56 protein-coding genes (2 of these 56 cut by a window edge) are annotated in these 56,349 nt (G+C 60.9%); 28 read left to right on the top strand and 28 right to left on the bottom strand.

The window, feature by feature from the left end:
* Positions 1-875 carry the 3' portion of an alpha/beta hydrolase gene (locus ACLD1Y_RS10590; RefSeq protein ID WP_429477869.1) on the top strand. It extends 100 nt beyond the left edge of the window, so only the last 875 of its 975 coding nucleotides appear in the window; its start codon lies off the left edge, out of view; its stop codon occupies positions 873-875.
* 118 nt (positions 876-993) lie between these two features.
* Here ACLD1Y_RS10590 and ACLD1Y_RS10585 read toward each other — a convergent pair whose 3' ends face one another.
* The 3 genes from ACLD1Y_RS10585 to ACLD1Y_RS10575 all read right to left on the bottom strand — a co-directional run bounded on the left by ACLD1Y_RS10585 (position 994) and on the right by ACLD1Y_RS10575 (position 3,156).
* Entirely contained in the window at positions 994-1,593 is a 600-nt protein-coding gene (locus tag ACLD1Y_RS10585) for an HAD family hydrolase (RefSeq protein WP_429477867.1), read from the bottom strand.
* A complete protein-coding gene (gene tesB / locus ACLD1Y_RS10580; protein ID WP_032884635.1) occupies positions 1,590-2,459 on the bottom strand; it encodes an acyl-CoA thioesterase II in 870 nt (289 codons plus the stop codon). Before tesB ends, ACLD1Y_RS10585 begins: the two co-directional genes overlap by 4 nt.
* A 127-nt stretch (positions 2,460-2,586) precedes the next feature.
* Positions 2,587-3,156, bottom strand: a complete 570-nt coding sequence (locus ACLD1Y_RS10575; RefSeq protein WP_429477865.1) for a GNAT family N-acetyltransferase — start codon at positions 3,154-3,156, stop codon at positions 2,587-2,589.
* 75 nt (positions 3,157-3,231) lie between these two features.
* Here ACLD1Y_RS10575 and ACLD1Y_RS10570 point away from each other — a divergent pair, with 75 nt between their 5' ends.
* Together ACLD1Y_RS10570 and ACLD1Y_RS10565 are read left to right on the top strand one after the other, a co-directional pair.
* Positions 3,232-4,152, top strand: coding sequence for a histone deacetylase family protein (locus ACLD1Y_RS10570; protein ID WP_429477863.1), 921 nt, complete (start codon positions 3,232-3,234; stop codon positions 4,150-4,152).
* A gap of 171 nt (positions 4,153-4,323) precedes the next feature.
* Positions 4,324-5,550, top strand: a complete 1,227-nt coding sequence (locus tag ACLD1Y_RS10565) for a TIGR03862 family flavoprotein (RefSeq protein WP_429477861.1) — start codon at positions 4,324-4,326, stop codon at positions 5,548-5,550.
* Between the two features lie 132 nt (positions 5,551-5,682).
* Here the strand turns inward: ACLD1Y_RS10565 and ACLD1Y_RS10560 are convergent, their stop codons facing one another.
* A complete protein-coding gene (locus tag ACLD1Y_RS10560; RefSeq protein WP_429477859.1) occupies positions 5,683-7,017 on the bottom strand; it encodes a DEAD/DEAH box helicase in 1,335 nt (444 codons plus the stop codon).
* Between the two features lie 48 nt (positions 7,018-7,065).
* Complete coding sequence (gene yedA / locus ACLD1Y_RS10555) at positions 7,066-7,962, bottom strand: drug/metabolite exporter YedA (protein WP_429477857.1); 897 nt, start codon at positions 7,960-7,962, stop codon at positions 7,066-7,068.
* 160 nt (positions 7,963-8,122) lie between these two features.
* On the opposite strand from yedA, the gene ACLD1Y_RS10550 reads away from it, so the two are divergent.
* From ACLD1Y_RS10550 to ACLD1Y_RS10540, 3 genes are all read left to right on the top strand, one after another.
* Positions 8,123-8,578, top strand: coding sequence for an Lrp/AsnC family transcriptional regulator (locus ACLD1Y_RS10550; protein ID WP_429477855.1), 456 nt, complete (start codon positions 8,123-8,125; stop codon positions 8,576-8,578).
* Positions 8,568-9,257 carry a cyclase family protein gene (locus ACLD1Y_RS10545; RefSeq protein WP_429477853.1) on the top strand — a complete coding sequence of 230 codons (690 nt, stop codon included), beginning with the start codon at positions 8,568-8,570 and terminating at the stop codon, positions 9,255-9,257. Before ACLD1Y_RS10550 ends, ACLD1Y_RS10545 begins: the two co-directional genes overlap by 11 nt.
* A 267-nt stretch (positions 9,258-9,524) precedes the next feature.
* Positions 9,525-10,652 (top strand): TIGR02391 family protein, encoded by a 1,128-nt coding sequence (locus ACLD1Y_RS10540; protein ID WP_429477851.1) that lies wholly within the window; start codon positions 9,525-9,527, stop codon positions 10,650-10,652.
* A gap of 240 nt (positions 10,653-10,892) precedes the next feature.
* Here ACLD1Y_RS10540 and ACLD1Y_RS10535 read toward each other — a convergent pair whose 3' ends face one another.
* On the bottom strand, positions 10,893-11,141 hold the full coding sequence (locus ACLD1Y_RS10535; RefSeq protein ID WP_429477850.1) for an acyl carrier protein: 249 nt from the start codon (positions 11,139-11,141) through the stop codon (positions 10,893-10,895).
* Positions 11,131-11,697, bottom strand: coding sequence for a hypothetical protein (locus ACLD1Y_RS10530; protein ID WP_429477848.1), 567 nt, complete (start codon positions 11,695-11,697; stop codon positions 11,131-11,133). The genes ACLD1Y_RS10535 and ACLD1Y_RS10530 overlap by 11 nt, the downstream gene beginning before the upstream one ends.
* Before the next feature lie 492 nt (positions 11,698-12,189).
* Here ACLD1Y_RS10530 and ACLD1Y_RS10525 point away from each other — a divergent pair, with 492 nt between their 5' ends.
* Complete coding sequence (locus tag ACLD1Y_RS10525; protein ID WP_429477846.1) at positions 12,190-12,498, top strand: DUF3077 domain-containing protein; 309 nt, start codon at positions 12,190-12,192, stop codon at positions 12,496-12,498.
* 139 nt (positions 12,499-12,637) lie between these two features.
* On the opposite strand, the gene ACLD1Y_RS10520 is transcribed toward ACLD1Y_RS10525, so the two are convergent.
* The 3 genes from ACLD1Y_RS10520 to ACLD1Y_RS10510 form a co-directional block, all read right to left on the bottom strand.
* Positions 12,638-13,249, bottom strand: coding sequence for a 3'-5' exonuclease (locus ACLD1Y_RS10520; protein ID WP_159955996.1), 612 nt, complete (start codon positions 13,247-13,249; stop codon positions 12,638-12,640).
* Between the two features lie 26 nt (positions 13,250-13,275).
* Complete coding sequence (locus tag ACLD1Y_RS10515) at positions 13,276-13,752, bottom strand: NYN domain-containing protein (RefSeq protein ID WP_033896500.1); 477 nt, start codon at positions 13,750-13,752, stop codon at positions 13,276-13,278.
* 128 nt (positions 13,753-13,880) lie between these two features.
* Positions 13,881-14,612 (bottom strand): DUF2076 domain-containing protein, encoded by a 732-nt coding sequence (locus tag ACLD1Y_RS10510; protein WP_429477843.1) that lies wholly within the window; start codon positions 14,610-14,612, stop codon positions 13,881-13,883.
* A 181-nt stretch (positions 14,613-14,793) separates the two neighbouring features.
* On the opposite strand from ACLD1Y_RS10510, the gene ACLD1Y_RS10505 reads away from it, so the two are divergent.
* From ACLD1Y_RS10505 to ACLD1Y_RS10495, 3 genes are all read left to right on the top strand, one after another.
* Positions 14,794-15,453: a YciC family protein gene (locus ACLD1Y_RS10505; RefSeq protein WP_429477842.1), complete on the top strand. Its 660-nt coding sequence runs from the start codon at positions 14,794-14,796 to the stop codon at positions 15,451-15,453.
* Between the two features lie 40 nt (positions 15,454-15,493).
* On the top strand, positions 15,494-16,579 hold the full coding sequence (locus ACLD1Y_RS10500) for an endonuclease/exonuclease/phosphatase family protein (protein WP_429477840.1): 1,086 nt from the start codon (positions 15,494-15,496) through the stop codon (positions 16,577-16,579).
* Between the two features lie 161 nt (positions 16,580-16,740).
* Entirely contained in the window at positions 16,741-17,760 is a 1,020-nt protein-coding gene (locus ACLD1Y_RS10495; RefSeq protein WP_429477838.1) for an alpha/beta hydrolase fold domain-containing protein, read from the top strand.
* Positions 17,761-17,872: 112 nt separating this feature from the next.
* Here ACLD1Y_RS10495 and hrpB read toward each other — a convergent pair whose 3' ends face one another.
* A complete protein-coding gene (gene hrpB, locus ACLD1Y_RS10490; protein WP_429477836.1) occupies positions 17,873-20,380 on the bottom strand; it encodes an ATP-dependent helicase HrpB in 2,508 nt (835 codons plus the stop codon).
* Positions 20,381-20,634: 254 nt separating this feature from the next.
* Between hrpB and ACLD1Y_RS10485 the strand changes: the two genes are divergently transcribed.
* Positions 20,635-21,054 (top strand): polyribonucleotide nucleotidyltransferase, encoded by a 420-nt coding sequence (locus ACLD1Y_RS10485; RefSeq protein WP_429477834.1) that lies wholly within the window; start codon positions 20,635-20,637, stop codon positions 21,052-21,054.
* A 3-nt stretch (positions 21,055-21,057) separates the two neighbouring features.
* Entirely contained in the window at positions 21,058-21,951 is an 894-nt protein-coding gene (locus ACLD1Y_RS10480; protein ID WP_429477832.1) for a cation diffusion facilitator family transporter, read from the top strand.
* On the opposite strand, the gene ACLD1Y_RS10475 is transcribed toward ACLD1Y_RS10480, so the two are convergent.
* A complete protein-coding gene (locus tag ACLD1Y_RS10475; protein ID WP_429477830.1) occupies positions 21,948-23,012 on the bottom strand; it encodes a DUF6515 family protein in 1,065 nt (354 codons plus the stop codon). The two genes, ACLD1Y_RS10480 and ACLD1Y_RS10475, sit on opposite strands and share 4 nt — an antisense overlap.
* A gap of 415 nt (positions 23,013-23,427) precedes the next feature.
* Here ACLD1Y_RS10475 and ACLD1Y_RS10470 point away from each other — a divergent pair, with 415 nt between their 5' ends.
* Together ACLD1Y_RS10470 and ACLD1Y_RS10465 are read left to right on the top strand one after the other, a co-directional pair.
* Positions 23,428-23,907, top strand: a complete 480-nt coding sequence (locus ACLD1Y_RS10470; RefSeq protein WP_003176264.1) for an Lrp/AsnC family transcriptional regulator — start codon at positions 23,428-23,430, stop codon at positions 23,905-23,907.
* A gap of 193 nt (positions 23,908-24,100) precedes the next feature.
* The gene (locus ACLD1Y_RS10465; protein ID WP_025999909.1) at positions 24,101-24,310 is read left to right on the top strand and encodes a DUF2788 domain-containing protein; all 210 of its coding nucleotides are present in this window, start codon (positions 24,101-24,103) and stop codon (positions 24,308-24,310) included.
* Here the strand turns inward: ACLD1Y_RS10465 and ACLD1Y_RS10460 are convergent.
* The 4 genes from ACLD1Y_RS10460 to ACLD1Y_RS10445 all read right to left on the bottom strand — a co-directional run bounded on the left by ACLD1Y_RS10460 (position 24,305) and on the right by ACLD1Y_RS10445 (position 30,781).
* A complete protein-coding gene (locus ACLD1Y_RS10460; protein WP_429477827.1) occupies positions 24,305-24,940 on the bottom strand; it encodes a pseudouridine synthase in 636 nt (211 codons plus the stop codon). The genes ACLD1Y_RS10465 and ACLD1Y_RS10460 overlap by 6 nt on opposite strands.
* Positions 24,941-25,011: 71 nt before the next feature.
* Positions 25,012-26,484: an AMP nucleosidase gene (gene amn, locus ACLD1Y_RS10455; protein ID WP_429477825.1), complete on the bottom strand. Its 1,473-nt coding sequence runs from the start codon at positions 26,482-26,484 to the stop codon at positions 25,012-25,014.
* A 185-nt stretch (positions 26,485-26,669) separates the two neighbouring features.
* On the bottom strand, positions 26,670-28,322 hold the full coding sequence (locus ACLD1Y_RS10450) for an acyl-CoA dehydrogenase family protein (protein WP_429477823.1): 1,653 nt from the start codon (positions 28,320-28,322) through the stop codon (positions 26,670-26,672).
* Positions 28,323-28,411: 89 nt separating this feature from the next.
* A complete protein-coding gene (locus ACLD1Y_RS10445) occupies positions 28,412-30,781 on the bottom strand; it encodes a hybrid sensor histidine kinase/response regulator (RefSeq protein ID WP_429477821.1) in 2,370 nt (789 codons plus the stop codon).
* A 280-nt stretch (positions 30,782-31,061) separates the two neighbouring features.
* Between ACLD1Y_RS10445 and ACLD1Y_RS10440 the strand changes: the two genes are divergently transcribed.
* The 4 genes from ACLD1Y_RS10440 (at position 31,062) to ACLD1Y_RS10425 (ending at position 34,587) form a co-directional block, all read left to right on the top strand.
* Positions 31,062-31,859, top strand: a complete 798-nt coding sequence (locus ACLD1Y_RS10440; RefSeq protein ID WP_429477819.1) for a hydroxymethylpyrimidine/phosphomethylpyrimidine kinase — start codon at positions 31,062-31,064, stop codon at positions 31,857-31,859.
* A 22-nt stretch (positions 31,860-31,881) separates the two neighbouring features.
* Positions 31,882-32,505, top strand: coding sequence for a thiamine phosphate synthase (thiE, locus tag ACLD1Y_RS10435; protein WP_429477817.1), 624 nt, complete (start codon positions 31,882-31,884; stop codon positions 32,503-32,505).
* Positions 32,506-32,522: 17 nt separating this feature from the next.
* Entirely contained in the window at positions 32,523-33,806 is a 1,284-nt protein-coding gene (hemL, locus tag ACLD1Y_RS10430; RefSeq protein WP_429477815.1) for a glutamate-1-semialdehyde 2,1-aminomutase, read from the top strand.
* A gap of 226 nt (positions 33,807-34,032) precedes the next feature.
* Positions 34,033-34,587: a tetratricopeptide repeat protein gene (locus tag ACLD1Y_RS10425; RefSeq protein WP_176998516.1), complete on the top strand. Its 555-nt coding sequence runs from the start codon at positions 34,033-34,035 to the stop codon at positions 34,585-34,587.
* 128 nt (positions 34,588-34,715) lie between these two features.
* Here ACLD1Y_RS10425 and ACLD1Y_RS10420 read toward each other — a convergent pair whose 3' ends face one another.
* Complete coding sequence (locus ACLD1Y_RS10420; RefSeq protein WP_040071161.1) at positions 34,716-35,042, bottom strand: DUF1820 family protein; 327 nt, start codon at positions 35,040-35,042, stop codon at positions 34,716-34,718.
* 131 nt (positions 35,043-35,173) lie between these two features.
* On the opposite strand from ACLD1Y_RS10420, the gene miaB reads away from it, so the two are divergent.
* From miaB to lnt, 5 genes are all read left to right on the top strand, one after another.
* Positions 35,174-36,502, top strand: a complete 1,329-nt coding sequence (gene miaB / locus ACLD1Y_RS10415) for a tRNA (N6-isopentenyl adenosine(37)-C2)-methylthiotransferase MiaB (RefSeq protein WP_429477813.1) — start codon at positions 35,174-35,176, stop codon at positions 36,500-36,502.
* A 219-nt stretch (positions 36,503-36,721) separates the two neighbouring features.
* Positions 36,722-37,726, top strand: a complete 1,005-nt coding sequence (locus ACLD1Y_RS10410; protein WP_429477811.1) for a PhoH family protein — start codon at positions 36,722-36,724, stop codon at positions 37,724-37,726.
* Positions 37,719-38,177: an rRNA maturation RNase YbeY gene (ybeY, locus tag ACLD1Y_RS10405; protein ID WP_429477809.1), complete on the top strand. Its 459-nt coding sequence runs from the start codon at positions 37,719-37,721 to the stop codon at positions 38,175-38,177. The genes ACLD1Y_RS10410 and ybeY overlap by 8 nt, the downstream gene beginning before the upstream one ends.
* Positions 38,178-38,217: 40 nt before the next feature.
* Positions 38,218-39,057: an HlyC/CorC family transporter gene (locus ACLD1Y_RS10400; protein WP_005791724.1), complete on the top strand. Its 840-nt coding sequence runs from the start codon at positions 38,218-38,220 to the stop codon at positions 39,055-39,057.
* An 8-nt stretch (positions 39,058-39,065) separates the two neighbouring features.
* Entirely contained in the window at positions 39,066-40,589 is a 1,524-nt protein-coding gene (lnt, locus tag ACLD1Y_RS10395) for an apolipoprotein N-acyltransferase (RefSeq protein ID WP_429477807.1), read from the top strand.
* Between the two features lie 38 nt (positions 40,590-40,627).
* On the opposite strand, the gene ACLD1Y_RS10390 is transcribed toward lnt, so the two are convergent.
* Both ACLD1Y_RS10390 and ACLD1Y_RS10385 read right to left on the bottom strand, forming a co-directional pair.
* A complete protein-coding gene (locus ACLD1Y_RS10390) occupies positions 40,628-41,389 on the bottom strand; it encodes a YdcF family protein (protein ID WP_429477805.1) in 762 nt (253 codons plus the stop codon).
* Positions 41,390-41,488: 99 nt separating this feature from the next.
* Positions 41,489-41,806, bottom strand: a complete 318-nt coding sequence (locus ACLD1Y_RS10385; protein WP_429477803.1) for a hypothetical protein — start codon at positions 41,804-41,806, stop codon at positions 41,489-41,491.
* A gap of 262 nt (positions 41,807-42,068) precedes the next feature.
* Between ACLD1Y_RS10385 and leuS the strand changes: the two genes are divergently transcribed.
* The 5 genes from leuS to ACLD1Y_RS10360 all read left to right on the top strand — a co-directional run bounded on the left by leuS (position 42,069) and on the right by ACLD1Y_RS10360 (position 48,158).
* Positions 42,069-44,675 (top strand): leucine--tRNA ligase, encoded by a 2,607-nt coding sequence (leuS, locus tag ACLD1Y_RS10380; RefSeq protein WP_429477801.1) that lies wholly within the window; start codon positions 42,069-42,071, stop codon positions 44,673-44,675.
* 88 nt (positions 44,676-44,763) lie between these two features.
* Positions 44,764-45,369 carry an LPS assembly lipoprotein LptE gene (lptE, locus tag ACLD1Y_RS10375; protein WP_429477799.1) on the top strand — a complete coding sequence of 202 codons (606 nt, stop codon included), beginning with the start codon at positions 44,764-44,766 and terminating at the stop codon, positions 45,367-45,369.
* 39 nt (positions 45,370-45,408) lie between these two features.
* The gene (holA, locus tag ACLD1Y_RS10370) at positions 45,409-46,446 is read left to right on the top strand and encodes a DNA polymerase III subunit delta (RefSeq protein WP_429477797.1); all 1,038 of its coding nucleotides are present in this window, start codon (positions 45,409-45,411) and stop codon (positions 46,444-46,446) included.
* 159 nt (positions 46,447-46,605) lie between these two features.
* Entirely contained in the window at positions 46,606-46,770 is a 165-nt protein-coding gene (gene arfA / locus ACLD1Y_RS10365) for an alternative ribosome rescue factor ArfA (RefSeq protein WP_003176285.1), read from the top strand.
* Between the two features lie 62 nt (positions 46,771-46,832).
* Positions 46,833-48,158, top strand: coding sequence for a lytic murein transglycosylase (locus ACLD1Y_RS10360; RefSeq protein ID WP_429477794.1), 1,326 nt, complete (start codon positions 46,833-46,835; stop codon positions 48,156-48,158).
* Between the two features lie 125 nt (positions 48,159-48,283).
* On the opposite strand, the gene ACLD1Y_RS10355 is transcribed toward ACLD1Y_RS10360, so the two are convergent.
* The 9 genes from ACLD1Y_RS10355 to mrdA all read right to left on the bottom strand — a co-directional run.
* Positions 48,284-49,201, bottom strand: coding sequence for a S66 peptidase family protein (locus ACLD1Y_RS10355; RefSeq protein WP_429477793.1), 918 nt, complete (start codon positions 49,199-49,201; stop codon positions 48,284-48,286).
* 156 nt (positions 49,202-49,357) lie between these two features.
* On the bottom strand, positions 49,358-50,359 hold the full coding sequence (gene lipA / locus ACLD1Y_RS10350; protein WP_017735632.1) for a lipoyl synthase: 1,002 nt from the start codon (positions 50,357-50,359) through the stop codon (positions 49,358-49,360).
* 26 nt (positions 50,360-50,385) lie between these two features.
* Positions 50,386-51,033, bottom strand: a complete 648-nt coding sequence (gene lipB / locus ACLD1Y_RS10345) for a lipoyl(octanoyl) transferase LipB (protein ID WP_429477791.1) — start codon at positions 51,031-51,033, stop codon at positions 50,386-50,388.
* Positions 51,033-51,308 (bottom strand): DUF493 domain-containing protein, encoded by a 276-nt coding sequence (locus tag ACLD1Y_RS10340; RefSeq protein ID WP_192299032.1) that lies wholly within the window; start codon positions 51,306-51,308, stop codon positions 51,033-51,035. Before ACLD1Y_RS10340 ends, lipB begins: the two co-directional genes overlap by 1 nt.
* A gap of 83 nt (positions 51,309-51,391) precedes the next feature.
* The gene (locus ACLD1Y_RS10335) at positions 51,392-52,549 is read right to left on the bottom strand and encodes a D-alanyl-D-alanine carboxypeptidase family protein (protein ID WP_429477789.1); all 1,158 of its coding nucleotides are present in this window, start codon (positions 52,547-52,549) and stop codon (positions 51,392-51,394) included.
* 178 nt (positions 52,550-52,727) lie between these two features.
* A complete protein-coding gene (locus tag ACLD1Y_RS10330; RefSeq protein ID WP_429477787.1) occupies positions 52,728-53,723 on the bottom strand; it encodes a septal ring lytic transglycosylase RlpA family protein in 996 nt (331 codons plus the stop codon).
* Positions 53,723-54,733, bottom strand: coding sequence for a lytic murein transglycosylase B (gene mltB, locus ACLD1Y_RS10325; protein ID WP_429477785.1), 1,011 nt, complete (start codon positions 54,731-54,733; stop codon positions 53,723-53,725). Before mltB ends, ACLD1Y_RS10330 begins: the two co-directional genes overlap by 1 nt.
* 17 nt (positions 54,734-54,750) lie before the next feature.
* The gene (rodA, locus tag ACLD1Y_RS10320) at positions 54,751-55,854 is read right to left on the bottom strand and encodes a rod shape-determining protein RodA (protein ID WP_050572452.1); all 1,104 of its coding nucleotides are present in this window, start codon (positions 55,852-55,854) and stop codon (positions 54,751-54,753) included.
* A gap of 31 nt (positions 55,855-55,885) precedes the next feature.
* Positions 55,886-56,349: the 3' end of a penicillin-binding protein 2 gene (gene mrdA / locus ACLD1Y_RS10315; protein ID WP_429477783.1), read on the bottom strand. Its footprint extends 1,435 nt past the window's final position; only the last 464 of its 1,899 coding nucleotides appear in the window; its start codon lies beyond the right edge, outside the window — the gene reads right to left on this strand; the stop codon is at positions 55,886-55,888.

The following is a 56,349-nucleotide window of genomic DNA, read 5'->3' as shown; positions in this document are numbered from 1 at the left end:
TGGCGGCCGGCGACCTCAGCGTCGGCCTGAGCCAGGATTGGCGCCAGCCGCTGCCCAACGTGACCCGTGCGTTGATCATCGTGCATGGCCGCCTGCGCGATGCGCAGACCTACCTGGAAAGCGGCGAGAAGGCCGCCGCAAATGCCGGCCAAGGCGCCAACACCTTGGTCATCGCCCCACGTTTTCTGATTGAAGCGGATGCACAGCACGAGCGCCTGGACAATCAGCTACTGCGCTGGACCGACAATGGCTGGATGGCCGGCGAGCCCTCCACCGGCCCGGGCCACATCAGTTCCTACGGAGCCCTCGACCAGATCATCAAACACCTGGGCAACCGCAAGCTGTTCCCGGCGCTGAAAGAAATCGTCGTAGCCGGGCATTCCGGCGGTGGCCAGGTGGTGCAGCGTTTTGCCCTTACCAGCCACGAGCATCCGAAGCTGCAAAGCGAAGGCATCGGCCTGCGCTATGTGGTGGCCAACCCATCGTCCTACGCCTACTTCACCGCGCAGCGTCCGGTGAAATTCGACGCGGCCAGTTGCCCAGGTTTCAACGACTGGAAATACGGCATGCAGAACTTGCCGGCCTACGCCAAGGGCCAGAGCCCTGCGCAGCTTGAGCAGGCGTATGTGTCACGCGATATCACTTATCTTTTGGGCCAGCAGGACACCGACCCGAATCATCACGCTCTGGATAAGGGCTGTGAGGCCGAAACCCAGGGCGCGTACCGGTTGATTCGTGGGCACAACTATTTTGACTACCTCAAGCAGCGGCATCCGCAGTTGGGGCAGAGCTTGGTGGAAGTGCCGGGGGTGGGGCATAACGGGGATGGGATGTTTACGTCGCCTGAGGGGCAGAAGGTGCTATTCACCCAATAACTGACGGAACCGGATAAAACTGTGGGAGCGGGCTTGCTCGCGAATGCGGTGTGTCAGTCACTGAAAATGTTGACTGGCACACCGCATTCGCGAGCAAGCCCGCTCCCACATTGGATCTTCAGGGGCCGATCTGGATCATCCGGCACAACACCGCACAATCCTCGGCATGCCAATCAACCAGCTCCGGCCACGGGTTCTCGGGCAAATTGACCAACACCGTGCGCGCCCCCGCCGCCCGGCCGCAATCGAGATCAAAACGATAATCCCCCACCATCACCATCTCGCTCGGCGACACATCCCAGGCCGCTGCCAGTTTCAGTAGCCCATCCGGGTCCGGCTTGGGCTGCGCATCATCACGCCCCAACACATCCTCGATGGCAAAGCAGTCCGCCAGGCCAATCGCCTCCAGGGTGATGTGGGCCAGCTCCCGTGCATTACGGGTCAGGATGCCCAGGCGATAACCCCGCTCGGCCAGCTCACGCACCAGTTCCACCGCCCCTTCGGCGGCAATCGAACCCAATGCCAACTCGCGTTCATGCTCCAGCAACCAGGCGTGCTTGGCCGCTGCTACATCCGCTGGCAGCGCCGCCAGATGGGTGAGGATGTCATCCTGCGGCGGAATTTCCAGGGCGACGCGAATCGCCGCAAAGTCATGCACCGCCACCGTCAGGGTGCCGTCCATGTCGAACACCCAGTGCTTAACGTCGGACAGGCTCATGCCCAGTCCTTGCGATGACGAATCAAACCTTCCTGGGTCACCGAAGCCACCAGTTGCCCGGCGCGGTTGTACACGCTGCCCCGGGAGAAACCACGGGAATTGCCGGCCCATGGGCTGTCCATGGCATACAGCAGCCAATCGTCGGCCCGCAGGTCAGCGTGGAACCATAGCGCGTGGTCAAGGCTGGCGACCTGCATGTCTTTCTGCCACACGGTCTTGCCATGGGGCAGCAACGAGGTGGTCAACAGGCCGAAATCCGAGGCGTAGGCCAGCAGGTATTTGTGCAGCGCCGGCGTGTCGGCCAACGCACCGTCGGCACGAAACCACACGTACTTGACCGGGTCGGACGGCTGCGGGTTGAACGGGTCTTTCTCGGTCACCGGGCGCACTTCGATGGGCTTGGGGCATAGCAGCTTGTCGCGCATGTGCTCGGGGATCAGGTGCGCGCGCTGCTGCGTCAGTTCCAGCTCCGAGGGCAGGTTTTCCGGGCCGACCACCACGGGCATGGTGGTCTGGTGCTCAAAGCCTTCTTCGTCGTACTGGAACGAGGTGGTGCAGGTAAAGATCGGGTGGCCCTTCTGGATCGCCGTGACGCGACGGGTGCTGAAACTGCCGCCATCACGCACGCGGTCCACCGAATACACCACCGGCAACGCGGCATCGCCCGGGCGCAGGAAGTAACCATGCAGGGAATGCACGTGCCGCGCTTCTTCTACGGTCTGGCTGGCCGCCGACAGCGACTGGCCGAGTACCTGGCCGCCGAACAGTTGACGAAAACCCAGGTCCTGGCTGCGGCCGCGAAAGAGGTTTTCCTCGATCGGCTCCAGGGTCAGCAGGTCCACCAGATCTTCCAATACTTGGCTCATTCAAACTCTCCTCAGAGCAAAACAGTTTTTACTGTAGGAGCGAGCTTGCTCGCGAAGGTCGTCAACGATAACGCGGGGCGCCAGGTTTAACGCGGGGCCCTTGAGCTCTTCGCGAGCAAGCTCGCTCCTACCCGTGCAGCGTGTCCAACCATTGGGCGCGGGTGATGCGGTACAACACATGATGGCGCAGCGGGTCATCGGCTGCGACCTTGGGGTGTTCAAAATCTGCCTGGGGATCGTAATGCATACCGATGGCCTGCATGACTTTTTGTGATGGCAGATTGGCTTCGGTGGTAAAGGCGACAATTTCATCCAACTGCAATCGATCGAATCCGGCGCGCAATGCGGTCCAGGCCGCCTCGCTCGCGTAACCCAGGCCCCAATGCTCGCGAGCCAGGCGCCAGCCGATTTCGACCGCCGGGGTGAACGCCGCGTCAAAGCTGACATTCAGCAGCCCAGTGAGTCCGATGAACTCGCCTGTATCCTTGCGCTGCAAGGCCCACAGGCCAAAACCATATTCGGCGAAGTGCCCGCGAATGCGGCCGATCAACGCGGCGCTTTCCAGATGGCTTAATTTGGCCGGGAAATAGCGCATCACCTGCGGGTCGGCGCACATGCGCGCAAATTCCGGCAGGTCGCTGTCACGCCATTGGCGTAGCACCAAACGTGCGCTTTCAAGTTCCAGTATCGGCTCCATGGGTCCCCTCCCTTGCCATGTGCGTGAGTGTACAACGCGGGTAAGATGCGTCGCAGGTTCCCGTCAGAAAATCCTATGCCCTTGCCACTGATCTACCACGATGACTACAGCCCTGAGTTCCCGGCGGACCATCGCTTCCCCATGGACAAGTTCCGCCTGTTGCGTGACCACTTGGTGTCCAGCGGGCTGACCGACGACAGCCAACTGCTGCGCCCGCAGCTATGCCCACCCGAGATCCTCGCCCTGGCCCACGCCCCCGACTACATCGAGCGCTACATGGGCGGCGAATTATCCCGCGAAGATCAGCGCCGCCTGGGCCTGCCCTGGAACGAAGCCCTGGCCCGGCGTACCGTGCGCGCAGTCGGCGGCTCGATCCTGGCGGCCGAGCAGGCCCTTGAACATGGCCTGGCCTGCCACCTGGCCGGCGGCACTCACCATGCCCACTACGACTATCCAGCGGGCTTTTGCATCTTCAATGACCTGGCGGTGATCAGCCGTTACCTGCTGGCCAGCGGCCGGGTCAACCGTGTGCTGATCTTCGATTGCGACGTACATCAGGGCGATGGCACCGCACGCATCCTGCACGACACGCCGGACGCCATCACCGTGTCGCTGCACTGTGAAAAGAACTTCCCGGCGCGCAAGGCCCAGAGCGACTGGGACATCCCACTGCCCATGGGCATGGGCGACGCGGACTACCTCAAGGTGGTGGATGACGCCCTCAACTACCTGCTGCCGCTCTACCAGCCCGACCTGGTGCTGTATGACGCCGGTGTCGATGTGCACAAGGACGACGCCCTTGGTTACCTCAAGCTCACAGACGAGGGCGTGGCCGCCCGCGATGAAAGCGTGATGCGCCACTGCCTGGGCCGCGACATCCCGGTGATGGGCGTGATCGGCGGCGGCTACAGCAAAGACCGCCCTGCCCTCGCTCGCCGCCATGGCATCCTGCACCACAGCGCACAACGGGTGTGGACGTCATCAGGTTGTCATTGAGTTGTGGGCGTTACCCACAATGCCTGTGGAACGGCCTGTGGATAACTTGAGCGTAAGCGCCTAAGAGCCAATATCTACATGGGCCGTAGGAAACTGTACGTTTTTTGATCAGGCGTTTGCGCCGTCGTCGGGTAGAATGCTCGGCCTGTTTAACCGACCGTAGCCCTCGCCATGCCCCAGACCGCTCCCCAACACGTCTCCATTATCGGCGGCGGCCCTGCCGGGCTGATGGCTGCTGAAGTCTTGAGCCAGGCGGGCGTGCGGGTGGACCTCTACGACGGCATGCCTTCGGTAGGACGCAAATTCCTGCTGGCAGGCGTGGGCGGCATGAACATCACCCACTCCGAAGCCTACCCAGCGTTTCTGTCGCGCTACGCCGAACGCGCGCCGCACATGGCGCCGTTGCTGCGCGGGTTTGGCGCCGACGCCTTGTGCGAATGGATACACGGGCTGGGCATCGAAACCTTTGTCGGCACGTCCGGCCGTGTGTTTCCTACGGACATGAAAGCCGCTCCCCTGCTACGCGCCTGGCTCAAGCGCCTGCGGGACCAGGGCGTGGTTATCCACACCCGGCATCGTTGGACCGGCTGGAATGCCGACGGCAACTTACTTATCCACAGTCCCGACGGCGAAAAAACCGTACGCAGCGATGCGGTGCTACTGGCCCTGGGCGGCGGCAGTTGGTCGCGATTGGGCTCGGACGGTGCCTGGCTCAAGTTGCTCGAAGACAAGGGCGTGCCCTATGTTGCGCTGCAACCGAGCAACTGTGGTTTCGAGGTGTCAGCCTGGAGTGAGTTGATGGTCAGCAAATTCGCTGGTGCACCGTTGAAAAACGTCGCCATTGGCTTGGGCGATGACAAACCTCGGCTGGGCGAATGCGTGGTCACGGCCACCGGTATCGAAGGCAGTTTGATCTACGCACTGTCGGCACCCATTCGTGAAGCCATCAACCAAACCGGTTCCGCCACGGTGCATATCGACCTGCTGCCGAGCAAGCCTGTGGACAAAATCCAGGCTGCCTTGGCCAAGCCGCGGGGCTCACGCTCGATGAGCAAGCACTTGCACAGTCAGTTGGGGTTGGATGGGGTCAAGGCCGCACTGTTGCGCGAGTTGGCGCCTACGGAACACTTCAACGATCCGGCGCAACTGGCTGTGGCTATCAAGGCGCTGCCCTTGACCCTGGTTAAGACTCGGCCGATGGATGAAGCGATCAGCACCGCGGGCGGCGTGCCCTTCGAGGCGTTGGATGAGCGCTTGATGCTCAAGCAATTGCCGGGGGTGTTTTGTGCGGGGGAGATGTTGGATTGGGAAGCGCCGACCGGGGGCTATTTGCTGACGGGGTGTTTTGCCAGTGGGCGGGCGGCTGGTAGGGGGATATTGGAGTGGCTTGAGGGCTGAGATTTGGGGTGGATTCGAAGCCGCTTTCGCGAGCAAGCCCGCTCCCACACTTGACCGAGTTCCAACAGGAGAATGTGATCAAAATGTGGGAGCGGGCTTGCTCGCGAAGGGGCCATCAGCCCCACCGCAAAATCACTTTTTCTTACGCGGCCCAGTATTAAACACCGGCACCTTACGCACCGGCTTGATCGAAGGCTCCGCAGGCGCAACCTCCCCGCTGTCCACCCACTTGCCCAGGTTGCGCTTGCCGCCACCACCGGAGCTTTTCGGCTTCTTCGGTTTTTTCGGCTTCTTCACCACTTGCCCGCTGGCATCGGTGTCCGGCACGCGGTGTTCCGGCTCGAAGTCCTGCTCCATGTGGCGCGCCAAGGTCTGGCGGGTCAGCATCTCGATGGCCGACAGCATGTTCACTTCGTCGGCACACACCAGGGAAATCGCCTCACCGGTGTTGCCCGCACGCCCGGTACGGCCGATGCGGTGGATGTAATCTTCGGCGACGATCGGCAGGTCAAAGTTGACCACCAGCGGCAAATCTTCGATATCCAGGCCGCGGGCCGCCACGTCGGTGGCCACCAGGATCTGCACATCGCTGCTCTTGAAGCGGTCCAGCGCACGTTGACGCGTGGCCTGGGGCTTGTCGCCGTGGATGCCATCGGCGTTGATGCCCAGGCCCTGCAACTTATCCACCAGCGCATCCACGCCGTTACGGGTCTTGGCGAACACCAGCACCTGCTTCCAGCGGCCTTTGCGCATCAAGTGCACAAACAGCTCCGGCTTGCGCTTTTTGTCCACCGGCACAACCCACTGTTTCACGGTGTTGGCGGCGACGTTGCGCGGGCTGACTTCGATGCTCAGCGGGTCGTTGAGCATCTGCCCAGCCAACTGACGGATGTCATCGGAGAAGGTCGCAGAAAACAGCAAGGTCTGGCGCTTTTTCGGCAGCATGCGGTAGATGTTCGCCAGTTCTTCGGAGAAGCCCAGGTCGAGCATGCGGTCGGCTTCATCCAGCACCAGGGTTTGCAGCTGGTTGAGTTTCAGCGCGTTCTGGCGGAACAGGTCGATCAGGCGGCCCGGCGTGGCGACCAGAATGTCGACGCCCTTGCGCAGCTTCATCATCTGCGGGTTGATGCTCACGCCGCCGTACACCGCGTAGGTGGTCAGCGGCAGGTTTTGCGCGTACTCGGCGACGCTGGCGTGCACCTGCTCGGCCAGCTCACGGGTGGGGCACAGGATCAGCGCACGTGCCGAGTTGGCGGCGACTTTCGGCCCTTCCATGGTCAGCAGTTGCAGCAGCGGCACGGCGAAACCGGCGGTCTTGCCGGTGCCGGTCTGGGCCGCAGCCATCAGGTCGCGACCGGCCAGCACCGCCGGAATGGCTTGCGCCTGCACCGGCGTCGGGGTCTGGTAGCCAAGCGTCTCAAGGGCGCGCAGCAAGGGTTCGATCAGGCCAAGGGTGGCGAAAGTCATGTGTTTACCGTAGGAAAATTCAGCGCAAGGAACGCAATGGGCCGCAGTTTACCTTATTTCCGGCTTGGGCTTGCGCCACTGGGGCAGGCTGATCAACAGCACCGCGCTGATGATCACCAGCATCGCCAGGGCTTCTTCCAGGCCGATGGTCTCGCCCACGAAGACGATCCCCAGCAATACCGCCACCGCCGGGTTCACGTAGGCATAGCTGGTCGCCGCCGCCGGGCGCACATGCTTGAGCAGATACATGTAGGCGTTGAAGGCAATGATCGAACCGAACACCGCCAGGTACGCCAGGGCCAGCCAACCTTCCAGCGGTGGCATGGCTTGCAGGTGCTCGCCGGTGAGCGCGCTGGCGATCAGCAGCGTCACGCCCGCCACCAGCATTTCCGCCGCACTGGCCATGGCGCCCGGCGGCAACGGCAGGCGCCGGCTCCACACCGAACCGAACGCCCACGATGCCGCCGCGAACAACAATAACGCCGCGCCCATCGGGCTCGACTGCAAGGTGCTGCCCATATTGAGCATAGCGATGCCGATCATGCCCAGAATCACACCCGCCCATTCCAGCTTTGTATTGCGCGCGCCCCAAAAATAGCCACACAGCAAGGTGAACAGCGGCACCGTCGCCACCGCCAGCGCAGCCACGCCGGAGGACACGCCCGTGTGCTCGGCCACGCTGACCGCGCCATTGCCAAAGGTCAGCAGCAAAATGCCGATCTTGGCCGCGGCCTTCCACTGTTCCCAGGTCGGCGCCGGCGCCCCACGCCAGCGCAAAAAGGCATACATCGCCGCCCCTGCCGCCAGAAAGCGAATCCCCCCCAACATCAGCGGCGGCCAGTACTCCACGCCGATACGAATGACTAGGTAGGTAGACCCCCAAATCACATACAGCGCAAAAAAGGCGGCGATCAACGGTAAGGGAAAGCGACGGGGGCCAGGCATTGGGTGGCTCTATGGCAGTAGAAGGGAGGCTTATTCTAAAAAAGCAGGCTGTTAAACATAAGTTACAAAACCTGTTTAAACCGCCCATACACTTTTCAAAGCATGGTTATGAAGGCTATAAACCGTGCTTTCGAAAGCCACGCGCAACTGGAGCCTTATCATGGACAAATACGACCGCATGCTCCTCAGCGCCCTGCTCGAAGACGGCCGCGCCTCCTTCGCCCAATTGGCGCGTACCGTCAACCTCTCCGCCCCGGCCGTGGCTGAGCGGGTGGCCAAGCTGGAAGCCAGTGGCGTAATCACCGGGTATCAGGCCAAGGTAGACCTGTCCAAAGTCGGCTTGCCGATCCAATGCGTGATTGAACTGCGCCTGACCAATCACGGCAGCCAGAAGGTGTATGACGAACTGAGCAAAATCCCCGAACTGACCGAATGCCATCGGGTCACGGGCGATCCGTGCGTGATCATGCAGGCGGCGGTGGGGTCGATGCCGGAGCTGGAAAACCTGATTAACCGCGTGGCCAAGTTTGGGTTCAGCAAGACCTCGATCATCCTGTCCAGCGCCATAGAACGGCGGGTGCCGTTGGGCCAACTGGAGGTGAAAAATGGTGGGTAAAGTCGTCAGCCTCAGCCATCCGATCAGCCCGCGAATTCCACTGTGGCCGGGTGACCCGCCGGTGGAATTCGACGACATCGCGTCGTTGAACGAAGACGGCTACTTCCTGCGCCGTTTAAGCATGGGCGAACACAGCGCCACCCACATGAACGCGCCGAACAGCTTCTATGTCGATGGCATGGGCATCGACGGCTACCAACCCCACGACCTAGTGCGGCCAGCGGTGGTCATCGATGTGCGGGCCCGATGCACGCCAGACTACGAAATCAGCGTGCAAGACATTCAAGACTGGGAGAACCAACACGGGCTCATCGAACCGGGCTGCGTGGTGCTGATGTACACCGGTTGGCAGCACTTGTGGAACGATCCGGCGGCGTTCTTTGGCCAGGATGCCCAAGGCTCGCATTTCCCAGGGATCGGCGAGGCGGCGATCGAGTTTCTATTGTCCCAGCGCCAGATTGCCGGGGTAGGTATTGATACCCACGGGGTGGATCCGGGGCAAAGCAGCACCTTTGCAACCAACCGTGCGGTGTTGGCGGGGAATGGGATTGTGTTGGAGTGTTTGACCCACTTGGATCAGTTGCCACCCAAGGGCGCAACGCTGGTGATTGGGGTGCTGGCGCTTGAAGGAGGGTCGGGATCGCCGGCGGCAGTGATGGCGCTTATCACGCCCAAATAAAGCCAACTCAAATCAAATCCGTCTCGCCTCCATAGCCCGTATGGCACTGATCAGTCCGAAGGGAACAACAACGTTAGGAGGAAAACTGCGTCAGTTCGCGAAAGACCACAGGAGAGGATTTGACGTACTTCCAGTAGCCCCTGGTATTTACCAACAACAGCTAGCGCCAAAGATTGCATGATGCTATACCCCAATTCACCTTGGTAAAAACATGAAGCCGCACCCTATACTAAAAACCTTATATACAGATTCAATCTGGAGCAAAAATTGAATTTAGAAACCAAAATCACAACCGAGCTCTGGGCCTCCATAAGAACAAGCTATGACAAGCAGGATTTCACTGGAGCCATTTTGGATGCATTCCATTTCCTCAGCGATCTGCTTCGAAAAAAGTCGGGAGCAGAAGGTGACGGCGCCGCCCTTATCGGTAGCGCACTGGGCGGAACCGCCCCCAAGATAAAACTTAACAAATTACAAACAGAATCAGAGCAAAACATTCAAAGGGGCATGGAAACAACTCTCCGCGGAATGTACCAAACTTTTAGAAACCCAAGAAGCCATGAAAAGTTTTCTGACACGGAAGAAGACGCGCAGGTAATAATAATCTTCATAGGATATATAGTCAGGCAAATAGACAGTGCGAAATCTCAATTTTCGCGCGAAGACTTTTTAAAAAGAGTTATGGATCCTGACTTTTTCCCTAACAATAGATACTCAGACCTCCTTGTTTCGGAGATTCCAGCCGGACAGCTACTGGAAGTCTTCCTCGACACATATCGATCCAAAACATCCGGAAAGATTGAAAACTTACGATTCTTCTTTAACTCCATACTTCAAAAGCTAAACACAGACCAACTTAGGCAAGCGCATGAAGCAATATCAGAAGAGCTAAAAACGGCAGACGATGAAACGACCATTCGATATATAGTTGGCTCCCTAGGCGCCGCCTGCTGGGAGCAAATCCACGAAACCGCACGCCTACGAATTGAAAACCGCCTAATAAAATCAATTAAAGAGGGGCGATACAATATAAAACAAGAACGCACATTGGACGGTTCACTCGGCACATGGGCAACATGTATTTTCAGCAAAATGCTTCTAAAACAAGAAGCACTTAGAGCCATCCTTGGAAGTTTTAACTCAAAAAATACAGAGCGCGAAAACTACGTATTTAAATTTATATCAGCAAGCACCATCAATCTTTCAGAACAGACACCATTCGGATACGACGAACTTTTTACGAGAAAAATAAAGGCAGGCGACAACAGATACTACGAAGCAATAATAATGGGCGAATTCTGGAGCCCTATGAGCGACGCACTTAAAGAAGCGACAAACTCATTTACTCCTGCACTCCCCACATATGACCCTTTCGATGACGATGTACCTTTTTGATACTACTCACCAAACAAATTAAACTCAAACCTTAAATACCTCCTTAACTTATCAGCAAAGAGGACATTTTTATAATAATAATCGCCTCCTCGGGGGCGGCGATAGTATCGAAGCCGGTCGCCCTCCTTTTAATTCAGAAGACAGAGGCTCTCTCCTCCGCTAATTATCGCCGGTATCTGTATAATTTTATAATGAATAATCCCGCCAAAACAACTAACAATCGATAGATACAGAGTTTCACTACCGAGCAATCAAGTCGACGACTTGCTTAATAGTCGTGATGTGATCCCAGTCCTCCTGAGTGGCGTTGAGCTTGAACTGCCATTTGACCTGCATGACGAAGCAGGTCAGGTCATCATCGATGATCTTAAAGTCATGGATGAAATCCGTCTGTTCCGTCACCTGGCTTCGGTCGATGAAGCCAATGATATCGACGAACAGTTGAAGGACCTTTTCGCTGATCTCGGCTCTGGTCAGATTACCTTCCATTTCTTGCCTCATAGGCGCACTTACCAATACTGATTAGATCAAATACCGCCAGCCCCACGGCAACGAAGGGAATACCTCTACCGATAATGCCAAATACTCGGACCGTACCAAATGTTGCTTTCGCCATCCGGGCGACTGTTGGCTGCCGAATCAACGTCCGGGGGAAAAAACGCATTCCAATAAGGCTTGCTAGGTTCGTAGTGCTGCTGGAACCAGCGTGAATCCATGTACCCACGGCAATTTTGCTGATTGGTATACCAGCCGCTGCGGTGATAACCGTTGCTGCTGTCAAACCATAGTGCTCTTGAGTGCATCTCCACAGGTCGTCGACTGTGGTGTTGGGTGCGCCGGGTTCAGCATGGATCGCTCGCAGCAAATGGTAGCTGCCGCCGTTGGTGAGGCCCGGTGAATTCGGTAGCACCATCACAGCGGGGCAACTTGTCATCGTGTTGCCCATGTGAAACGCGATGCTTGATGCTGGGCCAAGGTCGATACCATTTCGTTGGAGTTCAAACTCGCTCTGCGTGATTGCGACATGAAGATCGTGTTCCTGCATGACGTAGTCCCTATACGTAAATGACAGGCAATGTTAGGTCGCGGTCTGGAGTTGTAGCCGGGCAGAAGGGAAAACCAGAAGGGTCTGAAGTCGCCATCAGACTTAGCCTACCGACAACACTGACAGCGATTCAAAATCGCTACAAAAGTCCGGAATTTCAGTGGCCAGCAAGACCCATCCCTTTCATTTGCAGGACGTTTCCGAGAGAATTCCACGGCCTTGTTTCCGTCGGATCAGGTAGCTAGTCTCGCTCGGTCATCGAATGCTCGGTGACCGGACGTGCAAGTCCGGCCAGTGGAAAATGCGCAAAAGCTTTACCTTTCTTCGCCAGGTTTTATTGCCTGGCGCTTGAATGTTATGGCAGCTGTGCGCGGGAGGTCTTCGGGCCTGCTGGGTCTTCCGCCCCGGTCTTGCACACCCGCGCACTGCTGCCACCCTAATTCGTGTGCAAGCGAAGGTTGCAGCTTCTTACCTAGCGGAAGGAGTTACACCATGGTCAAAGTCACCCCCGATCCACCCCGTTCCAACAAAGAGTTCCCCAGCGAAGACGCCCTGCTCAATCGCCGCGCCCTCGACTACTACCTCAAAGCGTCCGCCCCGGATGCGCCCACCTTTATCCTCAATGACAACCTGAGTTTCGAAGATGCCCTGGCCCATGCGGCGGATTTGCTGCATTGCGCGGTGGAGACGGCGCACTCATCGGGAGAAACACCGAATGTGCAGCAACGGGCAGTGATGCATCTGGTGGAGATGGCAAAGGTGGTGGTGGATCAGGCGTTGGGTTGCACGCAGTCTCGATGACCAATGCATAACCCCTGTGGGAGCGGGCTTGCTCGCGAAAGCGGAGTGTCAGTCAATGCATGTGTAGCTGACCCACCGTATTCGCGAGCAAGCCCGCTCCCACATTTGGATCTTCAGTGTGCTTGGAATTGTGGCTAGGTCAGAACCCGCGATGCTTCTTCAAGTGCTCATTGATCTTCGCCGCCGGCACTTTCTGCAAGGTGCACAGCAGGTCGTGGGACAGTTCGCGCAAGCCGTGGGTGCCGCGCAGTTCCTGAGCCAGGTGGGCGGTCAGGTTGGCAGCCATCTCGGCATCGGCCATCGCCCGGTGAGCCTTGCCGGTGTGGGGCAGTTGGGCGAAGGTGTTCAAAGTGCCGAGTTTGTGGTTCGGTGCCGTCGGCATCAAACGTCGCGCCAGCAACAGGGAGCAGGCAAATTTTTGCAGGCGGGTGCGGCGGATCAGGCCCAGTTCGAAGTCCCAGAATTTCTGGTCGAACGCGGCGTTGTGCGCCAGCAGTGGCGTGGTGCCGACGAATTCGTTGACCTCGTTCATCACCCGCTCGGCCGGCGGCGCCGCGCGCAGCATGGCGTTGCTGATGCCGGTAAGTTGTTCGATGAAACCGGGTACGCGCACGCCCGCGTTCATCAGGCTCTGGTAGCGGTCCACGATCTGGCCACGTTCGAGGATGACCACGGCGATTTCGGTGGCGCGGCAGTGGCTGCTCGGGGTGATGCCGGTGGTTTCAAAGTCGATGACCGCTATACGTTCCAAACCTGTTCCAACTCCGTCTAATCAATTTATTTGAGCAACAACGCGCCTTCGATCGGCACGTAGCGGCTGGCCGCACGGATCAACGAGTTTGCCGTCAGCCCCGGCACGCCATAGGCCACGGCTTCGACGCCATGCTTGTGGATAACCCGGTCGAGCAGCATGTCGAAGTCCCCGTCACCGGAAGCCAGCACAATTTCATCCACATGGTCGGCGGCGTCCATGATGTCGATGGTGATGCCCACGTCCCAATCGCCCTTGGCTGAGCCGTCGCTGCGTTGGATGTAGGGCTTGAGTTTTACCGTAAAGCCCAGGTTGCGCAGGATCTGCTGGAATTGCTGCTGTTTGCTGTCGCCCCGGTCGATGGCATAGGCGTACGCCTCGACGATCTGCCCGCGCGAGCTGATGTCAGCCCACAGGGCGGCGTAATTGAAATGGCAGCCATAGGCTTGGCGGACGGTGTAGTAGAGGTTTTGCACATCGGCGAACACTGCAATTTTCTTCACCGCACTTCCCCATGACAGCCACTTGGATGCTGGGCGCAAAGGCCCGCAAAGGCGCCAGTATGCCAGCCATGGGAAAGTTTCCGAGAAAAATCAGCCCGGGGCGACGAAGCGTCCCGGGCATGGGAGCATCAGACGAAGGAATCGTCGTCGCCAAAGGAAGAGGAATCGTCGGAATAATCGCTGTCGGCGAAGCTGTCGGAATTATTGCTGCCCCAACTGTCATTGCCGGCGAAGCGCTGTTCGTCGTTGCCCCAGCCGCCTTGGTCGCTGGCGGGCGCTGGTTGTTCGATGATCTCTTCCACAACCTGCGGCTGCTGGTTGTGGTGGAACAGGCTGCTGATGCCTTCGGCCAGCAACACACCACCGGCCACACCGGCGGCGGTTTTCATGGCGCCGCCGAGGAAACCACTGCCCACGGGGGCTACGGGAGCAGGCTGTTGATAGTTCTGCTGCGGCGGCGCCGGCTGCTGGTTGAACGAAGGCCGCGTGGGTTCGCGCCAACCACCAGAAGAAGGACTTTGGGCCGGTTGCGGATCGCGGGAAGCGCCACCGCCAAAGATGCTCGACAGAAAACCACCGCCACTCGAAGAAGGTGCCGGTTGCGCGGATTTGGCCCGCTGCAACTCTTCCTGCAATTGCTGGATCTGCTGTGCCTGCTGTTTGTTTTGCGCGTCGAGGCTCTTGAGCGCGTGTTCCTGCACCAGGATCGACTGGGTCATGTAGTACCCCGCCGCCGGTTGGCGAGTCATGTGCTCCTTGATCCGCGCTTCGGCCTGGGCGTCGCGGGGGGCTGAGTCCGTTTCGGCTTGTTGCAACCGTGAAAACAGTCCATCGATCAGGGTTTGCTCTTCGCTGTTCATGGCGACCTCGTTAGATTGCCGGTAAAAATCGTGGCCCCGCCTGTAATCAGGCTAAGGTGCGCTCTAGTTATGGGGGTGTTACCAGTTGTTTCAATGGTCTTTACTCAAGGTTTACGTTTGCGTTCCAAAGCGCCCTATCGGTTAAAGTGTTGCCCTTGATTTCAGGCCTGCGATGAACTTGATGAATCCGTTAGACGTACTGCGCGACTCCTTGCGTTTCACCCAGCACAACCTGGGCGCCATCGTCCAGCTGTGCCTGCCCTTGGTGATTCTCGAAGCCCTGCTGCAACAGGTGCTCATTCATGTTGTGGGCCCGGACGCCTTCCCCGGCTATAGCGTGGTGGTGGGGTTGTTGGTGTACCCGCTGTACACCGGCGCGCTGATCCTGTTTCTCGACGCCCGCACCCGTGGCGAATCACCGCGCACCAAGGACGTCTGGGCCATGGCCCTGACCCTGTGGCCGCGCTTCGCGTTGCTCACGGCCATGAGCACGCTGCTGATTCTGTTGGGGCTGTCGTTGTATTTCCTGCCGGGTTTGATTCTGATGGTGCTGCTGGCCTTCGCTGAATACCTGTTGGTGCTGCGTGGCATGTCGGCACTGGAGGCGATGAAAGAAAGCCTGCGCCTGACCCGTGGGCATTTCTGGCGGATCCTGCTGTGTTTGCTGTGCGTAATGACGCCGCTGTGGCTGCTCAAAGGCGCCAGCGTTGCCGCCTACCCCACGCCGGCGCCAATGCTGGGCCTGCTGATGGACAGCGCCCACAGCTTCCTGCAGCTGTTCACCAGCGTAGTCCTGTTCCGTTTATTCATGCTGATTGGTGGCGATGCCGACGCGCGGTGATATGCTCCGTGCCACCTCTGAAACGCTATAAGCCGAGCCGATGACCCGTTTATTGCGCATCACCCTGCTGGGCCTGTTGATCATCGCGGGCCTGCTAGCCACCCTGATCTACAGCCTGACCTGGCGCCCCGATGCCAAGGAAACCTTGCCCGTGAGCTGCGTGGCCCCGCGTGCGCCAACGCTGTTGCCGGGGCAGGCGCTCAAGGTCATGACCTGGAACGTGCAATACCTGGCCGGCAAAAACTACGTGTTCTGGTACGACACCGCCGACGGCAGCGGCCCCGACGAGCGCCCCACCGTGGAAGACATGGCCGCCAGCCTCGATGAAGTGGCACGGGTAATCCGTGACGAACAACCCGATATCCTGCTGCTGCAAGAACTCGACGAAAACGCCAAGCCGTCCCACTACCAGGATCAACTGGCGCTGTTGCAAGAGCGCCTGGCCGACCTTTACCCGTGCAGCGCCCAGGCCTTCGATTGGAAGGCTGACTTCGTGCCCGACTGGCATATCTTCGGCAGCGTCGGCCGCAAACTGGCGACCCTGAGCCGCTACCAGATCGAACACGCCGAACGCCTGCAACTGCCGGTGTCGCCAACCGACTTCATCAGCCGTCAGTTCCAGCCCAAGCCGGCCCTGCTGCTGACCTACCTGCCGCTGAGCGACGGCGGCCAGTTGGCAGTGCTTAACACCCGCCTGGATGGCGATGCCCCTGGGCGCAGCGCCGTGCTGGAGCAGGTGAAAACCACCGTCAAGTTGTTGGATAAGTTCGAAGGCCGAGGCACGCCCTGGCTGATCGGCGGGGATTTCAACCTGCTGCCGCTGGGGCAATTCCTACGCCTGGACGCAGGCAAACGCGGCCAGTATTCGCCAGACAGCGAACTGCACCTGCTGTGGGACAAATACCCGATGATCCCGAGCAACAGCCAATCCAGCGGCATCGACCGTGAACAATGGCTGACCCACTTCCCCAACGACCCCAGCGTGGACGGCCCCGACCGCACCCTCGACTACCTGTTCTACAGCCCGCGCATCAAGCGGGTGGAGGCCAAGGTGCGCCAGGACGATACGCTGCGCATCTCCAACCATCTCCCCGTGATTGCACGCTTCCTACTGCCCACCCTGTAACACCTCTCAAATTGTCTCCTTAAAGGGGACAATCAATCTCGAATCAGCCCAATTGTCTCTCACTCAATAGGGCCGTAAATTTACTCCCAAGCCAGCACGCAGACAGCCAGAGGCGCTGAAGCGGCCCCCCAATTCCAATACTTCAAGTGAGCGCAAACGACATGAACACCTTCAAAAAAGCCCTGACCGCCACCCTCCTCGCCCTGTCCATCGGCAGCGCTTACGCGGCTGACACCGCCGTGCCCGAGCATCAGACCCAGGCGTTTCTCAACGCCCTGGCAGCCGGCGGCGGTCGCCCTCTGGAGCAACTGAGCCCCAAGGATGCCCGTGCAGTGCTGACCGGCGCGCAGAAGTCGGTGAAAGTGGACATGTCGGGCATTGAAGTCAGCGACAAGACGATCAAGGCCGATGGCCAGACCATCAAGCTGACCATCGTGCGCCCCGCCAACGTCAAGGGTGAGTTGCCGGTGTTCATGTACTTCCACGGCGGCGGCTGGGTCCTCGGCGACTACCCGACCCACGCCCGCTTGATTCGTGACCTGGTGGTAGGCTCCGGCGCCGTCGCGGTGTATGTGGACTACACGCCGTCGCCAGAAGCGCACTACCCGACCGCCTTCAACCAGGCCTACGCCGCAACCCGCTGGGTGGCTGAGCATGGCAAAGAGATCAACGTCGATGGCAGCCGCCTGGCGGTGGCCGGTAACAGCGTCGGCGGCAACATGGCGGCGGTGGTGGCACTGAAAGCCAAGGAACAGAACACGCCCAAACTGCGCTTCCAGTTGCTGCTGTGGCCGGTGACCGACGCCAACTTCGACACCCCTTCGTATAAGCAATATGCCGAAGGCCACTTCCTCACCAAAAACATGATGACCTGGTTCTGGGACAGCTACACCACCGACGCCAAGCAACGCGCCGAGATCTACGCTTCGCCACTGCGCGCCACCCATGCGCAACTGACTGGCCTGCCACCGGCACTGGTGCAAACCGCGGGGCTGGACGTGCTGCGCGATGAAGGCGAGGCCTATGCCCGCAAACTGGACGCGGCCGGCGTGGACGTGACGGCAGTGCGCTACAACGGGATGATCCATGACTATGGTTTGCTCAACCCACTGAGCACTATTCCCGAAGTCAAAGCGGCCATGCGCCAGGCGGCGGGTGAGTTGAAGGCCCACCTGAACTGATCAACCCCGTGTAGGAGCGAGCTTGCTCGCGAAAAACGCCAACGATAACGCGCGCATTCTGGTTCAACGCGTTGTCTGGGAGTTCTTCGCGAGCAAGCTCGCTCCTACATTTTTATTTACGTGGTTTTATCCGCGCAGTGGGCTCTGCCACCAGCGGGTCATCCGGCCAGTAGTGCTTCGGATACCGCCCCTTCAGATCTTTCTTCACCTCGATGTAGGTACTGCGCCAGAAGTTCGCCAGATCCTGCGTCACCTGCACCGGCCGTCGCGCTGGGGACAGCAGGTGCAACTTCACCACTTGGCGCCCGCCGGCAATGCGCGGGGTGTCTGCCAACCCAAACAATTCCTGCAAGCGCACCGCAAGAATCGGTGGCATTTCACTGTAGTCCAACCGCACCGACGAACCCGATGGCACTTTCACATGCTGCGGCGCCAGCTCGTCCAGACGCTGGGGCAGCGGCCAGGGCAACAGGTTGTGCAGGAAGCTGGAAATATCCAGGTTGGCGAAATGGCTCAGGCGCGAGACTTTGCCCAGGTAGGGCATCAGCCAGTGTTCAAGGCTTTCGAGCAAGGCGCTGTCGCTGATATCGGGCCATTCGCTGGCTTTTCCAACATCGAGGTGGCGCAGCAGCATGACGCGGGCTTGCCATTGGCGCAGTTCGGGGGTCCATGGCAGCAGTTCCAGGCCCTTGCGGCGCACCAGGTTGACCAGCGCCTGGCTGCGGGCGGACTCGTCGAGACCGGTGAGGGGTTCGCGGCTGAGCACCAGCTCGCCGACTTTGCGTTGGCGTTCGGCGCGCAACACGCCTTCGCGCTCGTCCCAGTCGAGTTGGTCGACATTGCGCACTTGCTCGGCAAGCACACTCTCGAAAAGCGCCGGGTCGAAATCCGCTGCCAGGTAGATGCGTTCTTCGCGTTGTCCCTGGCGGCTGCCCAGGTCGGCAATCACCAGCCAAGGTTGTTTCATCAGGCTGTCGGCCTCGGCGAACAACGCCGCACGGCCGTTGGCCAAACGGTATTCGGCGCCACCAGGGCGACGCTGCTGGGCGACGCGGTCCGGGTAGGCCAGCGCCAGCAACGCGCCGAGCCAGCGCGGGTGATCGGGGTCGGCCACCGGCTGCGTGGCTTGGCCTCTGAGGTAACCGCGATACTGCCGCGCCAGCTGTTTGGCCCGCTGCACGCCGCCTTGAGTGCCGCGCGCGCGTTCTTCACCGGACATAAGTGCCAGGCGGCTGTGCAAATCTGCACCGCCACCGCGCAAGATATCCCGCTCCCCCAACAGCGCCGCCACATCACAGGCCGTCGCCGCCAAGCCCAGCTCCTGGCCGCGCAACAGCAGATGGCCAATACGTGGGTGGGCCGGCAACTCGGCCATTTTTTGCCCATGGGCGGTGAGTTTTTCGTCATTCAAGGCGCCGAGGCGCACCAGCAAATCCTGGGCCTGGGCATACGCAGCGGTGGGTGGCACGTCGAGCCACACCAATTGAGTAGGGGTGACGCCCCAGCGTGCCAGTTGCAAGGCTAACCCGGCGAGATCGGCGGCGAGAATTTCCGCGCTGCTGTAGGCCGCCAACCCTTCATGTTGGTCTTCGGACCACAACCGATAACACACCCCCGGCTCCAACCGCCCAGCCCGACCGGCGCGCTGGGTGGCGCTGGCACGGGAGATGCGCTGGGTGTCGAGGCGGGTCATGCCGCTGCCGGGGTCGAAGCGCGGCACCCGCGCCAGCCCGGCATCGATCACCACGCGCACGCCGTTGATGGTCAGGCTGGTCTCGGCGATGTTGGTGGCCAGCACGACTTTGCGTTTACCGGCAGGCGCCGGGTCGATGGCGGCGCGTTGGGCGTTGAGGTCCAGCTCGCCATGCAGCGGGCACAACAGCACATCGGTGCGATCACCTAAGGCGTCGGCCAGTTGTTGGTTGACCCGACGAATTTCCGCCTGACCGGGTAGGAACACCAACACACTGCCGGTTTCGTCGTGCAAGGCTTCAAGGATGGTCTGCACCAACCTCGGCTCGATAAATTCCCCCGCCTGATACGGCCGCCCCCAGCGCATCTGCACCGGGAACATGCGGCCTTCGCTGCGCAGGATCGGCGCATTGTCCAACAGGCCCGCCAGGCGTTCGCCTTCGAGGGTGGCGGACATCAGCAGGATTTTCAGCGGTTGTTCATCGCGAAACAGATCGCGGCCGTTGAGGCTCAGGGCCAGCGCGAGGTCGGCGTCGAGGCTACGCTCGTGGAATTCGTCGAAGATCAGCAAGCCCACGCCGTCCAGCGCCGGGTCGTCCTGCAGGCGGCGGGTGAGGATGCCTTCGGTGACCACTTCGATGCGGGTGTTGGGGCCGACTTTGCTGTCCAGTCGAATGCGATAGCCGACGGTTTCACCGACCTTCTCGCCCAGCTCGCTGGCCAGGCGTTCGGCAGCGGCGCGGGCGGCGAGGCGGCGGGGTTCGAGCATCAGGATGGTCTGCCCGGCCAGCCAAGGCTCGTGCAACAAGGCCAAGGGCACGCGGGTGGTTTTACCGGCGCCGGGAGGCGCTTCCAGCACGGCTTCATGGCGAGTCGCCAAGGCGTCACGCAGGGCGGGTAAAACATCATCGATCGGCAACGAATTCATACTGGCTCCAAAGCAGAGCGGCGAGTATAACGGCGAACGGCGCAAGGTCGGTGGTGGTCGTAGAAACACCACTGGCTCGAGCGACGAACACAATCCAATGTGGGAGCGGGCTTGCTCGCGAATGCGGTGGATCAATCAACATTTACGGTGACTGACACTCCGTCTTCGCGAGCAAGCCCGCTCCCACATTTGAGCATCACCGCCCTGTAGACTTGCTTGTAGCCAACTTTCAAACGTGTTCAGGAGATTCCCATATGCGTATCGCTTCCCGCTTCATCGGCGGTGTCCTCACCGTCACCCTGCTGAGCCAACTGACGGCCTGCGGTTCGATCTTCTTCCCTGACCGCCGTGGCCAGATCGACGGCAAGATCGACCCTACCGTGGCCGTGCTCGATGCCATCGGCCTGCTGTTCTATGTGATCCCTGGCCTGATCGCCTTTGGCGTGGACTTCGCCACCGGCGCCATCTATTTCGAACCGGGCAAGACCGCTCAGGTCGACCCGGCAAAACTGCATGAGGCCATCGGCGCCGACGGCAAGGTCGATAACGCCAAGCTGCAATCGATCATCCAGAAAGAAACCGGCCGCAGCCTGCCGCTGGACGACCCGCGCATGATCCAGTTCAAGGGCAGCGTGCAACAACTGGCGTCCCTCGGCCTGCAACCGGCTGCCTGATCCATGACCAGCAGCCCTGAACACGCCAGACTCCTGCGCCTGGCCACCCGCGCCTCGGTGGGTGTGGCCTGCGCGCTGATTATCACCAAGGCCATCGCCTGGTGGCTCAGCGGCTCGGTGAGCATGCTCGCCGGGCTGACCGACTCGCTGCTCGATGGCGTGACCTCGTTGCTGAACCTGGTGGCGGTGCATTACGCCCTGCGGCCGGCGGATGACGATCACCGTTATGGCCATGGCAAGGCGGAATCATTGTCGGGCATGGCCCAGGCGCTGTTTATTGCCGGCAGTGCCGTGCTGATCGCGTTTCAGGCCTATGAACGCTTGCAGCACCCGGAACCCGTGGGCGCGCCGTGGCTGAGCATTGGCGTGATCATCTTTTCCCTGGTGCTGACGGTCGCCTTGCTGATGCTGCAACACCGGGTCATCCGCGAAACCGGCTCCAACGCGGTGCGCGCCGATTCGCTGCACTACCGTTCGGACCTGATGCTCAACGGCAGCATCCTGGTGGCGCTGGTGTTGGCGGGCATGGGCTTTCATCAGGTGGATGCGTGGTTCGGCCTGGGCATCGCCGCCTACATTTTGTGGAGTGCGGTGCAGATCGCCCGGGAAAGCTTTGCGGTGTTGATGGATGAGGAGCTGCCGCCGGACGTCAGCCAGCACATGCTGGAACTGGCCCGTGGCGTGCCGGGTGTACTGGGTGCCCATGACTTGCGCACGCGCATTTCGGGCAACCACTGGTTTGTGCAGTTGCACCTGGAACTGCCAGGGGAATTGACCTTGTCAGTGGCCCACGCCATCAGCGACCAGGCCGCCGATGCCATTCACCAGGCTTACCCGCGCGCCGAAGTGCTGGTGCACGCCGACCCGCGGGAAGTGGTTACCGGCAACAAGGCTTAGTACTGCACCTGATAGCCACGACTGGTCAGGCAGTTGCCTTGGGCCTGGCGGTAGGTTTGCACCACCGCAGGGTCTGGGGCGTAAGTGACTTGCTGCGGGTCGAAACCGCTTTGCTGCACCGCCCAGCGATAACAGTCATAGCCGTCCTGCTGCACTTGGGCCGGTGATTGGCCGTTGGCCGGGTACGCAACCACGTCATAGCCATTGCCTTGCGGCGCGGGCTGAGGCGCGGGCACCTGGGTGGGCGGTTGCACCACCACGTACTGCTGGCTGCTGCTTTCGTAGGTGTAATACGCACCGGCCGCGAGGAAGAACAGCGCGCTGCCCACCCACACTTCACGCGCATAGTCCGGCAGGTATTGCACGCGGATGCCATACGGTGGCGTCACCACCACGTAGCGCGGGCCTTGCGGGCGATACCAATAGCCGCCGGAGAAGAAGTAATCCTGGCCACGGTAAGGCACGCGGTAGTTGCGATCGGGGAAACGATCAATCACGTAGCCGGGGCGGTGCTGCGGGCCTGGGCCCCAGCCATTGCCGTGCCCATCCGGGCGACCCGGCCAGCGGTTATCGCCAGGACGGTTATTGTTGTAACCGCCGCCGTTGTTGCCCGGCCGCGAACCGGGGCCGCCGGCGTCCCAATGCTGGTTGCCATCGTTACGGCGTGGAATATCGCGATAGTTGCCCTGGCGTGGCTCCTGGGTCTGGCGCACGGTATCGGGGCGACTCTGGATCGGCAGGTTGTTCGACGGCTGCGGCGCGGGCCGCGGCTGTTCGGCATTTTGCGGGCGGGCTTGCCACTGCCCGCCGTTACGTTGCTGCTGCTCGGCGCGTTCAAAATGCTGGTTCTGCGGGCGTGGCTGGGCATTCTCGGGGCGAGGCGCCTGCTGCTGGCGCGGCTGATTGTTTTCCGGACGCGGCTGATTGTTGTTGCCTTGCCCTCGTTCATGCTGACCACCGCCTTCAGGACGCGGTGTGTTATCACGCTCGTCAGCCAACACGTGGTTGCCTACGGCGGCCATCAGCAAACCTACACCTGCCAAACGCCAGATGCGCTTCATGCTATTCCTCACTGCGGATTGGGGCCTGTTCATGAGACTGGAAAAGCGCGGCCCGGTTCTCGGACAGGTTATCAGTCACGCGAAACTTTTTCGCAGGCATAAAGAAAGGGGTGACCCGTCGGCCACCCCTTGAGAACTTCGTCCGTGCTCAACGCTTGTGGCGTTGGCTCACCTCACGCCGCCTTCTGGGCGGTGTGCAGCCTGGAGGCCGGCTCAACCCTGCTAGGGTGGCGGCCGCAGCGGGCCTGATTGGGCGGGCTGCTGTGGACTGTTGTCCAGGCGGTGATTCTGTTGATAAAGATACAGGGCAGCGCCTGACAGATGATTGCGAAGATTGCGTCAATAAACAGTGCTTGCGCAATTTTTAACCCTTCATAGATAATTCGCCGCAATAGTTACGACAAAGGCCAACCCAATGAGCAAGCTTGACCGATACGACCTGAGTATTTTGGCGGAATTGCAGCGCGACGCGAGGATCTCCAACCAGGAGTTGGCCGAACGTATCGGCTTGTCGCCGTCGCCGTGCTCGCGCCGGGTCAAGCAGTTGGAGGATGACGGCTACATCTCCCGCCAGGTCGCCCTGCTCGACCGCAAGATGCTTGGCCTGAGCCTCACCGCCTATGTGCTGATCGGTATGGACCGGCATACACCGGAGCGTTTCGAGAATTTCGAAGCGGCGATTCGTACCTTGCCACAGGTGCTGGAGTGCAGCTTGGTGACCGGCATGGACGCTGACTATCAGCTGAAAGTGGTGGTGCCCGACATGGACCATTACCAGAAACTGCTTCTGGGGCATTTGACCCGGATTGAAGGGGTGACCAGTGTGCGATCCAGCTTTGTGCTGAACCAAGTACTGAACAGCACCGAACTGCCACTGACCCACCTGCGCACCTGAGATCACTGCTGGGCAAATGTGGGAGCGGGCTTGCTCGCGAATGCAGCCTGTCAGTTGATGCATGTGTGACTGAAACACCGCATTCGCGAGCAAGCCCGCTCCCACATTTTGACCGCGCACGACTCAGGTCAATGTGGCGTCTATAACGCTGCCTTATACTTGCCCGCCCTGCCGGAAGCCCTACATGAACAACATCGACCCCGCCCTGTTCGAAGAATGGATGATGACCGGCCTGGTCACCATCCTCATCATTTTCATGGGCTTTATCGTCTGGGACCTGGCGAAGAAGTCCAAGGCCGGGCGCTTTGGCTCGTTCATCTTGTTCTTCGTGCTGGGCTTGGGCGTGGCCGCGTTCATCATCAAGAGCGTGGTGATCGGCCTGATTGAATCCGGCGCCCTATAAACGCGCCGGCACGTCTTTCCACTGGCCTTGGTCCAGGCCGTCGATCGTCCAATCGCCAATGCGCACCCGCACCAGGCGCAAAGTGGGCAGGCCCACCGCCGCTGTCATACGCCGAACCTGGCGGTTGCGCCCTTCCCGAATCACCAATTCCAGCCACGACGTGGGCACGCTTTTGCGAAAGCGTACCGGCGGGTTGCGTGGCCATAATTCGGGCTCTTCCAGCTGTCGGGCTTGCGCAGGCAAGGTCATGCCATCGTTAAGCTCCACACCGTCGCGCAGGCGTTGCAACTGTTCTTCGGTAGGCTCGCCTTCCACCTGCACCCAGTAGGTTTTCGCCAACTTATGCTTGGGGTCGGCAATGCGCGCCTGCAACTGGCCATCGTTGGTCAGCAGCAGCAAGCCTTCGCTGTCCCGATCCAGGCGGCCCGCCGGATAAATGCCGGGGATGTCGATAAAGTCCTTGAGGGTCGCGCGCCCGCCTTCGTCGCTGAACTGGGTCAGCACGTCGAAGGGTTTATTGAACAGGATCAGCTTGGGCTCGGCCGGCGGTGCCTTGGCAACGCGGCGTGCAGCGCAATAGGGAGGTTTCACGCCAGGGCGGCGCGAATCGGGGCGTGTGGGACGGGACATGGCTTCGGTACATCTAACGGTCAGGACCGACAATGCTAGTGGCCTGACCGTTAAATAACCATCCCAACCGCTTAGCGGAACGGTGGCTCGTCGAAACTGCGCAGTTTGCGCGAGTGCAGCGAGTTGAGTTCAGTGCGCAGCAAGTCCACCGCCTCGATGCCGATCTTCAAGTGCTGGCTCACCGCGCGCTCATAAAACGCGTTGGCCGAGCCTGGCAGCTTGATCTCGCTGTGCAGCGGTTTGTCGGAGACGCACAACAACGTGCCGTAGGGCACACGCAAGCGATAGCCTTGCGCTGCGATGGTGCCGCTTTCCATGTCCACGGCCACGGCGCGGGACAGGTTGATCAGCGGCCGTTCCTGGGCCCAGCGCAGCTCCCAGTTGCGATCGTCGTAGGTCAGCACGGTGCCGGTGCGCAGGCGCTTTTTCAGCTCTTCACCTTTCTCGCCGGTGACGTTGGCCGCCGCTTGCTGGAGCGCCATCTGCACTTCGGCCAGGGCCGGGATAGGGATGTTCGGCGGCACCACACGGTCCAGAATCCCGTCGCGGCGCATATAGGCGTGGGCCAATACGTAGTCGCCAATGGTCTGGGATTGGCGCAGGCCGCCGCAGTGGCCGATCATCAGCCAGCAATGCGGACGCAGTACCGCCAAGTGGTCGGTAATGTTCTTGGCGTTGGACGGGCCAACGCCGATGTTCACCAGGGTCACGCCGTGACCGTCGCTGGCTTGCAGGTGGTAGGCCGGCATCTGGTAACGGTGCCACACCACGCCGGCGGCAATGGCCGACGCTTCGCCGTGGTCCATGGCCTTGTCGATCACCACGTTGCCCGGCAACACCATGCGCACAAAGCGCGGGTCGCTGCGCAGTTGTTCCAGGCCATGCAGGATGAACTGGTCGACGTAGCGGTGGTAGTTGGTCAGCAGGATCCACGGCTGCACATGGCGCCAGTCGCTGCCGGTGTAGTGCACCAGGCGGCGCAGGGAGAAGTCCACGCGAGCGGCATCGAACAGCGCCAGGGGCAGCGGGTCGGTGTTTTCCCAGTCGTAGAGGCCGTCGGCGATACCATCGGTGGCGGCCGACAGGTCGGTGCTGGGGAACACGCGGGCCAGGGTCGCGGCGGTCACGCCGGAGCCGGCCAGCTCGTCGCCCTGCTCTACCACGTAGGGGTAGGGAATGTTCTGTTGGCTGACGCCCACTTCCACCGTCACGGTGAAGTCGTGCATCAGCGGCACCAGTTGCTCCAGCAGGTATTTACGGAACGCTGCAGGATGGGTGACGGTGACGCTGTAGGTCCCCGGCAGTTGGACCTTGGCATATGCCCGGGTGGTCTGTGGGACTTCACCATGGCAGTGGTAGGTCAGGCGCAGTTCCGGGTAGCGAAACAGCGCGCGTTGTTCGGCGTCAGGTTCGACGCGGTCTTTAAGGTATTGCTTGAGGGCTTGATTGAGCGCGCCGGTAGCACGCTCATGCAGAGCCGCCAGCCGGTCTACGGCTTCTTCGGCGGATTGAACGACAACAAAAGCTTCGGTCACGGTAAGCATCCTGTGTTCTGACGTGCAGGCCTTTATCTTGCCTGTAACCCGGCCCTACTGAAACAGTGCAATTGGAATGCGATCAATAATGTGGGAGCGGGCTTGCTCGCGAATGCGGTGGGTCAGCTGGTGAATAGGTGGCTGATACACCGCCTTCGCGAGCAAGCCCGCTCCCACATTTTGACCCCGTAAAGTCAGAGGGATTGGGGGGTGGAACGGGCGACGATGGCTGCCACATCGACACCACGGGGCAAGGTGCCATACACCCGCCCGGACGACTCACCCAGCCGGCTGGCAATAAACCCATCACTCACCGCCCCATTCCCCGCCTCCATCAGCAACTTGGCCTGCAACGCCACGGCAATGTCTTCGGTCAACTGCCGCGCCCGGTACTGGATATCCTGGGTATCCATGAACGCCGACTTCAATTGCTCGATATGCCGCGCCAATCGCTTATCGCCATGCCCGTCCCCCAGCTCTATAAACAACGTTTCCAATACACCGGGCTCTTTCGACAGCGCCCGCAGCACGTCCAGGCACTGCACATTGCCGGAGCCTTCCCAGGTCGAATTCACCGGTGCCTCGCGGTACAGGCGCGGCAGGATGCTGTCCTCGACATACCCGGCCCCGCCCATGCATTCGGCCGCTTCATTGATCATTGCCGGGGCGCGCTTGCAGATCCAATACTTGCCCACCGCCGTCACCAAGCGGGCGAACTTGGCTTCCTGTTCATCGCCCAGGTGATCCAGCGCACGCCCCATGCGCATGCTCAAGGCCAGCGCGGCTTCGCTTTCCAGGGCCAGGTCGGCGAGTACGTTTTGCATCAGCGGTTGCTCACTGAGTACGCGGCCACCCACCGAACGATGGGCACAATGATGGCTGGCCTGGGTCAACGCCTGGCGCATCAGGGCACTGGAGCCGACCATGCAATCGAAGCGGGTCATGGCGACCATTTCGATGATAGTGGGCACGCCCCGGCCTTCTTCGCCGATCATCCAGGCCAGGGCGCCACGGAACTCGACTTCGCTTGAGGCATTGGAGCAGTTGCCGAGCTTGTTCTTCAGGCGCTGGATATAGAACTCGTTGCGCGTGTCATCCGGGCGGTGCCGGGGCAGCAGGAAACAGGTCAGGCCCTTGTCGGTCTGCGCCAGGGTCAGGAAGGCATCGCACATCGGCGCCGAGCAAAACCACTTGTGGCCCACCAGTTCATAGGGCTGCCCAGGCCCGCCCGCGCCCACGGGGTAGGCGCGGGTGGTGTTGGCCCGCACGTCGGTGCCACCTTGTTTCTCGGTCATGGCCATGCCGATGGTGGCGCCGCTCTTGTGGGCGATGCCGACATTGCGCGGGTCGTATTGGGTGCTGAGGATCTTCGGCAGCCAGATGTCAGCCAAGTCGGGCTGCAAGCGCAGCGCCGGCACACAGGCGAACGTCATGGTCAGCGGGCAACCGGTGCCGGCTTCGGCCTGGCTATGCAGGTAAGTGAGCGCGGCGCGGGCCACATGGGCTCCCGACTGCGGATGGGCCCACGGCAACGACGGCAAGCCGTGTTCGACGGCGGTGCGCATCAGTTCGTGATACGCCGGGTGAAACTCCACCAGGTCGATGCGATGGCCAAACCGGTCATGGCTGCTGAACAGCGGCTTGTTCTGGTTCGCCAGGAACCCCGCTTCCATCAGCGGCCCACCGGCCAGGGCACCGTAGGCATCCATGCGCCCTTCTGCCCAACCGGCACCGAAGCGCCGCGCCCAATCTTGCAGGGGCAGGTCGATGCGATACAGGTTGGTGCCGTCCAGGGATGGGGGCTGATTGGTGACGTCGTGGGTTTCGGCGAACTGATGCAGGTTCATGACGGGCCTCCTGGAAAAAGGCCCCATGGCGTTGAGACCCGAATTTCAGTTAAGCACCCTCACCCGGCTTAAAAAAGTGACATACCCGCCTAATGTCCGGCGCTTTCGCCCTCTAGCGGGCACAACAAGCGACGCTCCAATACCGCTTGCAGCGCCTCGAAACGTACGGGCTTGGCCAAGCGATCAGTGACGCCGATGCCATGGCAGTGTTCGCGCTCCGACACATTCAACGAGGTGCTCAAGGCAATCACCGGCAGCTCGCCGCAGCCCGGCAATGCGCGAATCTGACAGCACAACGAGAAGCCGCCTTCGGGTATGTCCAACAACACGGCGTCGAATTTATCCCCTTGCAAGGCCGTTAGTGCACTGGCGCCGCTGTCGGCGGTTTTCACCTGGTAGCCGAGTTTGAGCAACATGCCGCGCATTACCAACTGGCCAACGCTGTTGTCGTCCACCAGCAGTACCGCACAGTCCCCGGGCACGCGATGTCGGCTTGGCACGTGCCCAGGCTCCGGGGCGACCGGGCTAACCTCCATTTCCAGCTGGAAGCGACTGCCCTTGCGGGGTTCGGAATGATGGGTGAGGCGCCCGCCGAGCAGTTCGATCAGTTGCCGGCAGATGGCCAGGCCGATACCCAGGCCACCGTATTCGCGGGTGGTGGAACCATCAAGCTGGAAGAAGCGCTGGTACAGGGTCGCCTCGTCGAGGAAGGCAAAGCCGATCCCTGTGTCGGTCACAATAAAACTCAAGCGCAGGCCGCCGTCACTGTGAGGTACGCCCACGACACGCAGGCGCACCGAACCCTCGTGGGTGAACTTGAAGGCATTGTCGAGCAGGCAATCGAGGCACTGCAGCAGTTTGCCCGAGTCGCCGATCATACGGTCCGGCAGCTCAACCGCCACATCGATGGAAAACGCCAGGCCCTTGCTCTGCGCGCTGGCGGCGAACTGCTGGCGCAGGGTGTCGAGCACACCGCGCAGGCTGAATACCTGGGGCTGGGCACTCAGGCGACCGGCCTGCAGTTCGGTGAGGGTGAGGATGCCATTGACCATGCGCATCATGTCCCGCGCCGAACCGGCGGCGGTTTGCTGGTACTGCGCAAGATCAGTGTCCAGGGGTACGGTCTGCATCAGTTCCAAGGAGCCGATCACGCCGTTCATTGGGGTGCGCAGTTCGTGAGTCAGGGTGGCGAGGAACTCATCCTTGAGCCGGTTGCTGCGGGCCAGTTGCTGGTTGAGCACTTCGAGTTTCTGGCTGGCATCGAAGAGGATTTGCGCCTGTTGCTCGCGCATGCCGTTAATCCGGTCCGCCAGGGCCAGGGATAACAGCGCCACTTCGATGGCCGAGCCGATCTGGCTGGCGTACATGGTCAGGAATACGTTGGGCAGATAACCCAGCACCATCAGCGTGTTGACCACCCCGCCCAGCAGGAAGGCCGACCAGGCAATGATGAAATAACGTGCCATGCGCTGGCCGCAGTACCAGGCCTTGATCGCGGCGATAAAGATGGTGACGGTGAACACCAGTGCCAGCGCGGTGGCCAGGCGCAGGGCCACGGCGTAGCTGGTCAGTAGGGCCAGGGCCATCACCACCGCACCACAGGCGGCCAATGCCAGCAAAATGCGATCAAGCCAGCGGCTGTGCTGCGCGGTGTGCAGGAAGCTGCGGGCAAACAGGCTGCCAAACAGCGCCGCCGAGCCGATCAGGAACGGCACCGCCGCATTCGTCCACCAGGGGTTGTTGGGCCAGAAGTACTCCACGGCCACGCCATTGACCGAGAGTTGGTAGAGCCCGAACGAAGCGATATAAAAGATGTAATAGAGGTAACTGGTGTCGCGCACGCTGAGGTAGATGAACAGGTTGTAGATCAACATCCCCAGCAAGACGCCGTAGATTGCCCCCAGTACATAGAGGCGCAGTGGCTGCTGCTCCAGGTACGCGGTGCCGGCCCAGAGGGTCAAGGGGGCCTGGATCGAACCTTCGCTTTGCAGGCGCAGGTAGAGGGTTTCCTGCTGGTCGGGCACGAAGTTGAGCTTGAACAGGTAGTTGCTCTGGCGCACTTCTCGGCTGGAAAACGGTAGCGCGCTGCCGGTGCGGGTGGTCAGCCGATAGTTGCCGGTACCGTCGTTCTGGTACAGGTCCAGATGGTTGAGTGGCGGGTAGGCCAGTTCCAGGAACCAGGTACGTGGAGCCCGGGGGTCTTTGGCCAGGTAATGCAGGTCGATCTTGAGCCAGAACACCGAGCGCGAATAGCCGGCGTTGAGGGTGGCTTTGTCATGGGTCTTGAATTGCGCGGCGTAGGTCGGGGAGCTGACTTCGGCGATGGTGAGGGCATCGGTCGGGTCTTCGAGCACTTGCATGACCCGGCCCAGGGGCAGGCTTCGCGTGTCCTGGTTGAACTCGACGGCGCTGGCGAGCATGGGCAGCCCGCACAACAATAACATCAGCAAATAGCGCATAGAGCCCCAGCGTGGCCTGCCCGGTTATGTCAAAAAGCCCCCCATTCCTTTTGAGAAGACGTAAACCGGCAATACAGTTAATGGTGGTTTGGATCCACTCTAGCATAGCCATTAAAGGCTAATGGACACCATTGAAATAATTTTTTGGAAGGCTCTAAAACGCGGCTTACAGCCAATTTGGCCGGCTCGCTTCTGCGTCAGAAAAGCGTCACCCACGGTACAAAATTCAGCCACCGCCAGACAGCCACGCAAAAAGCGTTTGGTGGTAAGCTCGCGCACCATGAATATCTACAGCTCTCGCCCCGTTGTTCTCTGTCTCTCCGGCCATGATCCCAGTGGTGGCGCCGGCTTGCAGGCAGATATTGAAGCCCTGCTTGCCCAGGGCTGTCATGCGGCTCCGGCCGTCACCGCCCTGACCGTGCAAAACACGGTCAATGTCAGCGATTTCCGCGTGCTCGACCGCGAGTGGGTACTGGCCCAGGCCAATGCCGTACTCGGCGACTCCGATGTGGCGGCGGTCAAGCTGGGCATGCTCGGCTCCACTGCGATGGTCGACACCGTGGTCGAACTGCTGCAAGCGCACCCGCACTTGCCGGTGGTGTGCGACCCGGTGCTGCGCGCCGGCGGCGGTGGCAGCCTGGGTAAGGACGAGGTGGGCTTTGCGATGCGTGAGCGCTTGCTGCCGCTGTCGCTGATCGCCACGCCGAACCTGCCCGAAGCCCGCATCCTCGCCGAACTGCCCGAAGGCACCGCGGACGAATGCGCCGCAAAGCTGCTGCCGTTTATCAAGCACCTGCTGATCACCGGCGGTCATGGTGACGAGCGTGAAGTGCACAACCGCCTCTATAGCCGCGACGGCACGCAGCAGACTTTCACCTGCCAGCGCCTGCCCGGCAGCTATCACGGTTCTGGCTGCACACTAGCCAGTGCACTGGCCGGGCGAATCGCCCAGGGCGAAGGCCTGGTCAGCGCCGTGCAATCGGCGCTCAACTACACTTGGCGCACCCTGCGAGACGCTGAACAACTCGGCCAAGGCCAGTTCGTACCGCGCCGGTTGCCGCTGGACTTCTGCTCGTAAGACTTAATAAGAGGCCTGCCCGATGAAACTACGTGGCCTTTACGCCATTACCGACAGCGAACTGTTGGCCGGCAAATTCCTCGCCTACGTCGAAGCGGCGTTGGACGGTGGCGTGACCCTGCTGCAATACCGCGACAAAAGCGGCGACGACGCCCGGCGCCTGCGTGAGGCAGAAAAACTTCGGGAGTTGTGCTCGCGCTACAAGACCCAACTGATCATCAACGACGACGCCGAATTGGCCGCACGCCTGGGCGTCGGCGTGCATCTGGGGCAGACCGACGGCCCGCTAACCCCGGCCCGCGCGCTGCTCGGTTCCAAAGCAATCATCGGCGCCACTTGCCACAGCCAGATCGAACTGGCCGAGCAAGCGGCCAAAGAAGGCGCCAGCTACGTCGCCTTCGGTCGCTTCTTCAATTCGAACACCAAGCCCGGCGCCCCGGCCGCTACCGTCGAAATGCTGACCCAGGCCCGTTCGCGGTTGCAGTTGCCGATCTGCGTGATCGGCGGCGTGACCTTGGAGAACGCCGAGCCGCTGGTGGCCCATGGTGCTGATTTGCTGGCGGTGGTTCACGGCCTGTTCGGTGCTGACAGCACCCAGGAAGTCACGCGTCGTGCCCGCGCCTTTAACGACCTTCTTAAGATTTGATTTTAGAGAGCCCCATCATGTCCCGTTCCGAAACGCTGTTTGCCAATGCCCAGAAGCACATCCCCGGCGGTGTGAACTCCCCCGTGCGTGCGTTCAAGAGCGTGGGCGGCACGCCGTTGTTCTTCAAACATGCCGAAGGCGCCTACGTCACCGACGAAGATGACAAGCGCTACGTTGACTACGTGGGCTCCTGGGGCCCGATGATCCTCGGCCACAGCCACCCGGACGTGCTGGACGCGGTGCGCAAGCAGCTGGAACACGGCCTGTCCTACGGCGCCCCGACCGCCATGGAAACCGAGATGGCCGACCTGGTGTGCGCCATCGTGCCGTCGATGGAAATGGTGCGCATGGTCAGCTCCGGCACCGAAGCCACCATGAGCGCAATCCGCCTGGCCCGTGGTTTCACCGGCCGCGACAGCATCATCAAGTTTGAAGGCTGCTACCACGGCCACTCCGACAGCCTGCTGGTGAAAGCCGGTTCCGGCTTGCTGACGCAAGGCGTGCCAAGCTCGGCCGGTGTACCGGCGGCCTTTGCCAAACACACCCTGACCCTGCCGTTCAACGACATCGCCGCCGTCGAGCAGATGCTCAATGAAGTGGGCCAGGACGTGGCGTGCATCATCGTCGAGCCAGTGGCCGGCAACATGAACTGTGTGCCACCGGCGCCGGGCTTTCTCGAAGGCCTGCGCGAGCAATGCGACAAGCACGGCGTGGTGCTGATTTTCGACGAAGTGATGACCGGTTTCCGCGTGGCCCTCGGCGGCGCCCAGGCTTACTACGGCGTGACGCCGGACCTGAGCACCTTCGGCAAGATCATCGGCGGCGGTATGCCGGTGGGTTGCTTCGGCGGCAAGCGCGAAATCATGCAGCACATCGCGCCACTAGGCCCGGTGTACCAGGCGGGCACCCTGTCGGGTAACCCATTGGCCATGGCTGCAGGCCTGACTACCCTGCGCCTGATCAGCCGCCCGGGTTTCCACGCCGAACTGACCGACTACACCACCCGCCTGCTCGATGGCCTGCAGCAACGTGCCGACGCAGCCGGTATCCCGTTTGTTACAACCCAAGCGGGTGGCATGTTCGGCCTGTATTTCAGCGGCGCCGACGATATCGTCACCTTTGATGACGTAATGGGCAGCGATGCCGATCTGTTCAAGCGCTTCTTCCACCTGATGCTGGAAGGCGGCGTTTACCTCGCGCCAAGCGCGTTCGAAGCCGGCTTCACCTCGATCGCCCACGGCGAAGCCGAGCTGAAACTGACGCTCGATGCCGCCGAGCGCGCGTTCGCTGCCCTGAAATAAATGGCCTGAAAAAATCAGGCACCGCTCAAACGGTGTCTGATTTGCTACTTTGCTGACAGGTATTTCCGAGTTTTTCCGAGAATTCACCTGCAATCCGGCAGATAACTTGCCCAACCAGCAGAAAAACGAGTAAAGACTTTGTAAGCAGAGGCCTGCTTATTTCATAATGCGCGCTTATTGGATCCCGCGAGGGTCCGCGTGCCCCGTCAGAGGTAAGTCGATTCCCATGAAACGCACCGGCCGCACCCTGGTTCTGGGCTGCCTGTTGCTCCTTCAGCCGCTGCTGGCACATGCACAAGCAGGCGGCAACTCGTTGTTAATCCCAGCGATGGGTCGTTGCACCCTCAATACCCAGCCAGACAGCCAGGCCGAAGCCCTGAGCGCGTGCCAGAAACAGGCCGACGGCGGGGATGCGCAGGCGCAATACGAGTTGGGCGAGTACTACCACGACAGCAAGAACCCCGCCCGCGACCTCAACAAAGCCTTGAGCTACTTCGAGAAAGCCTCGTTGCAGGGCCACGCTCAGGCGCAATTCGAACTGGGCAACATGTTCTTCAAAGGCGAAGGCGTGCCGGCCAATAACGTCCAGGCGTATATCGTGCTGAAGATGGCGGCGGTCAACGGTGCTGAGGATGCGCTGGATACAGCCGACGAAGTGGCCGAGCATATGCAGCGTGATGAGTTGGAAGTGGCGACCCAGGTGCTGGGGCAGATCTTCCGCAATTACTTGCAGGAATTGCAGAGTGCCGATGGGCGCTCGCCTTTCTCACCCTTGCCCTAAATCTCCAATGCTTTTGAGGGCCTCTTCGCGAGCAAGCCCGCTCCCACATTCGACTGCATTCCAGCGCTGGAACTCGGTTAAATGTGGGAGCGGGCTTGCTCGCGAAGGGTGCGACGCGGCCTAAAGGCTTACTTCTCAGGCATCGGCATCGGAAACGGCATCACATTACCCACACCCCGCGCCTCGCTGATCTTCGGCGTGCCCAAGCGCTCCACTTCGTCGATGCGCACAATCGAATGCATCGGCACAAAACTGCGCACCACGCCTTCGAACTGAGCCTTGAGTTTCTCTTCGCCCGGGTCGACGACCAACTGGGTGCGCTCGCCAAAGACGAATTCTTCCACTTCCAGGAACCCCCACAGATCACTTTGATAGATCTGCTTGGCGTACATTTCGAACACCTGGCCCTGGTTGAGGAATATCACCTTATAGATTGGAGCTTCACGTTTGGTCATGGTGGGCGAATAACACATCGGGGATATAAAAGAGGGCGCGAACTATAGCATGGCACCCGATGCACAACGCTAGGAACCAATGGGCATGCCCCCTATAATGCGCGGTTCTTTACCACCAGTTGACGATTCCCATGGCCAAGAAGCTTTACATCGAAACCCACGGTTGCCAGATGAACGAGTACGACAGCTCGCGCATGGTCGATCTGCTGGGCGAACACCAGGCCCTGGAAGTCACCGCCCGCGCCGAAGATGCCGACGTGATCCTGCTCAATACCTGCTCGATCCGCGAACGGGCCCAGGACCGTGTGTACTCCCAGCTGGGCCGCTGGCGTGAATTGAAACTGGCCAACCCGGACATGGTGATCGCCGTCGGCGGTTGCGTGGCTAGCCAGGAAGGCGCCGCCATCCGCGACCGCGCGCCCTATGTCGATGTGGTCTTCGGCCCCCAAACCCTGCACCGCCTGCCGGAAATGATCGACGCCGCACGTGTCACCAAGCTGCCGCAAGTCGATGTGTCATTCCCCGAAATCGAAAAATTCGACCACTTGCCCGAGCCGCGCATCGACGGGCCGAGTGCCTATGTGTCGGTGATGGAAGGGTGCAGCAAGTACTGCACCTTCTGCGTGGTGCCCTACACCCGTGGTGAAGAAGTCAGCCGGCCGTTTGACGACGTACTGGCAGAAATCATCCACCTGGCCGAAAACGGCGTGCGCGAAGTGACCCTGCTGGGCCAGAACGTCAACGGCTATCGCGGCTTGACCCACGACGGGCGGCTGGCCGACCTGGCAGAGCTGATCCGCGTAGTGGCGGCTGTGGACGGTATTGAGCGCATTCGCTACACCACCTCGCACCCGCTGGAATTTTCCGACAGCCTGATCCTGGCCCACGCCGAAGTGCCGGAACTGGTCAAACACCTGCACCTACCGGTGCAATCGGGCTCGGACCGCATCCTGTCGGCGATGAAACGCAACCACACCGCCCTGGAATACAAATCCAAACTGCGCAAACTGCGGGCGGCGGTGCCGGGGATCTGCATCAGCTCGGACTTTATCGTCGGTTTCCCAGGCGAAACCGAGAAAGACTTCCAGCAGACCATGAAGCTGATCGAAGACGTTGGTTTCGACTTCTCCTACTCGTTCGTCTACAGCCAGCGCCCCGGCACACCGGCCGCCGACTTGGTGGACGAGACCCCGGAAGAACTGAAAAAAGAGCGCCTCAACGCGCTGCAACACCGGTTGAACCAGCAAGGCTTTGAGATCAGCCGACAAATGGTCGGCTCGACCCAGCGCATCCTCGTCACCGACTACTCGAAAAAAGACCCGGGCGAATTGCAGGGCCGTACCGAGAACAACCGGATCGTCAACTTCCGTTGCGCCGATCCAACCCTGATCGGCCAGTTCGCCGATGTGCACATCGATGCGGCCCAACCGCACTCGTTGCGGGGCTCGCTGATCAATTGATCTGTATGACCTGATGACGATCAAAATGTGGGAGCGGGCTTGCTCGCGAATACAGTGTGTCAGTCGCTACATGTATTAACTGACACACCGCATTCGCGAGCAAGCCCGCTCCCACATTGGCACTGCGCAACATTCCGATGACGTAAGTGCTTTCGTACCCGCGCCACTGGCGTTATTCTCTCTTTCACCTCAACAGCCAAAGGGCGGCTAAAAGCGACCTTGAACGCACCCATAGTAGAACCCCATCGTTTTCTCCTCGAGCCGTTTGAGGCTCGCCGTTTCGCCAACCTGTGCGGACAGTTCGACGAGCACCTGCGCCTGATCGAACAACGCCTGGGCATCGAGATCCGCAATCGCGGCAATCAGTTCGAGCTCGTGGGTGAAACCCAGTCCACTCAATCCGCAGAAAACCTGCTGCGCCGCCTCTACCGCGAAACCAAGGGTAGCGAGCTGTCGCCGGAAACCGTGCACCTGTACCTGCAGGAATCGGCTGTGGAAGACCTGGCCAACAACCCGGTTGCCGAAGCCAGCGTGGCCCTGCGTACCAAGAAAGGCATGATTCGCCCCAAGGGCTTGAATCAGCAGAAGTACGTCAAGGCAATCCTCGGCAACGATATCAATTTCGGCATCGGCCCCGCCGGTACCGGCAAGACCTATCTGGCCGTGGCCTGTGCAGTGGATGCCCTGGAGCGCGAACAAGTGCGCCGCATCCTGCTGGTGCGCCCGGCGGTCGAAGCGGGCGAAAAGCTCGGCTTCCTGCCCGGCGACCTCGCACAGAAAATCGACCCGTACCTGCGCCCGCTCTACGATGCGCTTTACGAGATGCTTGGCTTTGAATACGTGGCCAAGCTGATCGAACGTCAGGTGATCGAGATCGCCCCACTGGCCTACATGCGCGGCCGCACCTTGAGCAACAGCTTCATCATCCTCGACGAAAGCCAGAACACCACGGTCGAGCAGATGAAGATGTTCCTGACCCGCATCGGGTTCGGTTCCACGGCCATTATCACCGGCGACATCACCCAGGTTGACCTGCCCAAGGGCACCAAGTCGGGCTTGAGCCATGTGATCGAAGTGCTCAAGGACGTGCCGGGCATCAGTTTCACGCACTTCTCGCCCAAGGATGTGGTTCGCCACCCGCTGGTGCAGCGCATTGTCGAGGCCTACGAGCGCTTCGAGCACCGCGATGATGGGCTGTCCAAGGACGTTCGCCGCGATGCTTGAGCTAGACCTGCAACTGGCCACTGAAGCGCCAGCCCCCAGCGAAGAACAGTTCCGTCAATGGTGCACCCTGGCCTTGCGCCAGCGCACTGCCGACTCGGAACTGACCATCCGCCTGGTGGACGAGCCCGAAGGCCGCGAACTGAACCACACCTGGCGCCAGAAGGACTACGCGACCAACGTGCTGTCCTTCCCCGCTGACGTACCCGATGAGTTACTGGACATCCCCCTGCTGGGCGACCTGGTGATCTGCGTCGAGGTGGTCGAGCGTGAAGCGAAGGAACAAGGCAAGGCCCTTGAGGCCCACTGGGCCCATCTGGTCATCCACGGCTGCTTGCATCTCTTGGGTTACGACCATATAGACGATGACGAAGCCGAGGAAATGGAAACACTGGAACAAACGTTGCTTGCAGAATTGGGTCATCCAGACCCTTACGCAGATGACGAAAACTAAGACACTCAACTGAAACAACAAAGGATTTAGAGTAATCGCTATGAGCGAAGACCGATCGAGCAACGGGCAGAAGTCATGGCTGGGTAAACTGACCCAGGCTTTTGCCCACGAGCCGAAAAACCGCCAGGAGCTGCTGGAGCTCTTGCGCGAGGCCCACCAGAACAAGTTGCTGGACAGCGAAGCGCTGGCCATTGTCGAGGGCGCCATCCAGGTGGCTGACCTGCAAGTACGGGACATCATGGTCCCGCGCTCGCAGATGATCAGCATCAAGGCGACCCAGACCCCACGGGAGTTCCTCCCGGCCGTGATCGACTCCGCGCACTCGCGCTACCCGGTGATCGGCGAAAGCCACGATGACGTCATGGGCGTTTTGCTGGCCAAGGACCTGCTGCCGCTGATCCTCAAGGAGAACGGCGACAGCTTCAACATCAAGGACCTGCTGCGTCCGGCCACCTTCGTGCCCGAATCCAAGCGCCTGAATGTGCTGCTGCGTGAATTTCGCGCCAACCACAATCACATGGCCATTGTGATCGACGAATACGGCGGCGTAGCTGGCCTGGTGACCATTGAAGACGTGCTGGAACAGATCGTCGGCGACATCGAAGACGAACACGACGTTGAAGAAGACAGCTACATCAAGCCACTGCCCAGCGGTGACTTTTTAGTCAAGGCACTTACGCCGATCGAGAACTTCAACGAGTTCTTCGACAGCGAATTTTCCGACGATGAATTCGACACCGTTGGCGGCCTGGTGATGAGTGCGTTTGGCCATCTGCCAAAACGTAACGAAACCACCGAAATTGGCGCGTATCGCTTCCGCATCTTGAATGCCGATAGCCGCCGAATTCACTTGATTCGCCTGACACCTATTGCCCGTTAAGGACTGAAATGCGCCGTCTCACCGCTCCCGGCTGGCCCGGTAATTTGCTGGCCGTGGTGGCCGGTGCTATCACCACCCTGGCGCTGGCGCCGTTCGATCTGTGGCCGTTTGCACTGGTGGCGGTCGGATTGTTCTATATCGGGCTGCGGGAACTGACACCCCGCCAGGCCTTGGGCCGTGGCTGGTGTTTCGGTTTCGGCCTGTTCGGCGCCGGCACCAGCTGGATCTACTACAGCATCCACCACTTCGGCGGCGCTTCGGTGCTGCTGGCGGGGTTCCTGATGCTGCTGTTCACCGCCGCCATCGCCTGGTTCTTCGCCCTGCCCGCCTGGTTGTGGGCGCGCTGGTTACGTCGCAACGAGGCACCGCTGGCGGATGCACTGACCTTCGCGGGCTTGTGGGTGGGCCAGGAAGCGTTTCGCGGCTGGTTCCTGACCGGTTTCCCGTGGTTGTACTCCGGTTATAGCCAACTGGACGGTCCCCTCACCGGCCTGGCGCCGCTGGGTGGGATGTGGCTGATTTCCTTTGCCCTGGCGCTGACGGCCGCCCTGCTGTGCAACCTGCCGCGCCTGTTGGCTACCCAGCGCAATGCCTTTATCGGCGCGGGCTTGGTGTTGCTGGTAGCGCCTTGGGCCATCGGCCTGGCGCTTAAACACCACGCCTGGACCACCCCGTCCGGCGCGCCGCTGAGCGTGGCCGCGATTCAGGGCAACGTCGAGCAAAGCATGAAGTGGGACCCGGAACAGCTCAATGCACAGCTCGCGCTGTACCGCGACATGAGCTTCAGCTCCAAGCCGGTGGACCTGCTGGTGTGGCCGGAAACCGCAGTGCCAGTGCTCAAGGAGTCGGTGGAAGGCTACCTGGGCATGATGGGCAAGTTCGCCGCCGACCGGCACACCGCGCTGATCACCGGCGTACCGATCCGCCAGGAAGTGCATCACCAGAAGCGCTACTTCAATGGCATCACTGTTGTCGGCGAAGGTGACGGTACTTACCTCAAGCAGAAACTGGTGCCATTCGGCGAGTACGTTCCACTGCAAGACATGCTGCGCGGACTGATCGCCTTCTTCGACCTGCCCATGTCCGACTTCGCCCGCGGCCCCGCCGACCAACCGATGTTGCAGGCCAAGGGCTATCAGATTGCGCCATTTATTTGCTACGAAGTGGTGTATCCGGAGTTCGCCGCCGGCCTATCGGCCCAAAGCGATTTGCTGCTGACCATCAGCAACGACACCTGGTTCGGCCGCTCCATTGGCCCGCTGCAACATCTGCAAATGGCGCAGATGCGCGCACTGGAGGCTGGTCGCTGGATGATCCGCGCCACCAACAATGGCGTGACCGGGTTGATCAACCCGTTTGGGCAAATCACCGCGCAGATTCCGCAGTTCGAACGCGGCATCCTGTATGGCGAAGTGGTGCCGATGCACAACCTCACGCCGTACCTGCAATGGCGGTCGTGGCCGTTGATTATTGTGTGTTTGCTGCTGTTTGGCTGGGCGCTGCTCGCTTCCCGCATGTCCAAGACCGTCTAACAGCATCACATTTTTGATCTGCATTTCAACCAGCGGTGCTAACGGTAAAACAACCGGTAACCAACCTGCCCCACCGCCTCATTGATCAACTGCCCACTGCGCCACACCGACACAAACTCCGGCATCCAGCCGCCCAGCGGCCGGGCATTGTCCACGCCCAGGAATCCAACTGGCGCAGGCACCACGGTGAACCCCGCCTTTTCAAAGCTCCACACCGAGCGCGGCATATGCCAGGCCTGGGTCACGACCACCACGCGCTTGATACCTTGGGGCAATAGAATCTCGGCGCTCATCTGGGCGTTTTCCCAGGTGGTACGGCTGCGTTCTTCCTTCCAGCGTACCGTCACGCCGAAGTCATCCTGCATCGACACCGCCATCAGTTCCGCCTCGCTGGGGGGCGTGTCGTAATGCAGACCGCCGGTGGTCAGCACCGGCAGCCCGGAAGCCTTGGCCAGTCGCGCGGCATAGCGCTGGCGTTCCAGGCCTATGCCAGTGGGCTGGTCGGTGCCCCAGGCGGGGTCGCCACGCTCGCGTCCCGAGCCCAGTACCACAATGGCGTCGGCGCGCTGGGCCAGTGTCGACCAGTCTTCCCGCGCTAAAGGCGGCGTGGTCTCCAGGGCACGCGCGCCCCACTCCACCATCACCGGCAGGCTGATCAGCCACAGGCCACCAAACCCAAGGGCAAAACACACACCTGCCAAACGGGGGCGACTACGACGCAACCACCAGGCAAACGCCAGCAACAGCAGGAAAATGCCAGGCGGCAAAAGCAATTGTTTGAGGAAGTAACGAATAGGCATCGGGCATCTCCATTGATGCCCGAAGCCTAAGGTGTAACGGGGTTTAGCGACAATCTTTACAGTGACATAGCGCGACAGTGCTACTCAGGGGGGAGTGAATTACTTGTAGCGGGCGGACCGGAGCTTTTCCGGGCCACGACCGGCCGACACGTCCTTGAGCCACACTACCTTGGCTGAGTGCGTAGGCTCCTTGACGGGCGGGGTAGCCACCCAAGGAGGCGCACTGCGCCCATTCCGTTCCAGATAAGCCTTGATCAGTTCCAGCTCCGCACGGCTCAGACCGCGCAGTTCCAACTCCACAGGCCGTTCGTCACGCAATCGACCTGCTGTCCTCGCTGCATCCAATGCACGACCCAATCGGTCGATCAGTCCTTCGTAGATTTCCGGTTTCGTTGCGATTCGCTGCGATTCAACCATCCCCTCACCTCATTGAAGATATGACTCACTCCCCAATAAACAGCGTAGTCCTCGTGGCTGCGCGTGCCTGGCGCCGCGACAGACGGCCCTTGCCGCGTAATCAGGGTTTCCCTCGATAGAGTGGGGTCATGTATGCTACGGCGCTTCCTGTAACTCCACTTCCCGCAGGGTTTGGGCACGGACGCGCCGCTTTTTGGTGTCGACCAACCCGAGCAATGCACCGAAGAGGATTAGGCCACCCCTATTCAGTTCAAAAGTAGCCATGCACGAACAATATCAGCCCCGTGAAATCGAAAATGCCGCCCAAACCTTCTGGGACGAGCAAAAGTCCTTTGAAGTCAGTGAACAGCCAGGCAAGGAGACTTACTACTGCCTATCGATGTTCCCTTACCCCAGCGGCAAGCTACACATGGGGCACGTGCGCAACTACACCATCGGTGACGTGATTTCCCGCTACCAGCGCATGCAAGGCAAGAACGTCCTGCAACCCATGGGTTGGGACGCCTTCGGCATGCCGGCGGAAAACGCCGCGATGAAAAACAACGTAGCGCCCGCCAAGTGGACCTACGAAAACATCGCCTACATGAAGACCCAGCTGCGCAGCCTGGGCCTTGCAGTGGACTGGTCCCGCGAAGTGACCACCTGCAAGCCGGATTACTACCGCTGGGAACAATGGCTGTTCACCCGCCTGTTCGAAAAAGGCGTGATCTACAAAAAGAGCGGTACCGTGAACTGGGACCCGATCGACCAGACCGTACTCGCCAACGAACAGGTGATCGACGGTCGCGGCTGGCGTTCCGGCGCGCTGATCGAAAAGCGCGAAATCCCGATGTACTACTTCAAGATCACCGCCTACGCGGATGAACTGCTGTCGAGCCTCGACGACCTGCCGGGCTGGCCTGAACAGGTCAAGACCATGCAGCGCAACTGGATCGGCAAGTCCAAGGGCATGGAAGTGCAGTTCCCGTACAACGTCGATTCCATCGGCGCTGCTGGCGCACTCAAAGTCTTCACTACCCGTCCGGACACTTTAATGGGAGCGACTTACGTCGCCGTGGCCGCCGAGCACCCGCTCGCCACCCAAGCTGCACAGAACAACCCTGAGCTGCAGGCGTTCATCGCCGAATGCAAAGGCGGCAGCGTGGCCGAGGCCGACGTCGCCACTCAGGAGAAAAAAGGCCTGCCGACCGGGCTGTTTGTTGAGCACCCACTGACTGGTGAGAAGTTGCCGGTATGGGTCGCCAACTATGTGCTGATGCACTACGGCGATGGCGCCGTAATGGCGGTGCCGGCCCACGACGAGCGCGATTTCGAATTCGCCACCAAGTACAACCTGCCGATCAAGTCGGTGGTACGTACCAGCTCCGGCGACACCAACCCAGCCCCGTGGCAAGACGCCTACGGCGAGCATGGCACGCTGATCAACTCCGGCGAGTTCGACGGCCTCGACTTCCCTGGCGCTTTCGACGCCATGGAAGTGGCGCTGATCAAGAAAAACCTGGGCGCCTCGCGCACCCAGTTCCGCCTGCGCGATTGGGGCATCAGCCGCCAGCGCTACTGGGGCTGCCCGATCCCGATCATCCACTGCGAAACCTGCGGTGACGTGCCGGTACCGGAAGACCAACTGCCGGTCGTACTGCCGGAAGACGTAGTGCCGGACGGCGCCGGCTCGCCACTGGCGCGCATGCCCGAGTTCTACGAGTGCAGCTGCCCGAAATGCGGCCAGCCTGCCAAGCGTGAAACCGACACCATGGACACCTTCGTCGAGTCCTCGTGGTACTACGCCCGCTACGCCTCGCCGCACTACGAGGGTGGCCTGGTGGAAAAATCCGCCGCCGACCATTGGCTGCCGGTTGACCAGTACATCGGTGGTATCGAACACGCCATCCTTCACCTGCTGTACGCGCGTTTCTTCCACAAGCTGATGCGCGACGAAGGCCTGGTGAGCTCCGATGAGCCGTTCAAGAACCTGCTGACCCAGGGCATGGTAGTCGCCGAGACTTACTATCGCCGTGAAGCCAATGGCGCCTACACCTGGTTCAACCCGGCTGACGTCGAGCTTGAGCGCGACAGCAAAGCCAAGGTCATCAGCGCCAAGCTGATCGCCGACGGCCTGCCGGTGGAAATCGGCGGCACCGAGAAGATGGCCAAGTCGAAGAACAACGGCGTTGATCCTCAATCGATGATCGACCAGTTCGGCGCCGACACCTGCCGCCTGTTCATGATGTTCGCCTCGCCGCCCGACATGAGCGCCGAATGGTCCGACTCCGGCGTTGAAGGTTCGCACCGCTTCCTCAAGCGCGTCTGGCGCCTGGCCCACGCTCACATCAGCCAGGGCCTGCCGGGCAAACTGGACGTGGCCGGCCTGACCGACGAGCAGAAAGTCATTCGCCGCAGCACCCACCTGGCCATCAAGCAAGCCAGCCAGGACGTGGGCCAGAACCACAAGTTCAACACCGCCATCGCCCAGGTGATGACACTGATGAACGTGCTGGAAAAAGCCCCGCAAGCGACCGAACAGGATCGCGCGCTGATTCAAGAAGGCCTGGAAACGGTCACCCTGCTGCTGGCGCCGATCACACCGCACATCAGCCACGACCTGTGGAACCGTCTGGGTCACAGCGGTGCCGTGATCGACGCTCGCTGGCCGGTGCAGGACGACAGCGCCCTGGTCCAGGACACCCTGCAACTGGTGATTCAGGTCAACGGCAAACTGCGCGGCCAAATCGACATGCCTGCCAGCGCTACCCGCGAAGAAGTCGAAGCCGTCGCACGCGTCAACGAGAACGTGCTGCGCTTCACCGAAGGCCTGACGATCCGCAAAGTGATCGTGGTGCCTGGCAAACTGGTCAATATCGTCGCTAGCTAATCGGATCGGGCGTGGGGCCCAAGCCCCGCGCCGAACAAAGCCTTCAGGGCCTCGATAAGGCCCACATGGTTTCAAGGGGAGCAACAAAATGATCAAACGCAACCTGCTGGTTATGGGCCTTGCCGTACTGCTGAGCGCTTGCGGCTTCCAGCTGCGCGGCACCGGCACCAACGACCTGGCGATCAAGGAACTGGACGTCAGCGCCCGCGACGCCTACAGCGAGACCGTAACCCAACTGCGCCAGGTGCTTGATAACAGCGGCGTTCACGTCTACACCGGCGCGACCTACAAGCTGTTCCTGGCCAATGAAAAAGAAACCCAGCGCAACCTGAGCTACGCCAGTGCCGGGCGCGCCTCTGACATCGAACTGAGCACCGTGCTCAACTTCGAGATCCAGGGCCGCGACCACCTGCCACTGATGGGCGACAAGATCGAAGTACAGAAGATCGTGAGCCACGACGGCAACAACCTGGTGGGCTCGGACTCCGAAATCATTCAGGTGCGCAAGGAAATGCGTCGTGAGCTGGTACAGCGCATGGTTCTGCGCCTGTCGATGCTGACTCCGGAACAACTTGAAACCTTGCAGCAAGCCGCTGACAACAAGGCCAAGGCCGACGCCGATGCACTGAAGGCGGCGAAAGAGTACGAAGACAACACGCCGAAACAATCGCCTGTTGAAGTCCCTGTCGAGTAAGCCAGACGGGGCGCCACAAGCGCCCCGTTCGCCCCGCCTATGAAACTCGCCCCCGCCCAACTCACCAAACACCTGCAAGGCGGCCTTGCGCCTGTCTATATCGTCAGCGGGGATGACCCGCTGTTGTGCCAGGAAGCCGCCGATGCCATTCGCACCGCCGCGCGCCAGCAAGGTTTCGATGAACGCCAGGTGTTTGCCGCCGATGCCAGTTTCGATTGGGGTACGCTGCTGCAAGCCGGTGCGAGCATGTCGCTGTTTGCCGAAAAACGCCTGCTGGAACTGCGCCTGCCTTCGGGCAAGCCTGGCGACAAAGGTGCGGCAGCCTTGATGGAGTATTGCTCGCGTCCCGCCGAGGACACGGTGCTGCTGATCAGCCTGCCCAAGCTCGATGGCAGCGCGCAGAAAACCAAGTGGGGCAAGGCCCTGGTGGAAGGGGCACACACCCAGTTCATCCAGATCTGGCCGGTGGACAGCAACCAGTTGCCGCAGTGGATTCGCCAGCGCTTGTCCCAATCGGGATTGTCGGCCACCCAGGATGCGGTGGAGTTGATCGCTGCCCGGGTCGAGGGCAACTTGCTTGCCGCCGCCCAGGAAATCGAAAAGCTTAAGCTGATGGCCGAAGACGGGCAGATCACTGTCGAAACCGTGCAAGGCGCAGTGGCCGACAGTGCGCGTTTTGATGTGTTCGGGCTGGTGGATGCGATCCTCAACGGCGAGCCCGCCCACGCCCTGCGCATGCTTGAAGGCCTGCGCGGCGAAGGCGTGGAGCCGCCGGTGATCCTCTGGGCCCTGGCCCGTGAGCTGCGGGTACTGGCCAATATTGCCTTGCAATACAGCCAGGGCACGCCGCTGGACAAGTGCTTCAGCCAAGCCCGACCACCGGTGTGGGACAAGCGAAAACCCCTGATGAGCAAAGCCCTGCAACGGCACTCGGCGCAACGCTGGGCGCAATTGTTGCTGGAAGCGCAGCGTATTGACGCGCAGATCAAGGGGCAAGCAGCGGGTTCGCCGTGGATGAGCTTGAGCCGCTTGTCGCTGTTGATGGCCGGTCAGCGCCTGCCTCTTCCCGCCGAGTAACCCCTCTCTCAAAAACACCACAAATCCAATGTGGGAGCGGGCAAGCCCGCTCCCACATTTTTGATCGCATTTACAATTTCTGAAGTGTGCCAGTCTTTACAGCCGCACCACTTCGGCAGATGATTTGCACCGCTTCAACCCACTCAGAGAGAGACGACCATGAGCAAAAAGCCATCCAAGCATGGCCCCAACAAGGCCAAATCCATCATCGCCCAGCCACTGTTCCGCAGCCGTCAGGAACGCGCCGGCAAGGGCAAAGGCAGCTACCGCCGCGAAGCCTTCCAGTCTAATAGCTGGGAGGCTTCTTACTTTCTGGCTGCCTAAAGGCAAGCGCCCCTCCGAACATGATAAGGTCTGCACCTGATTTGTAATCCCTGGACCTGTGCATGCCCTCTTGTCTTTCCCGTCGTTGGCACCTTCGCCAATTGATCGCTGCCTCCAGCCTCATTCTGCTAGTCGCCTGCGCGGAAAAACCCACCGCTGCCGACGCTCAACCCCTGCCAAAACTCCAGACCGCACCGAGCGTGGCCCCCGCTGTGGTGGCGCCCCTGGCGGTGGACAACCTCGATATCCAGCCAACCCAGACCTTTGCTGAGTGGCAGGCCGGTTTCCGCGCGCAGGCACTGCAAGCCGGGATCACCGCCGCGGTGTTCGACAACGCTTTCGCCAACGTCACCCCTGACATGGCCGTGATCCGCGCTGACCGCAGCCAGCCGGAATTCTCCCGCCCGGTGTGGGAATACCTCGACGGCGCCCTGTCGCCGGTGCGCGTGCGTAATGGCCAGGCCTTGCTGGTGAAATACGCCGACATCCTGCAAAGCATTGAGCAACGCTACGGCGTTGATCGCCAGGCACTGGTTTCGGTGTGGGGTATGGAAAGTAACTTCGGCCAGTTCCAGGGCAATAACTCAGTGATCCGCTCGCTGGCGACCCTGGCCTATGAAGGCCGTCGCCCGGCGTTCGCGCAGGCGCAATTGCTGGCGGCATTACAGATCATCCAGCACGGCGATATCCAGGCCGACCAGATGAAAGGCTCCTGGGCCGGCGCCATGGGCCAGACCCAATTTATCCCGACCACCTATAACACCCACGCCGTCGACTTCGATGGCGACGGTCGCCGCGATATCTGGAACAGCCCAGCCGACGCCCTCGCTTCTACCGCGCACTATTTGCAAAGCTCCGGCTGGCAGAAAGGCCAGCCGTGGGGCTTTGAGGTGAAACAACTGCCGACGAACTTCGACTACGCCCTGGCCGATGGTGGCATCCGCAAGACCGTTGCCGAGTGGATGAAGCTGGGTATCCAACTACCTCCGGGGGCGAGCATGCCACCCAACGTCGACCAACTGTCCGCCGCGCTGCTGCTGCCGGCTGGCTACCGTGGCCCGGCGTTTCTGGTGCTGGATAACTTCCGCGCAATCCTCAAATACAACAACTCCTCGTCCTACGCACTGGCGGTAGGCCTGCTGTCGGAGCGCTTTGGCGGTGGCGGAGTGATTCGTGGCGAGTGGCCGAAGGATGAGTTGCCGCTGAGTCGCTCGCAGCGTATCGACCTGCAAACCGCGCTGAGCAACAACGGCTACGACGCGGGCAACCCGGATGGGATTATCGGTGCCAATACGCGCAAGGCGATTCGTGCGGCGCAACAGGCGCTGGGGTGGCCAGCGGATGGGTATCCGACGGTGAAGCTGTTGGAGTCGTTGCAGAACCGTTAGAGCGGCTTATGGCTACTGCCGCCTTCGCGAGCAAGCCCGCTCCCACATTTGACCGCGTTCCAAAGGATGTACACGGTTAAATGTGGGAGCGGGCTTGCTCGCGAAGAGGCCATCACAGACAACAATTATCTAAAGACTACATCCTGCTCCAACACCACCCGCTGCTCCCCCGCATCCAGCTTCACCAACGCGCCCATTGGCAGTGTGAGATTCGGGTCGCAATGCCCACTGCGCCAGCCCGCCAACACCGGAATGCACAGCGGCTCAAACGTCTGCTTGAGCAAACGCACCAACGCCTGGTTATCCACCCCCGCCACATACCCTACCAACACACCGGCAACCTGCGCCAGCTTGCCCGCCAGCCGCAGATGGGTCAGCAGGCGGTCGATCCGGTAGATCGGTTCGTTGACGTCTTCGATCAGCAGGATGATGCCCTCGGCGTCAATCTCGTAGGGTGTACCCATGACCGCCGCAATCATCGACAGGTTGCCGCCTAACAAGCGCCCACAGGCAACGCCAGGCGCGATGGTGGTCAACGGATAGGCCACCGGGTGGGCCAACACGCTACCAGCGCCCAGTTGGCCACGTAGCATACTGAGCAGCGAGGACTCGGTAGGCTGTTGCTTATCGCCCAGCAGGTCGGCATTGAGCATCGGCCCGTGGAAGGTCACGAAGCCGGCGTAGCGGCTAATGGCCAAGTGCAGGGCGGTGATGTCGCTGTAACCCACGAAAGGCTTGGGGTTGGCGCGTAGCAGGTCGAAGTCCAGGCTGTCGAGCAGGCGTGGGGTGCCGTAGCCGCCGCGCAAGCAGAAGATGGCGTCGATTTCGGGGTCGGCGAAGGCCGCGTGCAGGTCGCGAAGGCGTATTTCATCGCTGCCGGCGAGGTAGCCGTCGCGTTCGTAAACACCGGGGAAGATTCGTAGGTCGTATCCGCGGGCACGCATCCATTGCCCGGCTTTTTCCACATCCAGCGCGGCAGGGCCGGCGGGGGCGATCAGGGCGATGGTGCCCTCGGCACGCAATGCGGGTACGGCGGTGGTCATCCACGACTCTCCCTAAATAACGCAGAACGAAATGTGGGAGCGGGCTTGCTCGCGAAAGCGGAGTGTCAATCAACTAATCAGGTGACTGAAACACCGCATTCGCGAGCAAGCCCGCTCCCACACAAGCCCGAATCCACATTCAATATGCGGCGCGACTTAAGAAACCAGGCTCGCCTTGACCAGCTTGGCCTGCTCGTCAGCGTGGTACGAAGACCGTACCAGCGGGCCCGACGCGACGTTCTTGAAGCCCATCTTGTAACCTTCCTCGGCGAACCAGGCGAAGGTGTCCGGGTGCACAAAACGCTGCACCGGCAAGTGGCTGCGGGACGGTTGCAGGTACTGGCCCAGGGTCAGCATGTCGATGTCGTGTTCGCGCATGCGTTTCATGACTTCGATCACTTCTTCGTCGGTCTCGCCCAGGCCCAGCATCAGGCCGGATTTGGTCGGGATGTGCGGCATCATCTGCTTGAATTTCTGCAGCAGGGTCAGCGACCACTGGTAGTCCGAACCCGGACGCGCGGCCTTGTACAGGCGCGGTACGGTTTCCAGGTTGTGGTTGAACACATCCGGCGGCTCGGCGGCGGTGATTTCCAACGCTACGTCCATGCGGCCGCGGTAGTCCGGCACCAGGGTTTCAAGCATCACGTTCGGCGACAGCTTGCGGATCTCGCGGATGCAGTCGGCGAAGTGCTGGGCACCGCCGTCACGCAGGTCGTCGCGGTCTACCGAGGTGATCACCACGTATTTGAGGCGCAGGTCGGCGATGGCGATGGCCAGGCTTTCCGGCTCGTTCACGTCCAACGGCTTCGGCCGGCCGTGGCCGACGTCGCAGAACGGGCAACGACGGGTGCAGATGTCACCCATGATCATGAAGGTGGCGGTGCCGCCGGAGAAGCACTCGCCCAGGTTCGGGCAGGAGGCCTCTTCGCACACGCTGTGCAGCTTGTGTTTGCGCAGCAGGGCCTTGATACGGTCGACTTCCGGCGAAACCGGGATGCGCACGCGGATCCAGTCGGGTTTCTTCGGCAGTTCGGTGGTCGGAATGATCTTCACCGGGATGCGTGCAACCTTCTCGGCGCCGCGCAGCTTGACGCCGGCTTCCACCTTGGCACGCGGGGCCGGGGCCGGACGGTCGGTAACGTCCACCGTCGGGATCATGGTTTGCACTGCATCAGTAGTCATAATCAGTCGATTCCGCCCGTAAGGGTCGTCTGCTCAGCATAGTCGAGGTGTTTGACGAGCTGCGCACGCAGTCGGGCACTTACCTCGGCAAATTTAATCGGTGCAGCGTGTTCGCTCAGTTGGGTCATTGCCAGCCCGGCATAGCCGCACGGGTTGATCCGACGGAACGGCGCCAGGTCCATGTCCACGTTCAGGGCCAGGCCGTGAAAGGAACAGCCATGACGAATGCGCAGGCCCAGGGACGCGATTTTCGCGCCATCCACATATACACCGGGTGCATCGGGCTTGGCTGCGGCCGTCACGCCGTAACTGGCCAGCAGCTCGATCAGGCAAGCCTCCATGCGGCTTACCAGGTCGCGCACACCAAACCCCAGCTTGCGCACATCCAGCAATAGGTATGCGACAAGTTGTCCCGGGCCATGGTAAGTCACTTGGCCACCTCGGTCGACCTGCACTACCGGAATATCACCCGGAACCAACAGGTGCTCGGCCTTGCCGGCCTGCCCTTGGGTGAACACCGGCGGGTGCTCCACCAGCCAGATTTCATCCGGCGCCGAGTTGCCGCGTTCATTGGTGAAGCGCTGCATGGCGTGCCAAACCGGCTCGTAGGCCATCTGGCCGAGCTCGCGAAAGCCCAGGACCTGTGACATCACAACACCATGTGCACGAAGCCGGTGGCCCGCAGTTCGCTGTTGATGTCGTAGAGCTGGTCTTGACCGGTCGCAACGATGTGCAACTGGATCGTGGTGTACTTACCGTTGGTGCTGGAGCGCTCGTCCACACGGTTGTCGTTGATCGTCGCGTGTTTACGCACGATCTCGATGATCTTGTCTTTGTTGCCCACGCCGGTATCGCTGATCACTTTGACGGGATAATCCGTCACTGGGAATTCGATCTTTGGCGCCTTTACTTCGGTATCGGTCATGGCGTAACGGCCTCGTAAGCGTAAGCCTTGGCGACAACAAAGCCCCGCGTCGGATCAACGCGGGGCTTTGCAGATGCACGGTGTCAGTTGAACAAGCCGTAGAAGAATAGACGGATGCTATCCCACACGCGGCGGAAGATACCACCTTCGTCAACAGCGTCCAGGGCGATCAGGTCGGCGCTGTGCACCACCTTGTCGTCCAGTTTCACTTCGACTTTACCGATCACGTCACCCTTGGCGATTGGGGCGACCAATTGCGGGTTCATGGTCATGCTGGCGGCGAGCTTTTTCAGCTGGCCTTTAGGCATGGTCAGGGTCAGGTCTTCAGCCAGGCCGGCTTTGACCTGGGAGGTCGCGCCTTTCCAAACCGGTGCGGTCGCAAGCTCTGCACCCTTCTGGTAGAAGGTCTGGGTTTCGAAGAAACGGAAACCGTAGGTCAGCAGTTTTTGCGTTTCGGCCGCACGGGCCTGCTCGCTGTTGGTGCCGAATACCACGGCGATCAGGCGCTGGCCGTCACGTACAGCGGACGACACCATGCAGTAGCCGGCCTCTTCGGTGTGGCCGGTTTTCAGACCATCAACGGTCTTGTCGCGCCACAGCAGCAGGTTGCGGTTTGGTTGCTTGATGTTGTTCCAGAAGAATTCCTTCTGGGAGTAGATCGCGTAGTGCACCGGGTCAACGCGGATGATCGCGCGCGCCAGGATCGCCATGTCGTGAGCCGACGAGTAGTGCTCAGGGTTTGGCAGGCCGGTCGGGTTCATGAAGTGGCTGTTGGTCATGCCCAGGTCGGCGACAGTCTTGTTCATCATGTCGGCGAATGCATCTTCGCTGCCGGCGATGTGCTCGGACAGCGCCACGCTGGCGTCGTTACCGGACTGGATGATGATGCCGTGCAGCAGGTCGCTCACGGTCACTTGCGAGCCGACCTTGATGAACATGCGCGAACCGCCGGTGCGCCAGGCATTTTCGCTGACGGTCACCGGGTCGTTCTCGCCGATCTGGCCGCGACGGATTTCCAGGGTCGCGATGTAGGCGGTCATCAGTTTGGTCAGGCTGGCCGGTGGCAGGCGCTGGTCACCGTTGTTTTCCACCAGCACGTTGCCGCTGGCGGCGTCCATCAGGACCCAGGCCTTGGCAGCCAGTTGCGGGGAAGCTGGCACCATTTCAACCGCCCAGGCGGCCGGGGTGATGATCAGCGAAAGAAGCAGGCACGTGCGTTTGGCTATGGTGGTGATGTTCATCCGTCTCTCGAAATTGCGTATGGAAACTTGCCCTCGCGGGCAAAACTATTCAGACAGCCCGCTTCCAGACTGTCCCGTGTTCGGTTGCCCGCTCACCCCTTGCCCCTGGGTTTTATTGTTCAACGAGCCAACAACCCCGGCTCAGGCCCTTGTTCAGGCCCGACCCTTCAATCTTTTATTATTCGGCGGTGACCACACTGGGTTGCCCCAGGTTGGCCAGGCGCACGCTGTTTTGCACTTGGGCGACTTCGCTTGGCGAGCCGATCGGGCCCATGCGTACGCGGTGCAACGTCTGCTGGTTACGCACGATGGAACTGATGAAGACCGGCGCATTGACCATGCCGCTGAGCTTGGACCTTAACAGTTCTGCCGCGTCCGGGTTGGCGAAAGCGCCGACTTGCAGGTATTGGCCGCCCGCCATGGAAGCGCCAGGCGCGGCATGGGGCACGACAACGGTGTCAGGCGCGTGCTGCGCCGGTGGCGGCGTCCACTGCTCGATCTTGCCCGCCGACGCGGTGACTTGCGGTTGTTGAGTCTGCGGCTCGTTGAGCATCAACGGCGCCGGCTTGCCACGCTGGGCCCAGTATTGAGCCGGGTCGATACCTTCGACCTTGACCCGTGCAGTGCCGATTTCGGCATAGCCGAGTTTCTTCGCGGCGGCGTAGGACAAGTCGATGATGCGGTCCGAATAGAACGGCCCACGGTCGTTGACGCGCAGGATCACCGTGCGGTTATTGTCGAGGTTGGTCACCCGCACATAGCTGGGCAGCGGCAAGGTCTTGTGCGCCGCGCTCATGCCATACAGGTCATACACTTCGCCGTTGGCGGTGTTCTGGCCGTGGAACTTGGTGCCGTACCAGGACGCCGTGCCGGACTGCACGTAGGTCTTGGATTCTTGCAGCGGAAAGTAATTCTTGCCCAGCACCGTGTACGGGTTGGCCTTGTACGGGCCGGTGTGCAGGGTTGGCGTGGCATCCGGGATCTTGGAAACGTCCACATCCCACCACGGCGCGCCGTCTTTATGCGCGCGGTTGATGTCCAGGCCCGGCTGGGAACGTACGGCAGTGCCGCCCTTCTGCGCCGGAGCACGGCTGGTGGAGCAACTGACGATCAGCAGGGACAACGCGGCGAACGCCACCAGCTTGAGCGGTTGTTTGATCGGCGATACCCGCATTACTTGTTGCCCCGTGCTTGGACCAGCATGTCTGACAGCTGATGCACGGCCATGGCGTACATCACACTGCGGTTATAACGCGTGATTGCGTAGAAATTCTTCAGGCCCATCCAGTATTCGGGGCCGTTTTCGCCTTCGAGACGGAACGCCGTGACCGGCATATCATCCGGCAGCGCATTCTGACTCGACCACCCCAGCGCCCGCAACTCCCCGACCGTCTTGGCCGGCTCGATACCTTGGGTCAGGCCTTCATCGGCGCGATCCCCGGTCACATCGGCGCGGATCACCACCGGCTCGCCGGCCACCCAGCCATGGCGCTTGAAGTAGCTGGCCACACTGCCGATGGCGTCGTCCGGGTTGCTCCAGATATTGATGTGGCCGTCGCCGTCAAAGTCCACCGCATAGGCGCGGAAACTGCTCGGCATGAACTGCGGCAAGCCCATCGCACCGGCGTAGGAACCCTTGAGGGTCAACGGATCAACTTGCTCTTCGCGGGCCAGCAGCAGGAATTCGCGCAGCTCCTTGCGGAAGAACTCAGCCCGTGGCGGGTAATCGAAGCCCAGGGTCGACAACGCGTCGATCACCCGGTAGCTGCCGGTATTGCGCCCGTAAAAGGTTTCGATGCCAATGATTGCGACGATCACCTGGGCCGGCACGCCGTATTCCTGCTCGGCGCGGGCCAGTACCGCTTCGTGCTGGCGCCAGAAGTCCACTCCACGGGCCACGCGGGCGTCGGTGAGGAACATCGGGCGATATTCCTTCCACTGTTTCACGCGCTCGGCTGGGCGGGAGATGGCGTCGAGGATCGCCTGCTTCTTCTGCGCCTCGCGGAACACACCCATCAGTTGCTCACCGGCAAAACCGTAGTCGCGGGTCATTTCACCGACAAATTCGGCGACTTGGGGTGAACCATCGTAGTCACCGGCCTGCGCCTCTTGCGTTGCACCCAGCAGGCCAATCAGACCCATCCAGGACGCATGCCGAGTCGCCCAGCCGCGCATTACTTGCATTGACATCTTCACCTTATTCAAACCTGTGCGATCCATTTGCGATGCGTATGAATCGACATCAAAACCCCAAACGCTGACAGCAATGTCACCAGCGAAGTTCCGCCGTAGCTAATGAATGGCAACGGCACCCCAACCACCGGCAACAGGCCACTGACCATACCGATGTTGACAAAAACATAAACAAAAAACGTCATGGTCAACGCGCCGGCCAGCAGTTTGCCGAACAGCGTCTGCGCCTGGGCGGTGATCACCAGGCCGCGACCAATCAACAGCAGGTAGATCAGCAGCAACGCACAAATGCCCACCAAGCCGAACTCTTCGCCCATCACCGCAATAATAAAGTCGGTGTGGCTTTCCGGCAGGAAGTCCAGGTGCGACTGGGTGCCCAGCAGCCAGCCCTTGCCGAATACACCGCCGGAACCGATGGCCGCTTTCGACTGGATAATGTTCCAGCCGGTGCCCAGCGGGTCGCTCTCAGGGTCGAGGAACGTGAGGATCCGCTGCTTCTGGTAGTCGTGCATAAAGAAAAACCACATGGCGATGGCCACGGGCACGGCAGCGGCCAGCACGCTGAGGATCCAGCGCCAGCGCAAGCCGCCCATGAACAGCACGAATGCGCCGCCGGCCAGGATCAGCAACGAGGTGCCAAGGTCCGGCTGGCGCACGATGAGGATAAACGGTATGCCGATCAGGATCAGGCTGATGCCCACATGCTTGAGCTGCGGCGGCAAGGTGCGCTTGGACAAGTACCAGGCGATGGTCGCCGGCATCAGGATCTTCATGAACTCCGACGGCTGGAAGCGAATCACCCCAGGGATGTTGATCCAACGGGTCGCACCCATGGCGTTATGGCCCATCACGTCTACCACCACCAGCAGCAACACACCGGCCACGTAGCCCAACGGTACCCAGCGGGCCATGAAGCGCGGTTCCAACTGGGCGATCACCACCATCGACAGCAGGCCCAGGCCGAACGACGAGGCTTGCTTGATCAGCAGGTCCCAGTTCTTGCCGCTGGCGGAATACAGGACGAACAGGCTCCCAGCTGCCAGGGTAAGCAGCAGGATCAACAGTGGGCCATCGATGTGCATGCGTTGCAGCAGCGTCGCACGGCGACGCATCACATCCTCGCTGGAGAGGATGCGGTCAAAATTACTCTTCACTGGCCGTAACCTCGGTGCTTGAAGGGGGGCCGCCATATTCGGGCTTGAGCCTGCCGTCGTCGGCCAACAGCCAGGCGTCCATCACTTGGCGCACCACGGGGGCCGCGACGCCGGAGCCGGATTCACCGTTCTCGACCATCACCGCCACCACGATTTTCGGGTCATCCGCCGGGGCGAAGCCAACGAACAGGGCATGGTCACGGTGGCGTTCCTGGACCTTGGTGCGGTCATATTTCTCGCCCTGCTTGATCGCGACCACCTGGGCCGTACCGCTCTTGCCGGCTATGCGGTATTGCGCGCCGACGGCCGCCTTGCGCGCAGTACCGCGAGCGCCGTGCATTACTTGCTGCATGCCGTGGTTGACCTTGGTCCAGTCCGAGGCATCGCGCAGCACGATGTCCGGGATGGGGTTGTCATCCACAGGCTTCTCGCCTTCGATGGTCTTGGCCAGGT

It is taken from the genome of Pseudomonas sp. 18175 (assembly GCF_050432925.1).
Classification (GTDB): domain Bacteria; phylum Pseudomonadota; class Gammaproteobacteria; order Pseudomonadales; family Pseudomonadaceae; genus Aquipseudomonas.
This window is presented reverse-complemented; position numbering and strand designations above follow the sequence as displayed.

Coding starts and splice junctions, on each gene's coding strand:
- ACLD1Y_RS10500 (WP_429477840.1), top strand. CDS start 15,494: ATGACCCGTTTATTGCGCATCACCCTGCTGGGCCTGTTGATCATCGCG.
- ACLD1Y_RS10480 (WP_429477832.1), top strand. CDS start 21,058: ATGACCAGCAGCCCTGAACACGCCAGACTCCTGCGCCTGGCCACCCGC.
- ACLD1Y_RS10335 (WP_429477789.1), bottom strand. CDS start 52,549: ATGAACATCACCACCATAGCCAAACGCACGTGCCTGCTTCTTTCGCTG.
- ACLD1Y_RS10545 (WP_429477853.1), top strand. CDS start 8,568: ATGGTGGGTAAAGTCGTCAGCCTCAGCCATCCGATCAGCCCGCGAATT.
- ACLD1Y_RS10550 (WP_429477855.1), top strand. CDS start 8,123: ATGGACAAATACGACCGCATGCTCCTCAGCGCCCTGCTCGAAGACGGC.
- hemL (WP_429477815.1), top strand. CDS start 32,523: ATGTCCCGTTCCGAAACGCTGTTTGCCAATGCCCAGAAGCACATCCCC.
- tesB (WP_032884635.1), bottom strand. CDS start 2,459: ATGAGCCAAGTATTGGAAGATCTGGTGGACCTGCTGACCCTGGAGCCG.
- ybeY (WP_429477809.1), top strand. CDS start 37,719: ATGCTTGAGCTAGACCTGCAACTGGCCACTGAAGCGCCAGCCCCCAGC.
- ACLD1Y_RS10470 (WP_003176264.1), top strand. CDS start 23,428: ATGAGCAAGCTTGACCGATACGACCTGAGTATTTTGGCGGAATTGCAG.
- ACLD1Y_RS10330 (WP_429477787.1), bottom strand. CDS start 53,723: ATGCGGGTATCGCCGATCAAACAACCGCTCAAGCTGGTGGCGTTCGCC.
- ACLD1Y_RS10425 (WP_176998516.1), top strand. CDS start 34,033: ATGAAACGCACCGGCCGCACCCTGGTTCTGGGCTGCCTGTTGCTCCTT.
- ACLD1Y_RS10535 (WP_429477850.1), bottom strand. CDS start 11,141: ATGGAAGGTAATCTGACCAGAGCCGAGATCAGCGAAAAGGTCCTTCAA.
- ACLD1Y_RS10440 (WP_429477819.1), top strand. CDS start 31,062: ATGAATATCTACAGCTCTCGCCCCGTTGTTCTCTGTCTCTCCGGCCAT.
- lipB (WP_429477791.1), bottom strand. CDS start 51,033: ATGTCACAGGTCCTGGGCTTTCGCGAGCTCGGCCAGATGGCCTACGAG.
- ACLD1Y_RS10340 (WP_192299032.1), bottom strand. CDS start 51,308: ATGACCGATACCGAAGTAAAGGCGCCAAAGATCGAATTCCCAGTGACG.
- thiE (WP_429477817.1), top strand. CDS start 31,882: ATGAAACTACGTGGCCTTTACGCCATTACCGACAGCGAACTGTTGGCC.
- ACLD1Y_RS10460 (WP_429477827.1), bottom strand. CDS start 24,940: ATGTCCCGTCCCACACGCCCCGATTCGCGCCGCCCTGGCGTGAAACCT.
- lptE (WP_429477799.1), top strand. CDS start 44,764: ATGATCAAACGCAACCTGCTGGTTATGGGCCTTGCCGTACTGCTGAGC.
- ACLD1Y_RS10530 (WP_429477848.1), bottom strand. CDS start 11,697: ATGCAGGAACACGATCTTCATGTCGCAATCACGCAGAGCGAGTTTGAA.
- arfA (WP_003176285.1), top strand. CDS start 46,606: ATGAGCAAAAAGCCATCCAAGCATGGCCCCAACAAGGCCAAATCCATC.
- ACLD1Y_RS10400 (WP_005791724.1), top strand. CDS start 38,218: ATGAGCGAAGACCGATCGAGCAACGGGCAGAAGTCATGGCTGGGTAAA.
- ACLD1Y_RS10445 (WP_429477821.1), bottom strand. CDS start 30,781: ATGCGCTATTTGCTGATGTTATTGTTGTGCGGGCTGCCCATGCTCGCC.
- hrpB (WP_429477836.1), bottom strand. CDS start 20,380: ATGAATTCGTTGCCGATCGATGATGTTTTACCCGCCCTGCGTGACGCC.
- ACLD1Y_RS10485 (WP_429477834.1), top strand. CDS start 20,635: ATGCGTATCGCTTCCCGCTTCATCGGCGGTGTCCTCACCGTCACCCTG.
- holA (WP_429477797.1), top strand. CDS start 45,409: ATGAAACTCGCCCCCGCCCAACTCACCAAACACCTGCAAGGCGGCCTT.
- ACLD1Y_RS10420 (WP_040071161.1), bottom strand. CDS start 35,042: ATGACCAAACGTGAAGCTCCAATCTATAAGGTGATATTCCTCAACCAG.
- ACLD1Y_RS10505 (WP_429477842.1), top strand. CDS start 14,794: ATGAATCCGTTAGACGTACTGCGCGACTCCTTGCGTTTCACCCAGCAC.
- ACLD1Y_RS10525 (WP_429477846.1), top strand. CDS start 12,190: ATGGTCAAAGTCACCCCCGATCCACCCCGTTCCAACAAAGAGTTCCCC.
- ACLD1Y_RS10585 (WP_429477867.1), bottom strand. CDS start 1,593: ATGAGCCTGTCCGACGTTAAGCACTGGGTGTTCGACATGGACGGCACC.
- mltB (WP_429477785.1), bottom strand. CDS start 54,733: ATGCAAGTAATGCGCGGCTGGGCGACTCGGCATGCGTCCTGGATGGGT.
- miaB (WP_429477813.1), top strand. CDS start 35,174: ATGGCCAAGAAGCTTTACATCGAAACCCACGGTTGCCAGATGAACGAG.
- lipA (WP_017735632.1), bottom strand. CDS start 50,359: ATGATCCCGACGGTGGACGTTACCGACCGTCCGGCCCCGGCCCCGCGT.
- ACLD1Y_RS10475 (WP_429477830.1), bottom strand. CDS start 23,012: ATGAAGCGCATCTGGCGTTTGGCAGGTGTAGGTTTGCTGATGGCCGCC.
- yedA (WP_429477857.1), bottom strand. CDS start 7,962: ATGCCTGGCCCCCGTCGCTTTCCCTTACCGTTGATCGCCGCCTTTTTT.
- ACLD1Y_RS10360 (WP_429477794.1), top strand. CDS start 46,833: ATGCCCTCTTGTCTTTCCCGTCGTTGGCACCTTCGCCAATTGATCGCT.
- rodA (WP_050572452.1), bottom strand. CDS start 55,854: ATGCGTCGCCGTGCGACGCTGCTGCAACGCATGCACATCGATGGCCCA.
- ACLD1Y_RS10575 (WP_429477865.1), bottom strand. CDS start 3,156: ATGGAGCCGATACTGGAACTTGAAAGCGCACGTTTGGTGCTACGCCAA.
- ACLD1Y_RS10495 (WP_429477838.1), top strand. CDS start 16,741: ATGAACACCTTCAAAAAAGCCCTGACCGCCACCCTCCTCGCCCTGTCC.
- ACLD1Y_RS10450 (WP_429477823.1), bottom strand. CDS start 28,322: ATGAACCTGCATCAGTTCGCCGAAACCCACGACGTCACCAATCAGCCC.
- ACLD1Y_RS10565 (WP_429477861.1), top strand. CDS start 4,324: ATGCCCCAGACCGCTCCCCAACACGTCTCCATTATCGGCGGCGGCCCT.
- leuS (WP_429477801.1), top strand. CDS start 42,069: ATGCACGAACAATATCAGCCCCGTGAAATCGAAAATGCCGCCCAAACC.
- ACLD1Y_RS10355 (WP_429477793.1), bottom strand. CDS start 49,201: ATGACCACCGCCGTACCCGCATTGCGTGCCGAGGGCACCATCGCCCTG.
- ACLD1Y_RS10570 (WP_429477863.1), top strand. CDS start 3,232: ATGCCCTTGCCACTGATCTACCACGATGACTACAGCCCTGAGTTCCCG.
- amn (WP_429477825.1), bottom strand. CDS start 26,484: ATGCTTACCGTGACCGAAGCTTTTGTTGTCGTTCAATCCGCCGAAGAA.
- ACLD1Y_RS10390 (WP_429477805.1), bottom strand. CDS start 41,389: ATGCCTATTCGTTACTTCCTCAAACAATTGCTTTTGCCGCCTGGCATT.
- ACLD1Y_RS10560 (WP_429477859.1), bottom strand. CDS start 7,017: ATGACTTTCGCCACCCTTGGCCTGATCGAACCCTTGCTGCGCGCCCTT.
- lnt (WP_429477807.1), top strand. CDS start 39,066: ATGCGCCGTCTCACCGCTCCCGGCTGGCCCGGTAATTTGCTGGCCGTG.
- ACLD1Y_RS10385 (WP_429477803.1), bottom strand. CDS start 41,806: ATGGTTGAATCGCAGCGAATCGCAACGAAACCGGAAATCTACGAAGGA.
- ACLD1Y_RS10510 (WP_429477843.1), bottom strand. CDS start 14,612: ATGAACAGCGAAGAGCAAACCCTGATCGATGGACTGTTTTCACGGTTG.